This window comes from Pseudotabrizicola sp. 4114 (genome assembly GCF_031457365.1).
Taxonomy (GTDB): Bacteria; Pseudomonadota; Alphaproteobacteria; order Rhodobacterales; family Rhodobacteraceae; genus Pseudotabrizicola.
The window spans coordinates 285598-339404 of record NZ_JAVDWP010000004.1 but is presented as its reverse complement, the minus strand read 5'-3'; the positions used below and the strand labels follow the sequence as shown (position 1 = coordinate 339404).

Genomic DNA, 53807 nt, shown 5'->3' with positions numbered 1-53807 from the left:
CCTGTGGCAGAACGTCTTGCTTTTGGTGGTGCAGGATGCCCTTCATGGTTCCGTCAGCGATAGCTCCAAATTGCCAACTCGCCGCGCCCATGCCTGTCAGAGCGCCCGCGACTACCTGACAACCCCAAGCCTTGATCTTTCCATGGTTTGCGCGATGGCAGGACTGGATATGCAGGCGGTCATCGACAACATGACGCGCCAGATTGCCGCTGCACCCTCACCCGAGGAACTGGCAGCATCCCCTGTGCCAAGGCGCACGGTGCCAGCGGGGCCCAAGCCTGAGCCGAAGCCAAGGGCAAAGCAATACACCTACAACGGCGAGAGCCTGACCCTGAAAGAATGGTCAGTGCGCACCGGCTTGGCTGAGGGCACCCTTCGCAGCCGCATGTTCGAACACTGGCCTATAGATCGTGCCATGACAGAACCTGTCGGCTATCGGATCAATCGCCCGCCCGAGAAAAAGCCCAGACCGGCCAAACCTGATCCGCCCGCCCGCATTCTGAGACCGGCAAAGACACTCACCCATGCCGGGGAGACGATGACCCTGAAACAATGGGCTGCACGTCTTGGGCTGAGCAAGCCCACTATTGAAAAGCGCCTGCGCATGGGCTGGCCTATCGATCAGGTGCTGTCATCGCAGAATATGCGCGGGAAGAGGTTTGCAGGTAGGTAGCTTGGTGTAGACTTTCGGTAATGAAAGTGCAGCGCTTTGCCCTCTGTTTCCTGAAGCGATTAATTCAGTCAGCTTAAAATCTCGCCATTATATCACTAGTTCTTTGTGAATCGAGGCGACAACTTTGAAAGGACTGCTGCGATCTCTGAGCCGTCTAGCGCCAATGCCTCTTCCAAATGAAACCATTGAGGCCAAGCCACCTAGAGCGCCTCCAACAAGAGGCAGGCCTGTAGTAACTAAGCCGATCGCCTCCCAAGATACTGCGCGATTAAAGGCACTTTCAATCGCATCAACAGAAAGCGAGTAACTTACTTCCCCGAGATGAAATTTCCATTTACATTCCTTACTTACTTTGATCATGTCCGCGCAATGGCGATCGATCACTCTGATAAGCCGATTCAGTTCAAAATTTTGATCTGCTGCGTTTGATACTTGGGAGTAAAACTTATCAAGTTCGCTAGTAAGGCCAATGATCTCATCACTGCGTTTGAGCTTAAACTCTAACAGATCATTGATAGGAAAGTCCGCACTTGGAAGTGGAATCGCATTCGCTAAGGTAACTAGCTGACCACGCCCAGATCGAAAATTATCATTCTCTAGATAAAATGACTTTTCCCCTTCAGACAGAACCCACTGGCCCGGCTCCTTCTGATCTAGTGATAAATACTCCTCAATATGCTCTTTGGCAAAAAGTCTACCAGTTTCTCCACCAATAGATGCATTGCTTCCGTGCTCAATTCGAATCAAGGACAGCATATCTCCTATCCCAAGCTGCTCATCGAATCGGTTGGGACGCGGCCTAACTAGGATACCTGCGTTTTCAAGAAATTTCTCGTCTGAGTTAGAGGCAACGCTGACTATTCTGCTATCTGGCCATACTAAGCGATCCCAAAAAAGAGCCGCACGTCTTAATTCGGCAGAGTCGATATCATTGCTAACTTCCGCAGTTTTCCCATCAAACCTCATGGGCGCACTCAAGAAAATACCTCTCCCGAGTTTCGGTCGCATTCCGTAGTAAGGATCTAGTGATTTTCTTCGTTTTGCTTCGCCCAATTTTCGCTCCAAAACTTTACGGATTTTCGCATAGTAGCGCACATGCAGAGCTATCCAATACAAATACGCACTATTGTGCAAGAAAACCAACCCCGAAAAAGCAGATCAGAATAAGTAAGGGGGGGTGGTTCACGACTCCTGTCCCTCCTAGGGAACCGGCGGGGGGAGGCTCACGCAAGATACCCGACATATAACTTTTCCAAATCGAAATACTGTGATAGATAAGCAACAGTAATGAGTTGCGAGTATCGAGTATGGCTGTTTCAAACATCTGGGATCACCTGAATCTGCCTGATCAGGATGAGGCTCTTCTGGAAGACCTTGCCGCAGCGGCTTGGGCTTATGTCGGGAACGTCATAGGCGCACCTGTTCCTGATCCTGCACCGCCCGAGCTTGAACAGGCGGTGCGCATGCTGATCGGGCATTGGTATGAGAACCGCGAGGGAACTTCCGCAGATGGGGTTCGCTCTGTTCCCTTCGGTTTCGATGAACTGGTGCAGTCCTATCGCAAGTGGGTGGTCTGAATGTCAGACCTGATGAAGCAATCCGCCAAGCTGTCAGCACGGTTGAACGCCATCCCGCAAGAGGTGGTGCAGCACCTGCGCCCTGCCTTGATCGCCGCTGCACAGAATACAGCCGGAGTCATGCGCGCCCTTGTCCCGGTTGATGAGGGCGACCTGAGAGACTCCATTGAAGTCACCCCGCCCGGTGCTGTGACGCCACCTTATGCCGCTGGTGGTGGCAAGCGTATGGCAGGTGAGAACCAAGCCCTTGTGACTGCCGGAAACCCCGATGTGCGCCATGGTCACTTGCAAGAATTCGGGACGGTTGACCATGCTGCGCAGCCCTTCCTTCGCCCTGCTGAGCGCCTAACCCGTGATCAGAACCGCCGCCGCATTGGCCGTGCGGTGGGGCAGGCTATCAGGAAGGCGGGTGTGTGATGTTTGAACCGTCGCTTGCCCTGCAAACCGCCATTCGTGCCGCGCTGATCGCATCCCCGGCCGTCACTGCCCTTGTGCCGGCCGATCGCATCCGGGCTGGATCATCTAGGCCAGATTTTTTCCCTACGATCGTCCTGGCTGCTGGTAAGACTCTATTCCTTGGCCGCGCGTCAGGTTCACAACTTTGCGCGCGGGTAATTCTGGACCTGCATGTATGGGCTCTTGAGGATGGCGCTGACACTGCCCGGATGATCGGCGGCGCAGTGATGCAGACCCTGATCGATCCGCCCCAAGCCGAAGCCTTTGGCATCGATCAATGGGATAAGCCGTCTGTGCAGTGGATGCGCGACCCCAAGCCGGAACTGACTGCATGCCATGGGGTGATGCAGCTTTCTGGCGTTGTTCGGTGGAGGGTGTGATGCGCGCAGGATTACTACGCCATGAGATCAGCCTTGAACGCGAAGTTGAAACCGTTGCTGCATCGGGTGCGGTGGTGAAGACTTGGCAGGGGTATGCCAGTCGCCGCGCAGAGCTACGCGAAAGCACCGCCGATGAGTTCTTGAACAACACCCTTGAGGGCACCAGTCAGAAAGCTGTTTTCGTGATCCGCTGGACCGAAGGGGTGCAGATCGGTGATCGCCTTCTGCATGCGGGGAAGGCTTGGCAGATCGTCGGGCTGGTGGAGATCGGTAATCAGCGCGGGCTTGAGCTTCGGGTGGTAAGCCCATGAGCATGCACCTGCGCGGTGTGAAGCCGCCGATCAAGCCCGATCAGGAACCCCTGACCAAAGCACCCAAGGCACCGGCCTATTTCTCCACCTATGCCGTGGCAGAGTGGAAGCGCGTCATGCCGGTGCTGGTGCAGCGCCGGGTGATCTGTGCTGCTGATCTGGCACAGGTGGAAACCTACTGCTGCATGGCAGGACTGGTGCGCCAGATCGAGACAGAGCGCCAGCTTGGCGGTGGCGTCATTGATGTGAAGCTCTTCGGTGTCCAGAACCGGGCAGCACAGACCGCGCGCCAGCTTGCCGCGACACTTGGGCTTGATCCTGTATCCCGTGCCCGCCTTGGCAGTGCTGCACCTGATGGTGATGCCAGCCCGAACCCGCTGGATGTCTGACCATGGCGGCACCTTCCACCTTCCCGGAATGGGTATTCGATAACAGCCCGATTCCCGATCCTCTTGGCAAAGGGCAGAAGGCGGTGGACTTCCTGCGCAGCCTTCGGCACCCGAACAGCACAGAACCGGGCAGGGCTTTCCAGCTTTACGATTGGCAGGAACGTATCGTCAGAAAGATCTATTCGCCGCGTAATTCGGATGGCACCAGAGTGGTGAAGACGGTTCTGCTTTTGCTGCCCCGAGGGTCGAGAAAGACTAGTTTAGCCGCTGCCCTATCCTTGCTGCACCTGTTCGGCCCTGAGCGCCGTGCGGCAGGACAGGTGATCTTTTGTGCCTGCGACCGGGAACAGGCTTCGATTGGCTTTAAAGAGGCTGCAAATATCATCCGGGAAGATCGGCGGCTGATGCAGGCAGTGACGATCAGGGACGCCTTCAATAACAAAAAGCAGATCACGTTCAAAAACAACGGTTCTACGCTCACCGCTCTGGCGTCGGAATCCGGATCAGCACATGGGCTAACACCCGGATTCTCGCTTCTGGACGAAATACACGTCTGGAAAGGTCGTGATTTATGGGAGGCCATCAAGAGCGGGCAGGCGAAGACTGACGATTCTCTCATGGTGATCTGCACCACGGCAGGCCGGGGTTCCGAGGGTCTTGCCGCTGACCAGTTCGACTATGCCGTGCGCGTGGCGAAGGGCGAGATCGTCAATCCGGAATTCTTGCCTGTGCTGTTCATGGCTGAGCCGGGGGATGATTGGCAAGATGAGGATGTCTGGCGCAGGGTGAACCCCGGTCTTGTGCATGGATTCCCGTCGCTGTCTGGTCTGCGCGCCTTGGCAAAGGAAGCCGAGGGCAATCCGTCTGAGCTTGCCAGCTTCAAGCAGTTCAACCTGAATATCTGGCAGGCAAACAGCCGTGACCCGCTGTTCGATCTACTGACCTACGATGCCCGCACCTTCGTTGATGATGATGATGCTGATCTTGCGGAAATGCCCTGCTATGTCGGCTGCGATATGTCGATTAATGGCGACCTTACCGCCGTTGTGGCAGCATGGCGGCACCCGGATGGGCAGATCACGATCAGGCCGACTTTCTTCCTACCGTCCGAAGACCTTGAGCTTAGGTCGCGACGGGATGGGCTGCCCTACAAGCGGTGGGCTGATGATGGGCTGATCAAGCTTTGTGAAGGGCCGATCATCGATCCGGAAATGGTCAAGGATGCAATCCGCGACCTGTGCGCCAGTAACGAGGTGGAAGAGATCGCCTTTGACCCGCACCTTGCCCGCGTGACAATGCAGAACCTCTTGGATGAGGGCCTGCCGGTGATCGAAATGCGGCAAGCGCCCCTGACCATGGGTGTTGCCGCCGGTGATCTTGAGCGCTGTGTGAATGGCCGTTTGATCCGTCATGATGGGCATGCGGTGCTGCGCCAGCACTTCGCATCGGTGGTGGTGTCGCGGGCTGCCACAACCGGCCTGATCCGGATGCACAAGGGCAGGGCGACCGATCGGATAGATGGCGCAATCGCCAGTGCGATGGCCGTTTCCCGTGCATGCCAAGCTGGTTCGAACGCCAGTTTCTACAACTCCCCTGAGTCCTGTCTGTTCACCTTCTGATAGTAGCGAGTAACAAAATGAGTGTAGATCTTCCCGGCTTGATAATCCCCGTAGAAGCTAGAATTACAAAACTAGAACAGGGGCTTAAGCGCGCAGCGCAGGTGCAAGCCCGATCGGCTGTCACGATGGAACAGCGCGCCAAGGTGTCTGCAAAGCGCATGACCGATACCTATGAAAGCGCTGGCACCGGCATGAGTGCCGCCATGGCGAAAATCGCCGCGCCGATTGCCGGTATCGTGGTGGCTGACATGCTGATGGATATCGGGCGGGCGGCACGGCAGACAGTGGGTGCGATGGCCCGCGTTGGTGACGAAGCCAAGCGGGCAGGGGTAGGGCTTGAGGCTTTTCAGGAATGGTCCTTTGTCGCTGATCAGAACCGGATCAGCGTGGATAGCGTGATCGATGCATTCAAGGAACTGTCGCTGCGTTCGGATGAATTCATCCAGACAGGCGCGGGGCCTGCCAAAGAATCCATGGAGCGTCTGGGAATTTCAGCAACAGAGCTGAAAGAGAAACTGAAAGACCCTTCGGCGCTGATGCTGGAAATCATCGGTCGTTTGGAAGGTATGGACAAGGCCGCGCAAATCCGTATCGCAGATGAGTTGTTCGGCGGCACCGGCGGTGAGCGATTTGTCGAATTGCTGTCGCAAGGCGAAGAGGGCCTGCGAAAGACAATTGAGCGGGGGCACGAGCTTGGTGCGGTGCTTGATGCAGATGTGATTGCGAAAGCAGATGCATTGGATAGAAGATTTGGAGAGCTGAGCACCACTTGGCAAACCCTCTGGCGCACAGGCTTGGTTCAAGCCGGTGAGCTTTTTGGGCTGATCGACCGGGAACGCGCCAAGCTGGAATTCATCCCGGCAGATGTAGGCCGCGCAGTCGGCAACGATCTGGCACGGCAGCTTGAGCAACAGGGCGGTGCTGGACAGGAAGCGCTTGGCGTGATCGCATCTGTCGGTGATGAGTATCGGAACCTTGGGCGGGAAGCGCAGACCCTTGCAGCGGCTTTGAACGATGCCGCGACGATGATGCGCGGTGTGGGGAATGAGGCCGGGGCTGATGCCCTGACCGGCCTTGCCGCCCGTCTTGGTGATGCAGCTGGTGCCTTCGATGATGGTGTGATCAGCGGGGGCGAGTTCGCCGGGACTCTTGGGGAGATCGCGACCGAAGCAGATACCACGATCAGCGCCATGGATGATCTGGACAAGGCTTCCCTGTCCGGCATCATCGGGCAGGTGTCGAACTTGTTGTCGTGGATTCAGGAATTGCCCGCCGCTGTCCAAGCCGCCAGAGCCGAGATCAGCGCACTTGAGGCACCGGGTGTAACAACAGGGACACCCTTGACAGGCCCTGTAGACGGCTTGATGCCGCCAAGCGTCCAGTTGCCAGCCACATCACCACGCCCGCGAAAGGCACCGCCGATGCTGGGGGAGCCTGAGAAACCGAAAGCCGCTGGTGGCGGTGGTGGCGGTGGCGGGGGCCGCGATGAGTGGGGAAGTGCTGTCGAAGCTATCCAGCGCGAGACGCAAGCCCTTCAAGCCGAAGCCGCTGCACTGATCGCTACAGCCGCAAGCGGAAATCGCTACGGTGATGCAATCGAATACGCGCGGCAGAAAGCAGAGTTGCTTGTCGCTGCACAGCGCGCAGGAATTCAGATTACGCCAGAGGTCACAGCGAAGATTGACGCTCTGGCCCGCGCAAATGTTACGGCTGGTGCATCTGCCGAAGACGCCGCGAAGAAATTGCAGTCAATCGAGGATTTTGGAAAGAACAGCGCAGATACGATGGCTGATCTTTTTACAGGTATCGTCACCGGATCAATGACCGCCGAAGATGCTTTGAAGCAACTTATTGCGCAACTGATCAAGATGGCCGCGCAAAAATTCTTTCTGAAACTGTTCGCCGGTTCATTTGGATTCGCAACAGGCGGCTATACTGGAAATGGACCCCTCATGCAGCCAGCCGGGGTCGTGCATCGTGGAGAGTTTGTTTTAAGCGCTAGAGCTACAAAACGTCTTGGCGTCGATAACTTGAACGCTTTGCATGCGTCTGCATTGCGCGGATATTCAGGTGGCGGTGCAGTTGGTGCAGTTCCGAAACTGAATTCTGACGCTTTTGGGTCTGGCAAAGCGTCATCTGTCGCGCAAACAGTGACAATCAACGCGCCGGTAAGCGTTCAAGGAAGTTCCGGATCACCGGAGCAGAATAACGATCTTGCGCGTCAAATCGCATCGCAGATGGAAAACAGCATGAAACTTGTTTTTGCCAACGAATTGCGCAAGGCAACCCGTCCGGGAGCTGTTCTTAACAACCGAGCCTGATTTTAGGCTCATAGAGCGGCCTTGGATGGTTCGCCGGTGGTGCCACATATCCGAACCCCTCAAGGGCGCTGTGGCAGCCTATTTGGGCGTTGCATTCGCGCAACACAGGCGGTTCTGCGCGGCAAAGGCGCATCTTGCCCAAAGGCAGGCGAGGGGCGCGGCAGCGCCCTGAGCGCCGAGATGGTAGTCTGCTTAGGCCGGGGAGGGTTCCTGGGACCGGGAGAGATTATTCATTCCGGATGGTCACGCGAGGGCGCGGCAGCGCCCGAGGGGACCGAGAGGATATTGATCAGAAAGCAGATGTGTCCCGCTTAAGTGCGACATTTCCGAAGGTTATGAGGGAATTCTACGCTTTTGCGCGTAGTCTTCTTCTTCTTCTTCTTCTTCTTCTTCTCTTGAATCTTTCTATTACGTGCAAAAGCGTAGAAATCTTTTACGCGCAAAAGCGTAGAATTTGGACCCTCTTCCGGGCCAGAACAGGTGCTTAGGTGTATGCCTCTTGGTGGGCAAAAGCGTAGAATCTGGAAATGCCTTCGGCTATTGTTAGGCTCTTCGTTCTCTTCAAATGCAGATGCATGCGCAAAAGCGTAGAACCCCTGAAAGTCAATCAAAACAGTTCATGACGGTTAGCTGATCAGTCCATTGCTGTGAACCCAAGAAAAATGGGAACTTTCGGATAAGCCCCTTGCGGTTGTAACGCTATAGTATTATATTGGAGAGCATGACAACAAACGGAGTATCCCCAATGTCACGAGTTCAAAATCCTACCATCCAAGTCCCGACCGAGCGCCTTGCGCAGATCAAGGGCATCGCATCGGCCTTGGGCTTGTCCATGTCCGATACTGTGGGGCACCTTATCCGTGGCGAGATCGAGCGCGGCACCATCCCGGACCATCTTCCCGGAGTTTGCATCCTGCCGCGCGCAAGTGGTGTCGAGGTCGCCTTCGATGATGCGGACCCGGTGATGATGAGCGCAGCAGCCGCAACCGCGCTGGCCGATGCGGTTGTCAGTCTCGCCACCAAGCCGAAGAAAGAGACCATTGTTAGTCCCGATCAGAACTTCCTTGTTGCACGTCGCGGCAATGGTGTCGTTGTTCAAGTCCCATTCTCCGATAGCACAACGAAGGTCTTCTCTGTTGACGTGGCGAAAGACTTTGCCCGGTTGATCAGGAAGGCACTTGTTTAAAAGAAAAGGCGCAGAGCGGGTAAACACTCTGCGCCTTTAGTTAGTCTGTCAATGCAGGGTCACGATATGCCAAGTTCCATGCCAGTTCAAGAGTCAAATACCGATCAATCCGAAATCGATGAAGCTGAAATTGACCGCCTGATAGCATCCTTGGATGAATGCGACCTACCCTCAAACGAGAAAGATACTGAGCGAGGTCATATTGATCCGGAGTATCAAAAATACCTCGCTGAGCAATTGTATGCGAAAGGGGAGGCTGAGCGTAAAAAGCGGTTCGAAGACAATATGAAGAGAGCCGACAGTTACGGTTCTATAGAAGCTCCTGCTTTTGATTCCACATCTGATGCTAGCGTAGATGCTATTGCATCTATGGATAGAGAATTAGAGCACGGCAATTTCTCTGTAGATCACCCGACTGGAGAGCCTGAAGAGATTGAAGACCCCAAGAAGATCTATGATCCGGTTCGGCTCACGGCTTGGGATAAGGCCCGTGAGAAAGAACGGAAAGCCGATGAGCGTCTTGCTAAACTAACTCCCGGCACCCCTGAGCATGATCGGGCGAAATGGCAGGCTGACGAAGCGCTTCGCCTTAGAAAAATCGAAGATGAGCGTGATGGTGATCCGGAATGGCGCAAGCGTAGGGCGGCAGACATATGGCGGGCAGGTGAGGGGAAACCTGAATACAACGCCGGTCGGCGCAAGGTGCGCGAAAAGCCGAATAGAGACCTGTCCGGTCTGACCCAAGGAGAAAAAGACAAAGATAAAAAAGAACAGAGCAAGTTGCGCGCTGCGAAAGCCTATGAGCGCCAGAAGGCAGAGAAAGAGGCCGCGAAAGATCAAGAGGTCGCCGCGATGAAGGCGCACCCAGACTACGGGCGCTTCTGACTCCAAAAATCCACATCCGGCCAGATATAAGTAAGTGCTTATCTATTTGAAAATAAACAATAATTATGAAGATTACGCTTGCCGTGGCGAATCTGATCGCGTTAGAATCTGGGGCATCGCAACCCCGGAGACACAAACAATGCACAAACAATCTGCACCAGAACCAAAACAGAACGCCTACATCGATGATGGGGTGTTTGACGCCTTGGTATTTCGCTTGTTGCACCCGGCACCCAGCTTGGACCCGCGCGGGCAGATCGTCGAGCTTTTGGTCAGCGCCGGACTTGCCCCGGCTTCCTGTCTGGACGATCGGCATCACGTCGCGGATTAAGACTGTCATCACGAAAACGTGAGAATCCGCCCCGAAATTTGGGATGCCGAGCGCTATAGGGGGTAGGGTAGCGAGTTTCATGTTTCCGCCCGTGTTTGGGGCGTATGGGCTGAAAAGTCTTTCTTTCAAGAGCGACCACAAAAGGAAAATCGCTATGACACTTGATACCACTACGAAGATTGCGAGAGCAATTGCTCTTGTTCGCGCCGAGTTCACCGACCCTGTCGTTCTGCCGGTAAAAGGGCGGAAGGAGTTCAACATCTTCCTGTATAGACAGTTCGGGAGTCCTGCGGATGATGCGTGGAAGACACCTGCTGTTGTGGAGCATCTGGAAAACGATCCGGACTTCCACTTTGTTGAATACTTCATCACGCCCGCCGGACCCATGATGGCAGCGCATATCAACGAGTATCCAAACCCTGTTATCGTGGTCATGAATGCTGAGGCTGCACGGAAGCTGTCCGAAGCTGAGTGCATTGCAGCCTGAGACGACCATCACCGGGATTCACCGAAGGGCGGGGGAAACCTCGCCCTTTGTCGTATCCGCGTGGACTCGCTAAAGGTTAACGGGCACCCTCCTGGGACATACTTTAGGAGGATTCTTAATGCGCAATCATCTTGCGGTTATCGCTTTGATTTTGGGCCTGTCTGCTTGTGACGTGCCACAATCGCCGACAACCAGCGCCGCAACATATTCGTCCATGACCACCAGTCAGCTATGGTCACGGCATCTGCTGACCACCTCACCGCTTGAAATGGCTTTCGTTGAAGCCGAGTTGGGCGCGCGGGGTCAAACGTCATTCGGCACCCGATATCTTGGTCAGGAGACTGCATCGGCATATGGACGTTCGCTGTATTCGCGCAATGCAGGCAGTGCAGTGACGGGTGACAAGAACTGTTCTGACTTTTCCGGGGGCGCGGCTGCACAGAAGTTCTATCTTGCGGCAGGTGGTCCGATATCTGACCCGCACAACCTTGATGGTGATGGTGATGGCTTTGCCTGCGAATGGGGGGCAACGGTTTCGAAGGTCTACAAAGCCAAGTCCTACAAGCCAGCCACCACCGCGCGGCGATCAAGCGGATATTCATCAAGTCGATGCTACACCGGACCGCGAGGGGGCCGCTATACGATCACCGCGAGCGGAAACAAGAACTACGGGGGCTGCTGAGCACGATCGGCGGGGCTTCGGCCTGTCTGCATCTGGGTTGACGTAACGTCATTCTATCCATTATTTTGGGCGTCACACTGTTACAAAATGTCCTGTAAGTATTTGATATTAAATAAATCCTTACCAGTTCAAATCCGTTATCGCCCACCATTATTGCCGCAAATGCGAAAAGGCGATCCTGAACAGGATCGCCTTTTTCGTTTGGTCTGGCAGGGTTGCCGCTGAAGGCCGTGCTGCAGGGTGGGGTGCAAAAGAAGCGTCCGGCTGGTCACAAAGCAGGCTTGAAAGCCGGGCGTGAAGGCGTTACACGACGGGTCACGGGTGATTAGCTCAGTTGGTAGAGCGCTTCGTTTACACCGAAGATGTCGGCGGTTCGAGCCCGTCATTACCCACCATTTTTTCAATAACTTAGCTAGCATTTACGAAGTGCCCCTCGGTTCGTTGAACTTAGTGTCCGACACTTAACGAGATTCATGGTTCGCTCTCGATTGCTCGGACGAACGTATGGGATAGATATGCGGACGGATCTGCCGTTCGCATCATCCACCCCGAAGCCCTTCGCGGTTCCGGCATCACCGACAGGGAGCGGGCAGAAGATGCCCTACGCGGTACTGCTGGTAAGCGCCTGATGTATCATCAAGCTAGTGCAGCCGCTTACGCCTAAGCAGAAGGCGAAGAAACTACTTAGAAAACGACGCGCCAAAAAGAAGCCCGGTCAATCACTGGGCTTCTCTTTTTTGCTCCGCTGCTCTTTCCTCTTCACCGATCCCTGCTTAGGCTGGGGTGGCGTAGACAGAGCGCGGCGCAAAGCTTCATCACGTCGGCTTTCCGTATCAGAGGCGGGTTCGTCCTCATCTAAAGAGCGTTTCTTGATGGCCATCGTCTTTGATCCAGTTTGGCAGTGCATCTACTGCGGACATGTTCCTGAGAACAGAAAAGAGTTGGGCAAGGAGCATATTCTGCCCCTCAGCCTTGGCGGAATAATGATACTGCCCCGCGCAAGCTGTAAAAAGTGCTCGGACACTACGCGTGATTTTGAACATACATGCGGCCGCACGATTTTCGGCAACTTCCGCTTGGCCGCCTCGATGCCCACACGCAACCCAGAACAGCGCCCCCAGTTCCTGCCTCTCACGGAGATGATTAACGGGGAGGAAGTTACGCGCCTCGTCCCTTTAGAAGAATACCCTATTACAGGAGGGCTACCAGATATCGCGCCGCCTGGTGCATTGCTTGGCTTGCCAAGCGCAGAAGGGTTCATCGTGCGACCAAGAGTTTTCATTTTCGCGAAGAAACTGAGCGAGCACCAAGCCAAATTTTCGCATACTCTGTCGATCACCCCTTTTGTGAAGATGCTCGCCAAATCTGCCCATGCGCTAGTTGTGGCAAAGTTTGGTCTAAACTCCTACGACTGGCTTTTGCCAAATCTCATTATTGGAGACTCGGTAAATCACCCGGACTTCATTGGTGGGGCAGAGGACATCGACTCCAGTGCACCAGACTTTTTGCTCCCACCCGGCGGGCACGCCGGGATGGTTACCACTTGGCAACCTTCGACCACTCTATCGATTGAGGAGGTGCAATCGGTCGATGGGACGCGATACCTCTCCGTACGAATCCAATTGTTTTTCGACTTCTCCCCACAGTACCGGGTCTTAGTCGCAAAAATTTAATCCGAGATCAGGACTAGCATCTGCTTTCGGTATCTGGCCGCGCCCGCAAGCAGAGTCGTCTCGCTGTCGCAGCCTGAAGGTCGCTGATAGCCTCTTAGCTGTCATCTGACGGTTCGCTAGGGGGATATTAGACCCGTGTCCGATACACTGCCTCAATGGGAGTCTCATGACAGGTGTCGAACACTAGCGGGCCTCTTTAATCCGGACGAAGTCTAGCACTTCGGCCGCATCCGCCATGTGGGTTGGGGCAAATCTCGCGTAGGTCGAGTAAGTAATCTGCGCGTTGCTGTGCCCCAGATATTGCGCAACTTTCTCAATCGGGACGCCGCTGCTAACCATCTGAACAGCGGCGCTGTGGCGCAGGGTGTGCAGCGTTACGTCTTTCAGGTTGGCCCTTTCGGCAGCTGCGGTGAAGCCTTTGCGGATGTTTGCGACCCTGCCGCCCGCGTACTCGATCACATGATCGGTGAGAGCCATGTCGCGGGCGGTTTGCAGGGCCGCGCGAAGGCCCCGGTTGATCGGCACGATGGCGCGGCCCTTTCGGGTGCGGCTGTCGTCAAGGCGCAGGTTGATTATTCCCCGGTCCAGATCCACGCGGTCCCACGTCAGATCGAGGACGGCACCAACGCGGGCAGCGGTCCCAAAGAGCAAGTGGATCGCAAGGCCGATGTGCGGGGCCTGTGCCGCGTCTACCAGGCGGGACACTTCATCAGGTTTCAGGAACCGCTCCTTGGGGGTCGGCTTCGCGGGGCGTTCGATGTGCGGCGCGCGGTCGATCAGTCCACGCTTGACCGCAAAGGTCATTGTGCTGCGCAGATGGCCGAGTTCGGTATGGACACTGCCCTGCGATTTCCCGGCGGCGGTTCTCTTAGCTTCATAGTCCCGGCACAGATCGGTCGTGATTTGGTCGGGCCGGTATTGCCCGAAGTGCAGCAGCACGGCTTTTCCGGTGTGGAGCATTGTCGTTGCGGTGGGCTTGTCGCCCAGGTCGCGGCGGTAGGCTTCCCAGATGTCGGCGACGGTCTGGCCCTTGGGGGCGCGGGCAAAGGCTTCACGGCGGTAGAGGTCTATTGCCTCTGGCTCGGCCTCCGCTCGGGTGCGTGCCTGAAGCTGATGGCGGGTGCGCTTGCCATCGGCGCTGGTCCAGTAGACGCAGAATCCGCCGCGCAATCGTCCGATGCTGAAATCTGGCATGCTTCAAGCTCCCTTACTGCATCCGCCGGAATGCGCCACAATTTTCCCCAACGGAACGCACGAATGCGCCCGGTGCGGCACCCCTCGCGCACGGATGCTGCACTGACGCCCCAATGATCGGCAAGAGATTCGGGCGTAAAGGGGCGGTCAGCCATCACTCACCACCATTGCCTTTGGCGGCTTTGGCGCGGTCCAGCCGCTCGATTTCGGCCAAGATCAGCGCCCCGGCTTTGACCAGGTCACGGCGGCGGCTCGTCGGTTTCCACCAAGAGCGGTTCCACGGCCAGAGTTGCAGCCACGCAGCCCATCCCTTGATCGGCTTGCCAAGAGAGGCCAAGCTGCCCGGAAGATCGGTGCAAGAACGCGCCTCATCAGACACTGAAGCGAACATCGCATAGCACCCTGCGGCCACGGCAATCTGACCTCCGGCATGCCGATCATCATGCTCTGGCGTCCAGCCCTCGGCGTCCTGCTGCCGCTGGCGTTCGGTCAGAACGTCCACCCATGCGGGGGGCGGATCCGTCAGCATGATGGCGCTGCGGTCTTTGGTGCCGATGTCGATGCCGATTGTGCTAGCGTCAGCCATGGTCGCCTCCTGCTTCGGTGCTTTTGAGCCGTTCCCGCGCGGCGTGTTCCAGCATTGCGATGGCGAGGATCGCGGGTTGCAGTTCGGCGGGGGCGTTGTCGTAATTCCGGCGGGAGCGGCCATTCAGGCGGGGTAGCAGGGCGCGCGGAATTGCAATCCAGTTTTCCGGGTCTGTGTTCAGCTTATTGCCGTCCAGGCTTTTAAGGCAGTGGCCGGGGGGCACGGGGCCGTTGACCTTTTTCCAAAGCCAAAGATGCTTTTGCACAAACCGGGTTGGGTGGCCGGTGTGCGGGTTTGGTTCAGCCACCTTGATTTCAACGTATCCGGCGACGGTTCTTTCTGTGCCCACTGGCACTTGATTGGCTGGGGCTGATCCGGGCTTGAACCTGTGCGCCACGCTGTTCGGATGCTCGGCCATCCGCTGCCCGATGTTATGGGGAGCCTGTCCCGATGTGTATTGCCCGGTGCGGCCAGTCAGCCAACCACGGCGCTTGCACAGGCCCTTGATCGCACCTGCGCTGATTTCGGGGCGCTTCCAGAAGCTGACGAAGGCGCGGTGCAGTTCGGCGCGGGGCCAGTCTTTGCGGGCCTCGATCCATGCCAGTTCCTCTGGCAGCCAGTCGATCCAGCGTCCCTTCATTTGGCGTCACTGTCTGGGGATTTGCCGATCTGAGGCAGCAGCGGCAAAATCTTGTCGCCATGGTCGGCAAACAGTCGGGCTGCGGTCAGCTGCACCTTGGCGTTCTCGGTGATCTGATCGGCAAGCCCCACAATCGCCTCGGCGCGCTTTGCCTCGGTCGCGATCTGCTCTGGCGTCAGGCTTTCGTCGCCCAGGCGTTCAAGTTGGGCAAACAGATGGTCCTTCAGGTCTGACATGCGGTTGCGGGACATCGGTAATTCCTGGGGAAAAAGGCCCCCGATCAAGCGCGCCTGTTTGGCTTGACCGGGGGCAGGTGAAGCGCGGCAGTCACCGCAACAGGGAGGTGCTGGGATTACCCGCCCAGCCGGGGTCTGATTATGCTTCGGCGGTGCCTTCCAGCACTGGCAGGCTGGTGGCTTCGGTGGCGGTCTTGACCGCTTCGTCAAAGGCGTCGTCAAGCGCGCGGTCCGGGTCATAGATCGTCAGGCTGAATTTCAGCGCGCCGCCCTGTTTGCGGTATTGGAAGCGGACGGGCAGGCGGTAGAGCGCGCCCGATTCAAAGACCGGGATAGCGATCAGGAACAGGTTGGGGATTTGCAGCGGCTGGCCGGTCGTGTCTTTGTGTTCGTTCACAAAGCTGATCGTGCTTTCGCCTGTGTCGCGGTTGCTCGTCACTGACAGGTTGCTGACCTCATGCACTGCAAATTCGCGCGACATGTGGACCAGTTTCAGATGCTGACCGAAGCGGCCACCGATCTTTTCCGCGATCTCGATCAGGCGATTTTCCCAAACAAGCTGGGATTCAATCGTGCCGGGGTTCAGCAGGGCCGGGGTTGGGTTCATGAAGTCTTTGGCGTTGTCTTCGATGAACTGCGCCATTTCGTCTTTGTCCATCGGCTTGCCGGATACCTTCATCCAGCGCTGCCATTCCTTGGACAGCGGGAAAGTGTAGACCCCGCGATGGTCGCCATAGTTCGCGGTCTCATCCGGGCTGGTGGCATCCAGCGTGGCCCCGCCCTCGCCGTGATAGTTGGCGATGCAGGTCAGGCTGGGCGCGGAGCGGTCGGGGTTGGCGTAGAGGATCGACGTGGCACCCTTGAAACGGTTGGCCCAGTCGATCAGACTTTGCAGGGTGGCCAGCTTGGCCGTGCCCTTGCGGCGGGCGGGTTTGAGGTATTGCGCCGCCTCGCGCATGTGTTTGGTCAGGTCTTCGACCTTGCGCCCGTGCGGGACGCTGACCAGCACTGGGGCGGTCAGGGCTTGTTCCGGGTCAGGCGCGGTGATGAAGCTGAAATCTGCGCCATCGGACATCAGGTCGCGGACGGTTTCCGCGATGTTTTTGGTGGGGATCGGGGTGGTCATGTTGGGATTCCTTGCTGGAACTTAGCGGGTGACGTGTCTGACGGCCCACATCACCGCCTGCTCGGCGTTTGTGATGGCCAGCGCGAGTTCCCGACTGCCGCCAATCTCTTGGCATTTGGCGATGAAGGCCGCGCCAAGGTCTTTCAGCGCGACCATCTGCGCTTTCTCTTCGTCAGTCAGGATGCGGTAGTTGTGCCGCACAGCGTTGTTCGCGGTGCGATCATCGGAGGCAGAGTCAACTTTCGTGGTCATGTTGTGCCTTTCTTGGCTTTAGCGGATTTCGCCGGTTTCTGGATCGTGGGCATCGCGGACCTGCATCTGCGCCAGCATCGGGCTGTAGAGGGTCAGCAGGCCCTCATCGGTCACATAGGCGACGGCGCTGGAGGGCGGGGCCTTGGGGGCCTTGGTTTCGCAGACCGCAACCATGGTCACATCGCCCATCTTGTTCTGTTCAAACGCGATCTGGATGGTGAAAGTCCCCTTGGCCTTGCCGCTGTGGACGGCGCGGTATTCGGCCATCTTGCGTTGCAGCTCGGCCATCTTTTCAATGACCTCGGGCAGAAACTCGCCATTGTTGAAGATGCCGAGGATCTGATCCATCGTGCGCAGGGCCGGGATCGGCTGGCGCGGTTTGCGTTTGGTGGGTGGCAGCGGCAGACCGCTTTCGGGTGGGGTGTCGTCTTTGGCCAATTTCATGATTTCCCTTTGTCAGCGCGGGGTTGCGATCTTGCCTGTGAAGGCGTCGAAGTCGGTTTTGAGCCGGTCGAACGGGTCACGGGCGGCGGGGTCGGTGTTCAGTTCTTTGCGGCTGGCGACATTGCAAAAGCCGCGCACGAAACAGGCGGGATCGCCCGGAAAGTTGTGGGTTTGCAGGATGAAGGCGGCAAAGCGCGGATCGGCGCACAGGATGCCCGCCTGAGTGGCGGCGGGCAGATCGGCAACGGCTGTGCGCATGCGAGTCATGGCAACATGACGCCAGAGGCAAAGGCCAAGAGCAGGCCGAGGAATGAAAGGCAAATGCCTGCCATCGCGTGGTTCTCTGACTTTTTCTCGCCATAGGTGATGCTGCCGCCGATGCCAGCAGCGGTGGCAAGCAGGCCAGCCACAAAGACGACAGCGGCGAGTGTCGCGGTCATGGCCGCGCCTCATGCAGCAGATCGGCAATATCTTCGCCGTGGCTGCGCGGGCGGCGCAGGCTGCCGCGTTCGACGGCCTGATGTGCCCCAGCTTCCCAGTCGGCCATGGCCTCGGTGCTGGTGCGCCCGGTGCCGGTCACGCCGTGCAGGTGGATGATCCATCCCCGCTGCGCGTCGGCGTTGCCCGGAAAGGTCAGACGGCTGCCGGGGGTTTGCGTCACGGTGTCAAGCAGCAGTTGGGTGCGATAGGCCGGGGCTGTGCGATGCCATTCAGCCAGCAGGGCGGCGAGGGGGGAGATCATGGCGCGGCCTGCGGGTTCAGCAGGTGGCAGGCGAGGCCGCGCATGTCGCGCAGGGTGTGCTGCATGGCGCTGACGCGGATCAGGTTCACCCGCCGCCCGCGCTCGGCCATCAGGGTTTCCCATGCGCCAAGTCGCAGGGCAGGCTGATCGGCCACAAGGTCGGGGGAATGCACCACGGCCAGCGCGTCGTCAATCTGTCGCGGGCTGGGGAGGCGATAGGTTTGGTGCCGCATCATGTAGACCTTTCCGATTGATTGCCCAAAATGTTGTGAGTACGCTTCTGGTGCTGACCGCACGCGGCAAACGTGCGGTCAGCCTTCGACCCCTTCCACGCAACCTGAAAGGAACCGAAATTCATGTGGAGAAACGAGAGATGCGCGAACCCACCAAGGCCACCGACACCGCGACCACCATCAGCGCCAGCGCCCCGGCCATCGCCCCCCATGGGCACGCCGCCGGGGGTAAGGCCTCCAAGGTAGCCAGCCCCGAAGATCTGGCGCGCTTTGAGTTGCTGCGCTGCGCGATGTATCATGAGGATTGCGAAGCGTGGTTCGCGTTCCTGCACCGGGCCTCCACAGGGTTGAACATCCTGCTCGGAACGGCTGCTGTCGCCACTGTCATTAACCAAAGTCCTGCTTGGGCTGTGGCGTCCGGTGTTGCGATTGCGCTGCTGTCGGTGCTGTCTCTGGTTTGGGACTACGCAGGCCGCGCCCGCGACCATAAGGTCCTGCGGCAGCGCTATTTCCATTTGATGGCTGATCTTGAAAGCGGAAGCGCAACGCCCGAGCGGGTCAAGACTGGCATGGCGGCAATCTATGCTGACGAACCGCCGACCAATACCGCTGTGAACACGGTTGCGCACAATCGCGCTGGAAGGCTGATGTGGGGCGACGGATTTGACCGTGAGCCGATCCGCTGGCTTCGTCGTCGGCTGCGCCACGTGTTTGGGTAGGTCGCTGCGCTGCATGATGCCTCCATCGGGTTGCGATGGAGTGGATATTATGACCAATTCGGTCATTGTCAACTCAAATAATGACCGAATTGGTCATACGTAAGATTTGACCTTGCTAGCTCCGCCGAGTCGCGTCCAAGATGTGTTCACCTAATGTTCTGGTTTGTTGAGGGGGTGGACTTGGACTTCTGGCGTAGCAACCCGAAGCTCTATGCAATGGCTATCGTCGCCCAGGCGACTGGCCAAAGCCTCGATCAGATGTTTTTGCGCGCCTCGACTGCTCGCATTTTGTCTGCGAGATCCATCGGCAGTTTGTCCCATTTTCCCAAGATCAAGAAATCCAGTGTGACGCCAAATCGCTCGACAAGCATGGCCGCGACGTCTTCTGTGATTGCTCGCTTGCCGCCCTCAAAGCGCGACCAGTAGGTTCTCGGAATTTCTAAGCTGTCGGCCATCTGAGATGGCGTTAGATTCAGGGCTTCTCGAAATAGCATCATGCGGTGACCGATGCGCTCTGGCGTCATCTCACTTCTTAAGTGCGCAGAGAGGCGGGCGCTGGTCTGAGTTTTCATGTGGCCAGATTGCCGAATGACCAGTTTGGTCGCAATTTCCATTATGGACCCTTGACAAATGACCGAATTGGTCATTCTTGTTGGCGTATGCAGCATCCTGTTTGTCAAATTCTCTCACTCTGGCCGACTCGCCGCGCGGTTCTTGATGACGCGCGACAGCTTGAGCCCACGCTTGACATCGTTGTGGTTCACCGTTGGTTTCAGCGCGGAAGTGTGCCGAGTAAATTCTGGGGTGTTCTGATCGAGGGTGCTGCTCGACGTTCGATAAGTGTTCGAGCGGATGACTTTGTCAGAGCGCACGATGGAAGAAGTGAGGCAGCATGATGCCATCATCCCTTTCCAATCAATGCCAAGAACTCGCTTTCGCCAATCACCCGAATGGCGGACCCGCTCGCGATAAGTTCCTCGGCTTTGCGGTGTTTGCTGCTTTTACTGTGACCGGCCAGAACGCTCAAATCCTGATCCCCGACGATCAGGAGGGTGGTCTTTGTGGATACGGTTGTTTTGACCGAAATCCCTGCACCAGCTGCGTGGCTTGCTGCGTCTTCACGGGAAATCGACAGCGACCCGGTGAAAACTGCGATGTGGCCAAAGAGGGGGCCGTTTTCATCACCTTGCGCGCGAACGGCAGGGGGGTGGACCTTCCGGCGTGGCGCAAGAATTTCGGCAAATGTCTGGCCAGTGTGTTTTTCAGCCAAGAGAACGACCTGTGCAGCGGCGCGGGCGTCTTCCAAGGCGTCATGATGCCGGAATGTCAGCCCGAGCGCATTCTTGAGGTGCGCGAGGCCATGTCCGCCGTTGCCCTTGAATTCGGGCCAGGCGCGCTGTGCAACTCTTACGCTGTCATGCCACTGAATTTGTGGGATCGGGATATCATGCCACTCGCATGCGGCGTTGATCGCTGTTTTGTCGAAGTTGCTGTGCTGAAAAACCGTGTTGCTCGTCAAGACAGGCATAAGGGCTTCAATAACCTCGTCAAAGGTTGGTTTTCCTTGAACGTCCTCGGGTTCGATGCCGTGAATGCTGATGTTGAAGTCGTCGAAAGCGTCAACAGGGTCGATCAGCGTTCCATATGTTCGGATCACTCCGTCCAGTGCGCATGTTGCGATGCCGATCTGGCAAATGCTTGCCGGGTGGCCGTTTGCCGTCTCTACATCAAGTGCGATGAAGCGGTGGCCGAGGGTTGGAGGGACATAGTTCGCAATCAGTTGGACTTGGCCGTGGATGGTTGGCATCGGCTGCGGCGGTACGTCGGTGCTTCGGCCGAAGAGTTTTCGCAGCCATCCGGCCATATCGTGATTCCTTTCTGTGACATTGCTAAAGGGTATGCGGCGGTTCGCCTGTATGCCACCAAACAAACCGAAGGGGACGCAGCATGACCGCCGCGTCCCCCCGTGCCTTTCGCTCTGCAGCTGCTGTTGATCCGTCACAAGATCAACATAGGAGTGGAGCGTTGGAAGATTCCTTCCGAAAATGCAGCGGGCGGGAAAGTTCTTTGCCCCGGGCCGTGCTGGACCATGACGCCAAGATGAACCGGGTGATTGCCGCGCTTTGGGCGGCGTTCCCCGAGGCGACATCCAGCCATGATCTGGCCGAGCGGGCCGCGCCCTATTTCCGCAACCGGCAGGGCCAGCCGATCGACCCCAAAACGGTGCGGCTGTGGCTGTCGGGCGTGAGCCTGCCAAGGGGTGAGCATGTGTTTGTGCTGATCGGGATGGTGGGGGCCGGGTTCTTTGGCCTGCCGTTGCAACCTGCGGCACGGCGGGGTGCGCGATGATGGCGCGCTGGTGGCTATTCTGGGGACGGGTCTGTCTGGTGCGGGCGCGGCGGCATGAGATCCGCGCCTTTCACCTTAAAAAAAAGGCGGAAGAATTCTTCCGGCGGATCGTGGTTGAGGCGGGGGGCGATGATGGGGGTTGATGTGCGGTTTCCGAACCGGCCTGACTGGGATTGGCTGCGCCTGAAATATTACGGCATGAACCTGCTGCATTGCGATGCCGATCTGCTGGACGTGGCGCGCATCATGCGCGGGCGCTACGGCTATCTGGCAACGCCGTTCACCGGGCCGGTGCTTCCGGGCGGGCGCTATCGCCCGGCGCAGGCCGATGTTCTGGCCTCGGGTGCGGCGCTATGGGCGCTGTGGGGGGCGGTTCACCGGCTGACGCTGGTGTCGCCCGTGGTCAATTCCATGGCCATGCTGGCGCAGGATCTGGGCGGCACGCTTGACGCGCTGGACCGCGATTTCTGGCAGGGTTGGTGCCTGCCGCTGCTGCACGGCTGCGGTGGCGTGGTGGTGCCGCCGATTGTGGGATGGGACCGGTCTGACGGGGTTTGGCGCGAGTGCTGCTATGCGCTGCGCCACAACATGCGGGTGTTCCTGCTGCGCGCCGATATTTCGGCGGCGGCGCATCCCCGTAGCTTGCTGGAGTTGGTGTGATGCAAGCGCTGATTGATCCGGGCGCATCCGGGGCAAAGGCTGCCACGGTGCAGGGGGCGCAGGATTTTGACCTGTGCGGGCTGCGGTTGTTGGTGGCGCAGGTGGAGGGCACGGTGCAGCTGGTGTTTCTGCGCGATGGCTGGGAGGGCGGGCCGCGCAAGGCGCTGGCCAATGTCTTTGTCGATTCCGCGACGCCGGTGCAGTTGCGCGCCCTGGCCAACCATCTGGACACGCTGCCGCTGGATGCTGTTTCGCCTCTGTCGGGGGAGCTGTGATGCGGGAACAGCCTTGCGCGAATGGCGTGGCACGGCATTTCGTGCCCGAGGGGTTTCAGACCTATGCCGCGCCCGAGCTGGCTGCTGCGCCGCCATGGGCTGCGGGCGTGTGTTTCAATCCGGCCTGCGGGCGGGATTTTGCGCCGTCGCGCAGCTGGCAGATCTATTGCTGCGCGGGCTGTGAACGGCAGGGCGTGGCCGAGCTGCGGCGCTGGGGCCATCGGATGGCCCTGCCGCTGCTGGTCTGGCGCATGGGCAAATATGCGCCCGGTGGATCTGCTGCGGGCGATCTGACCCGCGCCGCACGGCGCTATGTGGCGCATGCGCAAAGCGCGTGGCTGGCCGAGCGGTTGCAGCGGGGGGATGCGGCGTGACGGTGCGGGGGCAGAAGCGGGACCGGATCTTGCGGGCGCTGGATGGTCGGCGCAACGCGGTCGATCTGGCGCGCGAGGTGGGGTGCTGCCCCAAGTATGTGCGGTTTGTCGTGCGCAGCGCCGGTCGGTCGCCTGATCTGGTTCCGATGCAAGGCGGGTTCATCGCACAGATTCACGCGCTGCGCGCTTTGGTGAATGTAGATCGGCTTTGTCTGACCCCAGAGGTTCTGGCCTGGCTGGCAGCGCAGACCGGCGGCGGTGTGACCATCGCGGACGTGATCCGGGGTGTTCTGGTCGATGCCTGGGCCGAAGATTTGGAAGGGGGTGCGGAATGAGTGCCGCGCCCCGACTTGTGGCGGTGACGCCGGGTGACTATCCCGCCTATCCTATCGGGCGCGACCAGAGCCTTGACGGGCACAGCTTTGTCAAATGGCAGACGGCGCGTTGGCTGTCGTCGCGCACGTTCAAGCTCGCATCGTGGGAAGTGCAGGGCATGGCGCGGGCCTTGTTCGATCTGTGTCAGACAGAGCGCCCGATTGGCACCTTGCCGGATGACGATGAAGAATTGGCCGCGATGCTGCGCGTGTCGCAGGTGCGGCTGCGTGAGCTGCGCGCGATGGATTTGGGGCCGCTGCGCAACTGGTCGCGCTGTCTGTCGGATGGCGTCGTGCGGTTGGCGCATCCGGTTGTGACGGAGCAGATCCAAGACGCGCTGGACCGGCGCGCAATGGCGCAGCTTTCCAAGGAGCAAAAGGCGGTTGCGGTGCGGTTGGAGCGGTTGCGCAAGGCGTTGCTGGCCAATCAGATTTCGCAAGCAGTGGTTGCCGATGATCTGCTGATCCGGCGCATGGATGAGTGGATCGAGGCCACGCATCGCGGCAACCGCACAGCAGCGGTCTATCGCTCGGCCATTCTGCACGCGGCGCAATCGCGCTGGTTCGGGCGTGAGGATTGGTCGGGCGGCTGAGTCTGGTTTTGTGAAATTCTGTGGCGGCACAGAATGGAACAGTGCTGGAACAGAATGGAACTGTTCCGCCCAAGAGAAGAAGAGAAAAGAATAGATAAGATAAGACTTTACGGAACGAAGTTGCGGCGGTGGGTGCAGGTGGCAGGCGTAGGAATTTGCTGAGAAATGGGGTGTGCGATGACGGGCAGTGACGGACAGGCAGACGGCGGGGATGCAGGTGGCGTTCTGGCCTTGGGCAAGCGGGCGCGGATCAGGCTGCTGCTGATTGATCCGCTGGAGGCTTTGGGCTTCCGGCGAAAGACCGGCACCACGGTTGCCGAACATCAGGCGGCAATGGACTCGCTTGCCGACAATCTGGCGTATCTGTCCGACACCGGGCTGCGCGCCTTGTGTGAAATGCTGCGCACCAAGGGCGAAGGCACGGCCCGCAACATCTGGCCCGCTCCGGCCACCGTCTATGCGCTGGCGGAACTGATCGAGCGCCGCCCGCTGGAGGAATTGCCGGGCTGTCTGCGCTGGTTCCGGTCGGTCGAGGGGCCGCGCGCGATGGCGGCGGGAACACTGGTGGAAACATGGTCCTACTTTCACCGCATGAAGCGCCCGCCGGTTCACATCGCGCGGGATCTGGCGCAGCGCGCAGCGGACAACCGGCGGCAGTTGCAGATCATTGATGAGCGGGCGACGGCGGGTGTGGCCACGGCAGAGGAACTGGCATGGGCGCGCGGATACCGAGACCGGCTGGCCTATTGCGAACGGCTGGTGCGGGGTGGTGATGAGCAAGAGAATGGGGCTGCGGCATGAAGATGGACAGGTTTGATGAGATCGTCGGGCGTGGGGCGCGGGCCGAGGGCTTTGCCGCGCTGGATGAGGGCGCTCGGGTCGAGGTCATCCGGCAGGCGGGCATGGTGCCGCCGGTCTGTGGCGATGACATACCCTGCGCCCCGGCGCGTGGCCCGGTGCGGGCAGTTGATTTCATGGCCGCTTATCCCGATGGGCAGGATGCCTATGTGTTCAAGCCTGCCGGGTTTCTGGGCCGCAAGACGATGGTGCGGGCGGATGTGTTTGACACCATGGCTGCACAGGCCGCGCGCAAGGGCCGGGCCTTTGGGCTTACGGTCAGTCAGGTTGCCATGGGGCGCACCTATCGCGCCCTGGTCGAGCGGCATTCGGCTGGTGCCACGCGGTGCAGCTCGGTCGAGGCGATGCCCTCCGGCGGGCGCGGCGACTCGGATGGGTTCACCGAGGCACGGCTTGCGGCCAGCCGCCGGATAGATCTGTTGCAGGCGCGTGTGGGGGCAGGCAGCGCCATGGCGGTGCGCCGCATCCGGCCATCGGTGCGCGGGTCGCGGGCGTCGATCCCTGACCGTGCGCTGGTGGATCGGGTCTGTCTGGCTGATGAAGACATCAGCGCCGTGCTGCGCGCCTATGGCTGGTCGGTCTATGGCGACACGGTGCAGGCTCTGACCGCTGCGCTGTCGGCTGCGCTGGAGCGGATGGCGGGGCCTGCCGTGCGGCGCGACATTCAGGTGATCCATCTGTGATCTGAAAAAAGGGGATTGACGGCTTACCTCATCCGGTCCTATCAATCTTCCTATGATCTGAAACTGCGCCTTGGGGAAACCTGACGGCGCTTTTCGCATTTCCCGAACATGGTGGTGGCCTATGGCCTTGATGCAGGTTTGCTGTGCAGCAGGCTGCGATGACCTGGCCTTGCCCGGTCTGTCGCGCTGTGCTGACCACGAGGCGGCGCGCCAGGACAAGGCAAGGCTGCACCGGGCCAAGGCCAAGCTGAGTGCCGATGCGCTGCGCGGGTCAGCGCTCTACGCCGATCCGGCATGGAAGCGCGCGGCCAAGGCATGGCTGCGGGCGCATCCGTTGTGCGTGGATTGCGAGGAACTTGGGCTGGTGGTGGTGGCGACAGAGGTTGACCACCGTGACCCACACCGTGGCGACAGAGCAAAGTTCTGGGCGCGAGGCAACTGGCAGGGTCTGTGTCGGTCCTGTCACAGCCGCAAGACGATGCGGGAGGTCAACGCGAGGCGTGGGGGGGGGGTCAAAAAACCAAGGCCCCCAACTAGAAACCGCGCTGGTAACCCGTTTTGTTGTGCGGGTTGAATTGGGGAAAAAAGCCCACTGGTTAGGGTTCCTTCGGGGGCTTTGGCCAGGGGTGGTTTTGAATGGAAACGGTCTGGATAGGGGGCTGCTATGAAGGGGGCAAAGCCCGATCTGCGGAATGTGATTCCGATGAAAGGCGATGTGGCCCCCCGGCCCGTGCCGGATGCGCCTGAGTTCATGAGCGATACCGCCCGCAAAGTCTGGGATGAGCTGGCCGGGGTTCTGGTCGGCAAGGGTCGGCTTGAGCCGTCTTATGTGTATCAGTTCGCGGCCTATTGTGAATCGGTCGCCAACTTTATCGAGACCACGGCCTGCCTGGCGATCGAGGGCAAGTATTACGAGACGAAAACCCGCAACGGCTTGCAGCAAAAGAAGACGGCCAGCTGGGGGCAGCAGCAGGAGGCGATGAGCGCGATGGCGCGGGGTGCTGCCCTGTTCGGGCTGTCGCCGGTCGATGAGGCCCGCTTGAAGGTGACAGGTCAGGGCGATCTGTTTGATGACCTGATGAAGCAACTGAAAAATGGACCCGGTTGACCATCCGGTTTCCCGCTATGCGCTGGATGTCATCAGCGGCAAGGTGATCGCGGGCGATCTGGTCAGAATGGCCTGTGAGCGGCACTTGCTGGATCTGGACACGGGCCGGGATCGCGGGCTGGTGTTTGACTGCGAAGCGGCCAGCATGGTGGTCAGGTTCGGGAACGTCTTGCAGCACACTGCCGGGCCGATGGCGGGCCAGCCGTTGACGCTGGAGCCGTGGCAGGTGTTCCGTCATGGTTCGGTGTTCGGGTGGAAATACGAGGATACCGGCCTGCGCCGGTTCCGCGACACGTACCACCAAGTGGGAAAGAAGAACGGCAAGACGACAGACACGGCGCTGCCGATGATCTTCACCCAGCTGTTTGATGGCGAGCAGTCGCCCGAGGGGTATTGCGCCGCGACAACGCGGGATCAGGCGGGACTGCTGTTCAAGGGCATCGGGCGGATGATCCGGCGCAGCCCGGTGCTGGGCCAGCTGATGCGGGTGTGGCGCAATACGATCGAGACCAGCCGCACCGATGGGATGATCAAGTGCCTGTCGCGTGATGGCGACAGTTCGGACGGGATCAACCCGAGCTTTCTGGCGCGGGATGAAATGCACCGCTGGACCGATCGGGAGCTGGCCGAAACGATTGTAGAATCCATGATCGCGCGGGCGCAGCCGATTGACTGGGTGATCACCACGGCGGGGCATGACCGCTTGTCGATCTGTGGCGAGTTGCGGGGCTACGCCGAAAGCGTGCTGCGCGGCGATGTGCAGGATGATCGGTTCTTTGGATATGTGGCCGAGCCGCCCGCCGATTGTGATCCCATGGACCCGGTTGCCTGGGCGATGGGGAACCCGAATCTGGGTATCAGCAAGCCGGTCGGGCGGATGCGCGAGACGGCACAGAAGGCGCAGGATATTTCGGGGCGCATGCCGAACTTTCGGCGCTTTCACCTGAATCTTTGGACCGAGGGCGCGCAGAACTGGATCGGGCGCGATGTCTGGGATCATGGCGAAGCTGCTGCGCCGATCCACATTGAAAGCCTGTTCGGTGAAAAGGCTTGGGTCGGGATCGACCTGTCGAACAAGGTGGACACCACGGCTATCGTGATTGCGGTGCCCAAGAACGGGCTGGTGTATCTGATCGCCTACACCTTTCTGCCGTCTGGCCCCAAAGGGTTCATCGCGCGGGCGCAGTCGGAAAAACGGGAGTACGTCAGCTGGCGCGATCAGGGCTGGCTGGAGGTGCAGCAAGGTGGCGCGATTGATGAGGATGACCTGATCACGCGGCTGGAATGGATCCGGTCAAAGTTCAAGATTCAAGAGGTCGCCTATGACCCTTGGGGCATGAAATACATGGCCAAGAAACTGGATCAGCGGCGGTTCCCGATGGTCGAGCATCGGCAAGGCTATCAGTCGATGTCGAACCCGATGAAGCGGTTTGAAGAACTGGTGGCGAAGAACCGCATCCGGCATGGGGGTAACCCGGTGCTGGCATGGCAGGTGGGCAACGTGCATCGGGACGAAGACGCATCCGAGAACGTGAAGCCGAACAAGCAGAAATCAACAGGCCGGATCGACGCCGCTGTAGCCGCTATCATGGCGGTGGGCAGGGCCGAGGCGGGCGAAGGCAAGCGCCAGGCGCGGGAGATTGAAACGGTATGAGCCTGCTATCCAGACTGTTCAGCCCGGCCCGCGCTGCTGCCCCGGTTGCGCGCACGGAACCCGCCCTGCGCGGGACAGGTGTTGCCGGAGCCATGGCTGCTGATACCTCGGGCACCGCGAAACCGAACCCTGCGCTGTGGGGGGATCTGGGCTGGGGCAGTCAGAGCCGGGTCAAATCCCTGCCGCGCGTGACCCCGATAATTGCGCAGCGTCATGCCACGGTGTTCGCCTGCGGCAATGTCATAGCTGGGGATCTGGCAAAGTGCCCGATCATGGTCATGCAGAAGGGCAAGAAAGGCCGGGATGTCGAGGTCTATGACCATCCGGCCAGCTATCTGCTGAATGTCGAGTCTTCGCCGGGTGTGCCTGCCATGGTCGCCCGCTTTACGCTGATCTACGCCTATGCGATCCGGGGGCGCAGCTATGCCTATGCGCCGCGCGATGGCAGTGGCGAGCTGACCTTGCTGGACGTGATCCGCCCGGATCGGTGCAGTGAGCTGGAGGTGCCGGGCAACCGCAACCGCTACTATGATTTCGAGGATGGCGCGCAGGTGCAACGCCGGGTGCCGGTGCGGGCGATGGTGCATCTGCGCTATATGGCCGAAGATGGTTGGACAGGCCGCAGCCCGCTGGAGGTTGCGGCAGAGAGCATGGGGCTGGCGCTCGCCGGGCAGGAGGCGGCGGCGCGGGCCGCATCCGGCACCCAGATGCGGGCGTTCATGAAAATGGCCGATGTCTATGAGGATGATGAAACCTATCTGCGCAATGCGCGCCGGGTGCGGGCGGCGTTGAATGACCCGGATGCAAACGGGATTCCTCTCATCGGCGGCGGTGATGACATCCAGTCGCTTGACCTGTCGGCGGCGGATCAGGAGTTGCTGGCCAGCCGCAAGTTTGACCGTGAGCAGATCGCGGCCATCTACCGGGTGCCGCCGTCCAAACTCCAGATGCTGGAATTCGGCGTGAAGGCAAACGGCCAGCAACAGGCCATCGACTATAAGACCGACTGTCTGTTGCACTGGGGCGGGCTGACCGAGGCGCAGCTGTCGCTGGGTGTGCTGACCGAGGCTGAGCGCCGCGCGGGCATGTTCCTGCGCCATGACTATGAGGCGCTGCTGATGGCCACCACCAAGGAACGCTACGACTCGCTGAGCCGCGCAATCGGTGGGCCGTGGATGACATGGCAGGAGGGGCGGCGCTTGGAACAGCTGGATGATCTGCCGCCTGGTGAGCAGCCCTATCCGCCATCGAACATGACCCGTGAAGACAAAGGGTCGGACAAAAAAGAGGGAACGGACGAATGAAACAGGGTTCCATTCTGGCCCGCCTCGGTGGGCAGCTGATGGCGGTTGATCCGGTCTATGGCCGGGAATGCCTGTCGAGTGACTGGCCTGCCGCCGCGATGGCGGCACGGTCGGATATGGTGGCAGGCACGGATCTGAAGGTGGAGCGCGGGGAGCGGTTTGTTTCGGTGCGCGGCGTGGCTGTCATGCCGATCCGGGGCATCCTGACCCCGAATTCAGAGATACTTGAACGCTATCTGGGCTGGGCCACCTATGCGGGGATCGAGGCGGCCTGTGCGGAAATCGCGGCGGCTGATGATGTTGGCGCGGCGGTTCTGGAAGTTGATTGCCCCGGCGGGACGGTGCTGGGGCTGGCGGGCGCGGTGGCGTCGGTTGCAACGCTGGCTGCGGTAAAGACGGTCTATGTGCTGGCGAATCCGCTGGCCGCGTCTGCCGCCTATGCCATCGCATCGCAGGCCACCAGCATCGCAATGACATCTGGCGCCTATGTCGGATCTATCGGGGTCATTCAGCAAACCGCTGCCCCGGTTCAGCCCGATATGTATGGGGATCAATGGAACGTTCATGTGTCGAGCCATGCCCGCGCCAAATGGGCAGACCCACGCACCGATGCCGGGCTTGCGGAAATCAGGCGCGGTCTGGATGAATTCGAGGCGGTGTTTCATGCCGATGTGGCGCGGGGCCGGGGTATCGCGCCCGATGCGCTGGCGGCGCTGCTGTCTGTGACCGATGACCCTGCCGATGGCGGGGCGGTGTTTCAGGCTGCCGAGGCGATCCGGCGCAAGCTGGCCGACACAATGGAAACACGGGCCGCATTCTATGACCGGGTGTTTGCCGCGCATGCGCCGCAGCCCGCGCGGACCAAGGCCGCCGCCCGTGCGTTCTCGGCGCAGGCAGCAGCTGCGGCAGCGCTGGCGAACTGCTGATCTGAAATCACGCAACCGCGTGTGACGTGACCCCGCCCGGTGCAGCCGGTTCGCGGGGCTGAAACTGTGGCCTTGCGTGATGCGGCCACCATCATGGAGACGGATATGAAGAATCTCGACGATCTGCGCCGCGACCGGAAGGCCGCTGCCGACACGATGAAGGAAAAGGCCACGGCCATCAGCACGCTGGAGGCCGTGGCCGCGCCGGATGCAGAGGCGATTGCCAAGGCCTCGGCTGAGTTCGACGCCGCACAGGCTGCGTTTGACGCGGCTGACAAGGCCGTGAAGCGCGCAGAGGCCGTGGAGGCAGCGGGCGCTGCGGCAGCGGGTCCGGGCGATGGGGCGGCAGGCGGTGCCGGTGCGGCCGGAACGGCGGCGGCACAGGCGGCAAACCCGGAGCATAAGGGGGCCGAGGTCGGCTTTCTGATGCACGCGCTGTATCAGGCCAATGGGGATCGCGACAAGGCTATGGCTGTGCTTGACCGCGAAGGTCATTCCGGGATCAGCGCCTCACTGTCTGGCCTGACCGATGGTGCGGGCGGGATCACCATCCCGCGCCCGATGGCCGCCACGATGATCGAGCTGCTGCGCAGCCGCGTGGCTGTGCGCGCCTCGGGCGCGCGGTCTGTGCCGATGCCTGCCGGTGAGCTGCGCCACGCCAAGCAGACTGGCGGTGCAACCGCCGGATATGGCGCAGAGCTTGCCGTTATCGTCTTATCCGATCCGACCTTTGACGCGGTGGATATGTCGTTCAAGAAGCTGACCGCGCTGGTCGGGGTGTCGAACACCCTGCTGCGGCAGTCGGGTCTGCCCATGGCGATGGTGGTGCGCGATGATCTGCTGAAGGTCATGGCGTTGCGCGAGGATCTGGCGTTCCTGCGCAATGACGGCACCGGCGGCAACCCCAAGGGTCTGATTTCCTGGTGCCTGGGTGGCAACCTGCAATCGGCTGTTGCGGCCACGGCTGCGGCGGCAGAAACCGCCATCCGCCGCGCCGTGTCGCTGGTCGAGGATGCCAATGTCGGCATGGTCAGCCCCGGCTGGATCATGCGGGCCAGCGCCAAGAACTGGCTGGCCGGTCTGCGCGATGCGGCGGGCTATCATGTGTTCCCGTCGATTGACCAGAACGGCACCCTGAAAGGGTTCCCGATCAGGCTGTCGTCGCAGATCCCGACCAACCTGGGCGCGGGCACCAATGAGACCGAAGTGACCTTTGCGGACTTTTCGCAGATCATGATCGGGGATGCGGCGAACATCACCCTGGCGATGTCCACCGAAGCGGCCACCGTCACGGGTGGTATCACTACCTCGGCATTCCAGACCGATCAGACCCTGTTCCGCGCGGTGTCGGAGCATGACCTTGCCCCCGAAAACGATGTGGCGATTTCGGTCATTCGCGGCGTGAACTGGGCCGCCTGATCCGGCGCTGACCTTGTGATCATCTGCGCCCCGGCCTGACCGCTGGGGCGTGGTTTCAATCCAACCTGACACGGGATTTCCCATGAAGATCAACAAATACACGGGGCTGGTGGCCCTGACGTTGCTGCGTTCGCATGCCGTTTACAACAAGGGCGAAACGGCGGGCTTTCTGCCCGGTCATGCACAGCAGCTGATTGCGGCGGGCGCAGCGGTGCCCTTTGATCCCGACGCCAAGGCGGCGGTTTTGCCCGTGGTGGATGATGGTGCTGCCGATGCTCTGGCGGCACGGGCTGCGGAGTTGGACGCGCGCGAAAAGGCGCTTGCTGATCGTGAGGCTGCCTTGATGAACGCGCCTGCCGACAAGCCGAATGAGCCGCCTGCACCAGCTGACGCTGCAAAGACCGGCGCGCCCCCGAAACAGGGCAGCAAGTAAGCTGACCGAAGCGGAACAGGAAAGGGCAGGGCCATGCAGGTGATCGGGGAAGCCCCGCAAGCGGTTTCGGTTGCGGCGTTCAAGCGGGCGGTGATGATCGCCGAGGATGACACAGATCATGATGTGGCCCTGACCGCCTATCTGGCGGCAGCGCAAGAGGTGGTGGAGACTGCGGCGCGCCGTCCGCTGACCCCGCGCGTGGTGCAGTTCACCACCTGGGCCGGGTTGGGCCTGCGCTGGTGGGTGCCGCTGGCCCCGGTCAGCGCAGTCACGGCTGTCGCCTATGATGACGGGTCGGATTGGGTGGATGTGCTGCCTGCCGAATTTCGGCTGGTGCAGGGTTTTGATGAGCCGCAGGTGCTGTTCACCGATGCGGCGTTTGCCGGATTGTCCTGTCTGGCCGGTCTGCGGATCACTGCGACTGTGGGGCATGTCACGCCGCCCAAGGGGTTGATGCAGGCAGTGATCCTGCTGGCAAAAGACTGGTTTGATACCGGGGTGGCGGTCGAGGATCACAAGGAAACCGCGTTGAATTTCGGGTGCCGGTCGCTGATCCGGCAGGCGCGATATGTGCGCCCGCGCGAATGGGGCAGCGCATGAGCCGGGGGCTTTTGCGCTACAAGCTGCGCGTTCTGCGCAAGGGCGTGGTGGATGACGGGTTGCAGCGGGTCGAGGCGTTTGCCCCGTTCGGTCACGCGATCTTTGCCGAGCGCCGCGACATTTCGGATGCTGAGCGGCTTCGGTCGGGTTCGGTTGTGGCAGAGATTGCGACCCGGTTCCGGGTGCGGCGCGGGACACTGGCCAATCAGATCACCGCTGCCGACCGGCTGGAGGGCGGCGGCGTGGTCTGGGCCATCATCGGCCCGCCCAAGCTGTCTGGGGATGATGACCGGATGCTGGAAATCACTTGTGCGAGGGCTGTCCTGTGAAGCTGACCGAGGGGTCCGGGTTCAAGGAAATGGATGAGATGCTGAAATCTCTGCCCAGATCCACGGCAATGAGTGTCGCCAAGCGCGCGATGAAAAAGGCGCTGGCCCCGGTCGAGGCGGCGGCGCGGGCAGATGCGCCGTCGCCGCGCGAGGCGGGGGCTGTGGGTGTGTCAAACAAGCTGACCAAGGCACAGGCGCGGGGCAACCCGGATCGGGACACCGCGACCGTGGTGAATATGTTTGTCGGGTCCAGGTCCAAGCTGGCGCATCTGTTTGAGTTCGGGACCGGGCCACGGTTTCAGAAGTCCGGCAAGTTTACCGGGATCATGGCTCCGCGTCCGTTCATGCGGGCAGCCTGGGATGGCAACAACGCCGAGGTGTTGCGGCTGTTGTCTACCGAACTGGGTGCCGAAATTGAAAAAGCGTTCGCACGGGCTGCCCGCAAGGCGGCGCGGAAAGGGTGATCACGTGAAGGCACAGTTGCGGGCGCATCTTGGGGCGGCGCTGGCCCCTGTTCCGGTGGATTGGGGATGGAACCCGCAAGGGGAGGCTGCTCCGCGCGTGGTTCTGACCGTGGTGTCGGGTGATCCTGACTATGCGCATGACGGGCCGTCTGGCTACCGGCAAAACCGGGTGCAGGTTGATTGCTATGCGGTCAGCTACACCCCTGCGGATGCGCTGGCGGCGCAGGTGCGGGCGGCCCTGTCGGGCTGGGTTGCGCCGCCGGTCAGCGGGGTTTTCGAGGTTGGCGAGCGTGATTTGCCGCCCGACACGGGCGCGGGCGAGCTGCTGGCGCGGGTTTCACTGGATTTCATGATCCATCACAAAGAGGGCTAGGACATGACAACGGACATTGGTTTTCAGACAGAAGTTCTGGTCGGCACGAATATCGCGGCTGTGACCGCGACCGTTCTGCTGGCCGGGCTGAAGGCGGTCACGCCACCCGCCTTGTCGCGGGGGGAGGCAGACATCACGGCGATGGGTGAGCCGGATTTCCTAAAGCAGTTCATTCCGGGGCTGACTGACCCCGGCGAGCTGCCACTGGAGCTGAACTGGTTGCCTGACAGTGACGCCGAAGAGCTGTTGCGGGAAATGTTCGCAGAGCGGCAGTCCCGCCTGATCATGATCCGGTTCAATATGGTCACACCGAGGGTGACCTGTTCATTCCGGGGGTTCCTGCGCGAACGCACCCCGACAGTTCCGATGGAGGATGGCATGACCTGCGCTGCCACCTTCCGGGTTACCAGCAAAATGACCTGGGGCACTGTCGCATGAGGGGCGAGGTCAAATTCAAGGTTGGCAGCAAGTCGCATTCGCTGCGTTTTACCGCGAACCGCATCTGCGATCTAGAGGCGCATTCGGGGCGGCGTATTCAGGACTGGGCGGATGAGCTGTCGGACGAAAGCCGCTCTTCGTTTGTGTCGCTGCGCACCCTGTTTGCCGCCGGGCTTGACTGCACCGAGGTCGAGGCTGGCGACATCATGGATGAGCTGGGGCTGGAAGAGGTTGGCAATCTGATCGGGCGCGCGCTTTCGCTGGCGTTTGCAGGGGTGGAGTCTGCTGATACGAATGCCCCTGGTGCCCCTGCGGGAAAGCGCAAGGCAGCGGCGCGATAGATTGGCCGGTGCTGCTGCGCAACTGGGTGGCGGCAGGTCTGCCGTCTGGCGAGTTCTGGCCGATCACACCCGGTGAAATCACGGTGATCCTGCGCGGCGCGCGGGATCGCATCCAGCGCGAGGCAGAGATTGCCAAGCGTCTGGTCTATGCGCAGGCGGTGCTGAACAGCCACGCCTGGCACGGCCCGCGCCGGATGCCCGATTTTGACCGCTTCTTTGGAACGGCCCGCGCGCCCGGAAGTGCGCGGCAGACCCCTGAACAGATGATGAATGCCTTGCGCGACTGGTCTGCAAAGGTCAGCGCTGCGGGCTTGCCGGAGGTGCATTGAATGGCGGCTATTGTTGGTGCGTTGCGGGCGGTGCTGTCGCTGGACAGCGCGGCATTCACCAAAGGCGTCAAGAGTGCGCAGGGCGACATGTCGGGCCTGCGCAAGTCGATGGCTGCCATCGGGAAAAACCTGAAGATCGCCGGGGCCGCGATGACAGCGGCCAGCACCGGGGTCGCCCTGACGATCAAGGGGCAGCTGGACGCTGCGGATGAGATGTCGAAGTCGGCACAAAAGTTCGGTGTGCCGATCGAGAGCCTGTCCAAGCTGAAGTATGCGGCAGACATGTCTGGTGTGGCGATGGGCACACTGGGGACGGGCTTGCAGAAGCTGTCAAGAAACATGGATGCTGCGGCGAGCGGCAACAAGAAAGCCGCTGCGATGTTCAAGGAAATGAACATCGAAGTGAAGAACGCTGACGGCACCCTGCGCGACACAGAGGCGGTGCTTGGCGACGTGGCCGATGTTCTGGCGAAAATGCCGGATGGCGCGGCCAAGACGGCGCTGGCGATGGAGGTTTTCGGCAAGTCCGGTGCCGAGCTGATCCCGATGCTGAACGGCGGCAAGACGGCTTTGCAGGCGTTGACCGATGAGGCGGCATCGCTGGGGATCGTGATCGACGCCAAAACCGGCAAGGCGGCTGAGAATTTCAACGACAACATCAGCCGGCTGAAAACGGCGATAGGCGGTCTGGTGGTGCAGCTGACGGCTGCGCTGGCCCCGACACTGGAAATGATCTCGGAAAAGATGGTCGATGCCACCAAGTGGTTTCGGGATCTTTCGCCCGAGACACAGACGCTGGCTGCAAAATTTGCGGTAGTGGCGATGGCTGCCGGGCCATTGGTGCTGGGGCTGGGGTTTGTTGTGTCGTCGCTGGGCAGCGTGGTGCTGGCGATCCGTGCGGTCACCGCCGCCATGCTGCTGAACCCGTTCGGCCTGATCATCACCGCGGTCGTCGCGGCTGCGGCGGCAATCTATTATTATTGGGAGCCGATCAGCGGATTCTTCACCGATCTTTGGGCGGGGATCACATCAACCGCAACGGCTGCCTGGGATGGCATCAAGGGGCTTTCCGCTGCTGCCGTGGCGGGAACGCTCGCCGCATGGGACGGCATCAAGGCCGTGTTCGGTCTGGTGCTGTCGAATGTGGCAGCGGCCTTTGTGGAGGGTTGGGAGGCGATCAAGGCCGAGGTCAGTACCTGGCCTGCGCGGTTCATCGAATTTGGCGGGCAGATCGTTGACGGCCTGAAGCAAGGTATCTTGGACAAGTGGGATTCCATGATGGCCAGTCTGCGGGGCAAATGGGATGACCTGAAAAACGGTTTCGCTGATGCCCTTGGCATCCGGTCACCATCCCGCGTGTTCCGGGGGTATGGCCAGAATATCACCGAGGGCCTTGCAATCGGGATCGGCGAAAATGCCCCGATGGTCGGGGAAGCGATGGATGAGGTGGGCGCAGCGTTGAAGGGATCGAACGGATCTCTGGAAAGCGGTTTGGACTCGCTGAAATCGACGATTGAAAACGTGTTTGTCGGCCTGGTCACCGGGTCGATGAAGGCCAAGGATGCGGTGCGGCAGCTGGCGCAGCAGCTTGCGCAGATGCTGGCGAAGGCGGCTTTCAGCAAGCTTTGGGGCGGCGTTCTGAGCGCCATCGGGTTTGCCGATGGGGGAGTATTTCAGGGCGGCAAAGTGCAAGCCTTTGCCAAGGGTGGTGTGGTGGCTGGGGCCACCGCATTTGCGATGCAGGGCGGATTGGGCGTGATGGGCGAAGCCGGGCCGGAAGCGATCATGCCACTCAAGCGCGGGGCTGACGGTCGCCTGGGTGTCGAGGCGGCAGGCGGTGCCGGTGGCGTTCTGGAGATCCGCCTTAGCCCGGAACTGGAGGCGCATTGGCTGCAAAAGGCCGCCATGCAGTCTGTCCATGTCACACGGGCCGGGGCGCAGCAGCAGCAAAAGGCCTTTGGCCAGACCGCACAAAGCTATAACGCACGGGGCACCACCGGATGAGAGCGATAGTTGATCTGCCGCGTCTGTTCGTGCGGACAAGCGTAGTACCATGGAAAATCGACTGGCGCGGGCAATCTTCCGGCCCGGATACCGGCGGCGGTGATCAGACTGTGGTTTCCGGGTTCCCGCGCTTTGTCGGGGCGGTCGCGCTGGTGCTGCCGCCGGAAATGGTGCTGGAGTTCCGGGCCATTCTGACCCGGTTGCGCGGCAGGGTAAACGCGCTGCGGGTGCCGATGGTCGATCCGCTGAGCGGGATGGTTTCAGGTGGGCTTACAGCGGAAACCTATATGGCATGGCAGGCAGGTCAGTATGTCGAACCGCGCCCCAAGGTCCGGGTGGTTGCTGCTGCCGCGCGCGGTGTGGGTGAGATCGTGGTGGATGAAACCGACATTCTGCGCCCGATTCAGATCGGGTCAAACCTGTCATATGATGACCGGCCTTTTTCGGTTGTCGGGCGGTCTGGCTACGGGGCGACTGTGACGCTGCTGGTCGAACGGCTGGCCGTGGCAATCCCCGAAGATGCAATGATCGACCTGGAGGCGAGGGGCATCTTCACGCTGGATGACCCGTTGGCGGCGATGCCTGATTATGGACTTGATCATGTGGCGCAAACGACCGTGGCCCTGACAGAGTGGATCACCAGATGAGCTTTTTCCCGGCAGGCTTTGATCCCCGTGCCGATGTGGTGGGGGGGCTTTCGCTGGTCTCCATTGACACGCCTGACGGGCTGTTCCGGTTTCTGCTGGGCGGTGACGGGGTGTTCCGCGACATCGACGGCCATGACTGGTGGGGGGCGACGGTGTTGGACGTGCCAGCGGTGCCCCTGCCCATCGGCGGCACCGCGCCCGAAGGCGCAATCGGGATGTCATTCTTTCAGGATCCAAGCCAGCCGGAGCTGATCGACCAGGTGCGGGCGCTGGGGTCCGACTATGTGCGCGGGCGGGCGATCACCTATTGGCTCCAGCCGCTCGGCCACGTGAACCATATCTATGCGCCGGTCTGGCCGCCGCTGCGCCTGGCCGCGTTTGAGATGCGGTCCGTGTCCCTGGAGGTGTCAGGGCCGCAGATGCGGCGGATGATGTTGAAATACGAATCCGCCTTTGCCGGGCGCAACACGGCGCGCGGCTGGTACTACTCGACCGCCGATCACGAAAAGCTGCTGGGGGCACCGAACCCGTCTTTGTCACGCATGCCGACCGATGGCCGGGTGACTGAGCCAATGTTCTGATCATGGACCGTCTGAGCGCGTTCATGGGTCTGCTGATCCATCGCCCCTTTGTCTGGGGGTTTCGGGATTGTGTGACCGTGCCTGCCGACTGGGTGCTGAGCTGCACCGGCAAGGATCCGGCGGCAGATCTGCGGCTGACCTATGACGATGTGGCCTCTTGCCAGCGGGCCACGCGGTTTTTCACCGACCCGCTGGCGGTGGTGGGGCCGCGCATGCAGGCCTGCGGACTCGCGCGCACCGACGATTTTGCCCGCGGTGATGTGGGTCTGATTCGGCTGGCCGCCGAAGACGGCACCGGCGCGCATGGGGCGATCTGTCTGGGGGGCATCCACTGGGCGGCAAAGAAACAGGATCGAGGGATTGTGGTGATCGAGCGGCCCGAGATTATCGCGGGCTGGCGGGTGCCGTTATGAGGCGGGTTGCCATGGCTGTCCTGCTCTGCAGCACCACGCTGGCAGCCCCGCGCGCGGCGCAGGCCGGGCCGGTGCTGGCCTTTGTGCAGGGCATCGCGTCATTCATCTCGACCGGCGCGGTGGTGGGGGCCGGGATCGGCGGGGCCTTTGCGCTTGGGTCGCAGGTTGCGGCGATCCTTGGCGGCACCATTCTGGGCCGCCTGGCGGTGTCACTGGCGTTGCAGGCCATCGCTATGCGGATCAACCGCCCCAAGCTGCCGCGCCCGCCGGAGCGCATGACGAACTTTGCACAGGGCCGGTCGTTCATGGAACGCTGCTATGGCGTGGTGCGGAAAGGCGGGCCTGTCGGTTTGACCGGCAAGGTCAACCGGGTGCGCTATTACGCAGTGCTGCTGGCGGCGCATGAGATTGACGGCGTGGTACAGCATTATCTGGATACGCGGCAGGCCGAGGTGCAGACTGGCGAGCTGACCGAGCTTGCCGATGTGGTTGCTGTCTTTTCAGCGAACATTGCTCTCACGGGTGAAGCTGATTTGCCCAGTGGCACTGATGGCGAGATGACCTCCAACTCCCGCGTGATCGTGACCGGACAGACCAACCCGGTCGAAAACGGTGTCTGGATCACGTCAGAGGATGCCTGGACCCGGCCTGCGGATTTCAACGCTGGCACGGTCTATGAGCGGGTGTTTCTGAAACGCCCTGGGTCGTTTCTCTTGTTTGGCAACATTACCCTGACGGCGGATTTGCGCGGCGTGGTGATCGGCACCCATCCGCAATTCTGGGCTGCCGGCGCGCCGCTCCAGTCTGGTGAGATCGCGACAGAGCCGATGCGCGGGGCCGGTCGCATCAGGGTCTATCGGGGCGCAGCGGGGCAGGGCGCTGACCCGCGCCTGATTGCGGCGTTCCCCGGCGAGGTGACCGCAGCCTATGACTTCGCCGGTCTGGCCTATGCCGCGATCGAGGCCAATGATGTGGACGCGGAACGGTTTCAGGAGGTCTACACACAAGGGCGCCATTGGGTCTATGCGCCGGTGATCCGGGGTCATAACCGGGTTTACGATCCGCGCGATGGCAGCTTTGGCTGGACAGACAATGCCGCGCTGATCTTTGCGCATGAATGCCAGCTGTTCGGCAAGGCGGTGGACTGGGCCGAGGTCGCGGCAGAGGCGGATGTCTGTGACCAGATCGTGACCAACGCGCAGGGCGGCACCCAGAAGCGCTGGACGGTCAACGTGATCTTTGACGATGGCATGAGCTGGGAAACCGTGCGCGAGACAATTGCCACGGCCTGCGACGGCTGGACCTATCAGCGCCCGGAAGGTGGGGTCGGACTGCTGGTCGGGCGCTATATCGAGCCGACGATCACCCTGACTGACCGGGATTTCCTGAGCCTCGGCGTCGATGACGGCGACCGTGGCCCGGATGAGGCGGGTGAGTTTGTCATCAGCTATGTCGAGCCGTCGCGTGATTACAGTGAGGCCCCCAGCGGGGCCTATGTCGTGGCGGCGGGCAAGCCGCGCAACGAGATCGAATGCTTTGCCATCGACAGTCACAATCAGGCGGTGCGTGTCGCCAAGAGCGTGGCACGGGTGGTCTATGCAAATTTCACGCTGCGGGGCGTGATCAAGATGATCGGCTATGAGTGCATCGGGAAGCGGTTCCTGCGCATCGCCCATGCCGGAATCGGGCTGGATGTGGTGATCGAGGTTGACCGGCTGGAGCGCCGCCCGGACGGGATCAGTTTTGACTTTGAAGGGCACAGCGTGACGGCGGCTGATTATGCATTCAACGCCGCCACCGAAGAACCGGCGTGTCCGGTCAATCTGCCGGTGTCGTCGGACGACTCGGTGCAGCCCGCCTCAGGGCTGGTCGGGCTGTCTGTCCCGGCGACAGGCGGGGTGGCGCAGATACAATGGACATGGCCGCCGCAGCCCCCGTCGCTGAACCAGCAGCTGCGTATGCGGTCGGTCGAGGCGGGCGCGGAAGAGTGGCAGACCGTGACGATGTCATCCGGGCAGACCGCGCTGACGGTGGGCGGGCTGGTGGATGGCGCGACATATGACGGGCAGATCCGCAACCGCACGGTGGGCGGGCGGGTGTCGGACTGGTCTGATACGGTCAGCATCACAGCCGTTGCCAACTCGGTCCCGCCGCAGGACATCATCGGCTTCGGTCTCACCGATGTGGGTGGCGGCGATGTCCTGGTGGCATTCCAGACGGCGGACGACCCAAACTATTCCGCCGCCCGGATCTGGCGCGGCACCTCGGCCAGCTTTGCTGGGGCCACGCTGGTGCATACCAAATTCGGCGCGCCGGGGCTTATCGACAGCTGGACCGACACGGGTCTGCCGCCCGATGACCACTGGTACTGGCTGGCACCGATCAACGGCTCTGGCGTGGCCGGAACCGTGATCGGACCGCTGACAATCACACTTTCATAAACTGGGGGCGCTATGCCGACTGCTTTGACTCTGACCGTTGTGCGCGGTCCGATTGAAACGCCTTTGGGTGAGAAGCCCGCGCATGGCCGTTTCTACATGGCCCTGCGCGCGGCGGATCGTGAAGGCAGTACGACCATTGCTCCGGTCTTGATCGAGATCGCCCTTGACGCAGATGGTGACTTCTCGCGCGCGGTTTGGGCCAATCAGGCCGGTGAAGTCGGCCTACCTTATGCGGCGTGGGTGACCTGGTGGTCCGCAATTGAGAACCGTCAGAAGACTGCTGCGCTGGGTTATGTCTCTGTGCCGACTGTAGGGACGCCAGATCTTGCCGATCTTTGGACTGGTGAGGCCCCGGACTTCGTTCCTGCCGAAATACTCGCGGTCATGCAGGGGCTGCTTGCCCAAACGCAGGCACTTGCGGGTGCGGCGGCCGGATCGGCCGCAGCCGCCGCGCAAGATCGTATCCAAACCGGGCTTGATGCAGCCGCTGCCCAGCTCGCAGCTGTTCAGGCCGCGCTTTACGATCCTACGTTCCGCTTCAGTGATGTGCCAAATCTGCTTGCATCCACGCGCACAGCAGGCGGTGAGGGTGTGGTTTGGCAGGCAGGGCCATACCTCTACCGGGAGGCCACTCCAACCGCGACAGATCACGACGTTACCAACGCGGTTGGGGTGAAGCTTTATGTCATGCTTACCTCGTCGGGCGAACTCCCGGCGGACGCGTTTGGGATCGGGACCGTCGACGATAGCGTGCCCATGGCGGCGGCTTTTGCCGCGCAAGCACGCAGGCTTCGTACCCCTCAGCCAGTCATCAACGGGACGACTGCAAACACGGTCCCGTGGCTGGCGTTTTCCCAGCGGCAGTACTATTGGGCAACACCGATCACGCTTCCGTCGCACTGCTTTGTAAAAGGAAACGGCTGCATCTTCGCTGGCCCGGCGGGCGGTCGGCTCTTCAACGGGTCTTTGAACGGCTATCATTGGATCATGGAAGACGTGACGTGGGCGGGCGATGACATCGAGGCCATCTTCGCCGACATGAACAACCTGAACAACGCGCGTTTCCTGTTCAGGCGCAACGTGTTCGCCAACCGGGTTCATACCCTTGATCGGTTTGCTATCAGGATCAAGTCAACTTCCTCTCAGGTGATCCTTGAGGACTGCCGGGTTTCGGTCTGCCCCAACGTCCTGGAAACTGACGTTGACTTCACCCACATCAGCAAGGGCTGGTATCAGGCGTGGATTTCGCTTCCCGGTATTGGGACCGCTGCCCCCACGGGCGCGCGTTTTAAATTTTCAGGTCGTTTCGTGCATTTCAGTCATGGCGTGGCAATCCCTGAGCCTGATGGATCGACAAGGCAGGCAGGGGCCCGGTGGATTGACCGCGTAGGCAACACTCGCATCTACATGGAGGATTGGCATTTCGGCGCTGAGAATGCGGGGCTGCCCATCATCTACAACTTCCAGAACGCGAGCTATGACAGCGCCACCAGCCGGCAAACCTCGATTCTTACCTTCAAGGACAGCCAGCTTGCATGCGGCTCAGCTAGTCGGCCCGACGCGGGAGTAATTGTGCTGCAAAACGGTGTCCTGCCAGGATGGGTGGACATGCAGAACTGTGAAAGCCTCGGCCTGGCCCCCGTCATTTCGGCACACGGGTACGATCCGACAGGTGACGCTACAACTCAGAACGCGGCGCTTCTGGCAGCACTGCTGGCCGCTCCTGCCAATCGGTTTGATATGCAGCTTTCGATTAATGACCCGTTCAAGTCACGCGTTCCTGATGCCTTGCGGGGTTACGTCCGTCAGGTTGAGGGACGAAAGCTGAAGGCCTACATTTCCCCGGAAGCCGGTGTCGCCATACCAGCTGTCGATGGTTTGAAACTGCAGCCGAATGACTCCGGAGCCCGCTCTCACGACACGTTCTTCGTCCGTGTGTCAGTGAATTGTGGAATGCCCAGTTCGCGCACGCTCTACCAAGAGAAAGTGTTCAAAGTCACCATTCTCTCGAACGGCACGGGCAACCTGTTCTCAAATGTGGCGGTCGATGATTTTTTCGAGTGGGCGCGCTTTGGAGCGCCCGACAACGTTGGCGATGTGCTTATCACGCTCGCGCAGAGGTCAGGGGCGTCTGGCACCCTGATTGGCTTCGATGTGTCGCTCGCCGCGTCTGTGGTCAGCTCCTACCAGTCCATGCAGGTCGAGGTTTTTGGCAACATCCGGAGCTCCGCCGCTACCGGCACGCGGGCGCTCCTGCCATGCCTGGTATAAGGTGACTGTGTATGTAGAAGCGCAGCACACGCTTATTCTTAGTTCGATGACGACCCCGCCTCGCGCGGGGTTTTTTCTAATGCGCAGGAGACGCGACTTTGACTGATCCAGACACCGGCCTTGTCGGAGCCTTGCAGGCGCTGTTGGGCGGCGCGGCTACCACGCTATTCGCGGCCACCCTCGGGCGGCTGGTTTATCACGGCGGGGAGGTCCGGGCGGGTCGCCGCCCGCTCTTTGGCTGGCATCTGATCTGGGAGGTTCCTACGGCGGTTGTCATGGCCTTAGTCGCGGAATCCCTGGCCACCTATATGGGGCTGTCACCGCAGGTGACGACCGGCGTTGTCGCAGTGTTGGCCTATCTCGGCCCGCGCGGTGCGCGTGACGTTGTAGACCGGGTGGTCTTCAAACCAAAGGGCTGACCCGGCCCGCATCACAACCCGACACCGCCCCGCCATCGTGCGGGGTTTTTCATTTTCAGGAGGGCGCGATGACACGCGAAAACATGCGGCTGGTGCAAACCGGCCTGAAGGGGCTGGGCCATGATCCTGGCCCGCTCGATGGCATCTGGGGCGCACGGACGGAGGGGGCGGCGGTGGCATTGATTCGCGCTCGCTCGCCAGCCGTTGTCCTGCCGGTGCCTGACCCGGTTCCGGCCATCGTTGCAGACTGGCGGGTATTCGACGCGGCAGACAAGACGCAGGGGCTGCACCCGAAGCTGTTGGCCGTCCTGGTCCATGCCGCACAACGCAGCGATGTGGGCTTTGATGTGATCGAGGGTGTGCGAACCGCCGCCCGACAAAGGCAGCTGGTGGCTCAAGGGGCTTCCAAGACGCTGAACAGCCGCCATTTGACCGGCCATGCCGCTGATCTGTGGCCGATCGACCCCGCCACCGGCCAGCGCGCCACGATTGACGACAAGCTGCTTTGGGCGCTTCTGCGCCGCATCGCCGCTCATGTCAAAGCCAGCGCCAAGGATCTCGGCGTGATGATCGAGTGGGGCGGGGACTGGGGCTGGGACGCCCCGCATTTTCAACTGAACCGTAAACAATTTCCCTGAAAGGAACCAACATGGACCTGATCAAACAATTGCTGACCAGCGAACAGCTGCTGGGCCTGATCGTCACCGCCATCGGCCTGGTGCTGACCGTCATCATCAACCGCGCCGCTGCGGCCTTCACGCTTGCCACCGGCATCCAGATCGAGAAGGGCCATCGGGACGCACTGCACCAGGCGATCAAGAGCGCGGTGGAGAGTGCGCTGTATCACGGCCCTGATGTCGCCCTCGGCACGCTCAAGGCGCATGTGGTTCAGCATCTGAGGGAATCGGTGCCGGGCGCGCTGAAGGCCCTGACCCCCGGCGATGGTGTGCTTGACCGGCTGGTGGAGCGCTACGCTCATGAGGCACTGACCAAGATCGGCGAGCCGAAGTGAGGGCGCGGCCATAGCCTTTGTTTAGCGCGCCCTCGCACGATTGAGGTGGCGCTTCATTTTTGGGACATTCTTTTATCTTTGAAACGCCTCACTTTTCTGTGAAGGCTGTGTGACCTTAAGATTTGGAGATTCCCTTGAAACGTTTTGTCGCTTTTTCCTGCATGCTCTCACTTGCTGCCTGTGTGCAGGAACCCCTTGCTGAGTACCGCCCGGTTGTGGACCCCGCAAAATCAAATCCAGCCAAGTTTGAACGGGATCTTGCGTCCTGTCGCAACGTAGGTTTGACAGCGGAAGCTGCCTACAAAAAGCGCCAAGAGCAGGAGATGGCGCAGAACATGATTGCCGGGATTTTGGTTGGGGCAATCGCTGGCGCGGCCATTGGTGACAGTTCAAACTATGCCGCCGCTGGCGCGGCATACGGTGCTGGCGCAGGTGCGGCGGCCACTGACACTGAGCTGGCGCAAGGTGGCCCTCGCCGGATCATTGATCGCTGCATGGCGGATCGAGGACACACTATTCTGAACGATCTTGGCAAAGGCTGAGAATCGGTTATTTGTTGAATTTGTGCCTCCTCGGGAAACCGGGGGGCATTTCTCATTCAAAGTAGCGGCACTTCGCCTAAAATGTGATTTCCAGAATCGCGCGACGTTCCGCATATGTTCGCGCATGATCAGCCAGCACCACCTGCACATCACCTGCGCCTGCGGGCGCTATCGTTACCTGCGGGCGGAGGATATTCCGCCCGCATGGCTGGGCGATACCGGCCTAAACATTCACCCATGGGTGTTTGACCGCATGGTCTGCCTGTACTGCGGGCGGCGCGGGCGGCCACTCTCTACCGTCATCGCCCCCGTCCGGCGTGGCGGCATGAGTGACAGCGCTGTGCTGCCTGTGGGGGCGGCTAAATCGGGGCCGGATCGCTGATCTTGCCGACGAGCCTGTTTCCACTTTTCTGTAAGGTATTGATCCGCTTAGCGCGGTTCTGCCTCCACTTTTGTGGAAAAACCCTTAGATTGCGAACTTTCCAGCGCTCCGACCTCGGGCACCACCGGCCCCAGATAGCTAGGGGGCCAACATCCAAATCAACTCTGCTGGAGAGATCCGTGGGGCTTTGGCAAACCGCCCCAAGTGGTCGCGATAGTGGGTCAGAACTTCGGCTTTTGGCGTGCTCATTTTTCAATCTCCATAGGGTTCCGGCTCAAGATTATCATGCCGCTGCGCGCCCAAATTTTAACATTTCAAGCTAAAAGCGGATTGTTGCCGACCAACATACGAAGCGTTCCCCGGTTCAGTGAACCTGCGAAGCCGTGAACAGGGCGCGAACCTGCCGAAAATGCCGATTTAAAAAGCGTTCGGTTTCAGTAAATTCCAGAGGTTTCGCATCGGGCGCTTTCTTTACACCGAAGATGTCGGCGGTTCGAGCCCGTCATTACCCACCACTCTCCCTTTCGTCAGCGTACAACCTCTGCCCGGCTTTTTGGCGGGACGAACAGCGCAGGGTTTTCCCGTCGCCTGAGCGCAGGCGACGGGGTTGGACTCAAAACCGATCAAGCCTGATCTTTTCGTTTGGTGTCATAGGTCTGGCGGGCGTCGTTCACCTGAGCGCGCGGGCTGACCTCGGGCACGCTCACCTCCCACCAGTGGCCGCCATGCGGGGTGCTGGGATAGGGGTCGGTGTCGATGACGATCACATAGGGGCCAGTGACGCTGTCGCGGCGGGCGAGCGCGGCCTCCAGCTCGGCAATGCTGGTCACCTTGATCGTGGTCGCCCCCATGGCGGCGGCATGGGCGGCAAAGTCGATGCGGGGTTGGTGCGTGATATTGGCATGGGCGTAGAGATTGTTGAACTCCGCCCCGCCGGTGCCCATCTGCAGCCGGTTGATGCAGCCGTAGCCGCGGTTGTCGGTGATGACGGTGGTAAAGGAAATGCCCATCATCGCGGCGGTGGCCATCTCGGAGTTCATCATCATGTAGCTGCCGTCGCCGACCATGCAGATCACGTCGCGCTCTGGCTGCGCCAGCTTGATGCCGATGGCCCCGGCAATTTCGTATCCCATGCAGGAAAAGCCGTATTCCATGTGATAGGCCCCGGCGCGGGGGGATTTCCACAGCTTGTGCAACTCGCCCGGCATGGTGCCGGCGGCGCACATTACCACGGTGTCCAGATGGCCCGCGCGCTGCACCGCGCCGATCACCTGCTGGTCGGTCGGCAGGGCATTGGCATCGCCGGGGGCATCCGTCAGCGGATCAACGGCCGCGAACCACACGTCTTTCAGCCCTGCAGGTGGCGCGGGGCAGCGGTGGTCACCCAAGGCGGCGCGCAGCTGCTGCAAGGCGATGCGTGCATCGGCACACAGCGGCTCGGCGCCGTGCTTCATCGCGTCATAGGCGGCGACGTTGATCGACACCAGGGTGCGGTCCTTGTTCTTGAACAGCGCCCAGGAGCCGGTGGTGAAATCCTGAAAACGGGTGCCGACCCCGAGGATCAGGTCGGCATCCTCGCACACCGCATTGGCGCTGCTGGCCCCGGTCACGCCGACGGGGCCAAAGTTCAGCGCATGGTCCCAGGGCAGCGCGGATTTGCCAGCCTGGGTTTCCACCACGGGAATGCCAAGGCTTTCTGCGAAATCAGCCAGTTCCCCCTCCGCCCCGGCGAAATGCACGCCGCCACCGGCGATGATCACCGGGCGTTTGGCGGCACGGATCAGGGTGGCGATGCGGTCAAGCTCCACCGGGTCGGGATGCGGCTGGCGGATGCGCCAGACCTTTGGCGCAAAGAACGCCTCGGGCCAGTCATAGGCCTCGGCCTGCACGTCCTGACAAAACGACAGCGTGACCGGGCCGCAGTCGGCCGGGTCGGTCATGGTGCGCAGCGCACGGGGCAGGGCGGTCAGCAGCTGTTCCGGCCGGGTGATGCGGTCAAAATAGCGGCTGACCGGGCGGAAGCAGTCATTGACCGTCATGCTGCCATCGCCGGTGTCTTCCAGCTGTTGCAGCACCGGGTCGGGGCCGCGACCGGCAAAGACATCGCCCGGAATGAGCAGCACCGGCAAGCGGTTGACGTGGGCCAATGCAGCGGCAGTGACCATGTTCAGCGCGCCCGGCCCGATCGAGGAGGTGACGGCCATGGCACGGGTACGGCGCATCTGCTTGGCATAGGCGATGGCGGTATGCGCCATCGACTGCTCGTTCTGGCCGCGCCATGTGGGCCAGCTGTCCTTGATGCCGTGCAATGCCTCGCCGATGCCTGCGACATTGCCATGGCCAAAGATGGCCCAGCAGCCGGCGAGATAGGTCTCGCCCGCCTCGTTCTGTTGGGCGGCAAGATAGCGCATCATCGCCTGTGCGGCGGTCAGCCGGATTGTGGACATTTCTTTACCCTTTTCTGGCCCGCGCTGCATCCCACAGGGTGCAGAGCCGGGCATAGGTGTTGGCCATTTGCGCGACAGCCTCATCGGCCGTCATGGTTCCCGCCATGAAGCCCGCTGCCGCCTCGGCAAAGATGGTGCGGCCAACGGCAAAGCCTTTGACCAGATCAAACCGCGCGGCACTGGCAAAGCTGGCGGCCAGTGTTGCCTCGGCTTCGCCCAGACCCAGCACCACGATGCCGCGCGTGTGCGGATCGTTGCGGGTGATGGCGTCGCAGGTGGCCTGCCAGGCGGCATCGCTCTGCATCGGCTCCAGCTTCCACCAGTCGGGGAAGACGCCGATGTCATAAAACCGCTGAATCACCTGCGCGGTGGTGTCGTCGGTCACCGGCCCGGCCTTGGAGGGGATCACCTCCAGCAAGAACTCCAGCCGGTTGCGGCGGGCGGCGTGGAACAGGCGGGTGACGGTGGCCTCCTGCTCGGCTTTCAGATCGCTGCTGTCGTCAGGGTGATAGAAGCACAAGACCTTGACCACATGCGCCAGCGGCCATTCTGCCAGCCCGCCGAAATCGGGGCCAAGCTCGGGTTCCAGCACCAGCGGGCGTGAGCCGGGCCATTCGACCGGGCGGCCGATCCACAGACCGGATTCTGCGGCTGCGTGCAGCGCATCGCGGCCCAGCCGGTTGTCGCACAGGATGCCATAGCCGGGGCGGCCCTGTTGAACCTGTGTCGCAGCTTTCAGGCACAAGGCCTTGAACGCGCCGATCTTTCCGGCATTGGCACCCGGCAGGGTTTCCAGCTGCATCCGGTGGTCAAAGGCAAAGACCCGCATGGTGGACCAGTCGCCGCTGCGGTTGGTGGACCAGTGAATCTGCTCCAGCGGCTGGTCGTGGCGCAGGGCCGGGTTGACCACGCCGCGCTGGAAAAAGAACTGCAGCTCTTCCCACGACGGATAGGCCGGCGCGCAGCCATGGCGCGACACGGCAAAGGCGCCGCAGGCATTGGCGTATTTCAGCGCAACTGGCCAGGATTCGCCATCGAGCCAGCCCTTGAGCAGGCCAGACATGAAGCCGTCGCCCGCGCCCAGCACGTTGAACACCTCGATCGGAAAGCCGGGACCGGCCTCGCCTTCGTCCAACGTATCGGGGATCGCGCCGGTAAAGGCGACCGCCCCCATCGGCCCGCGTTTGCAGACCAGCGTGGCAGCAGAAACCGCCCGCACGGCGCGCAGCGCGGCGATGGTATCGGTGGTACCACCGGCGATGTGGAACTCTTCTTCGGTGCCAACGATCAGGTCGAACAGGTGCAGGGTGGATTGCAGTTTCGCGGTCACGGCAGCGGATTCGACAAAGCGGCTTTCGCCGTCGCCATGCCCGGCAAGACCCCAGAGGTTGGGGCGGTAGTCGATGTCGAGAGCTGTCTGCGCGCCGCTTTCGCGCGCCAGATGCAGCGCTTTCACCACCGCCGCTTCGGTGCGGGCGTGGCTCAGGTGGGTGCCGGTGGCCACCACGGCACGCGCGCGGGCGATAAAGGCGGGATCAATGTCCTCCTCGCACAGCGCCATGTCGGCACAGTTCTCGCGGTAAAAGATCAGCGGAAAATGATGCTCGTCGCGGATGCCCAGCAGGACCAGCGCGGTCAGACGCTCGGGGTCGGTGATCACCCCATCGGTGCAGACCCCTTCACGGGCCAGTTGCTCGCGGATGAAGCGGCCCATGTGCTCGTCACCCACACGGGTCAGCAGCGCCGATGTCAGGCCCAGCCGGGCGGTGCCGACCGAGATATTGGTGGGGCTGCCGCCGACATATTTCTGGAAACTGCCCATGTCTTCGAGCCGCCCGCCGACCTGCGCGCCATAGAGGTCAACCGACGCGCGGCCGATGGTGATAAGGTCGAGATCCCGCATCACAGAACCTCGGAGACCTTGACCATGCGGCCCTCGGCCACCGATTTGAGCGCGGCTTCGGCAAGCGCCAGCGCCATCAGCCCGTCATGCCCCGTGGTCGGCGTGGGTGCGCCCTCGGCGACCGCAGCGACAAAGGCCGCGATTTCATTGGCATAGGCGGCAGTATAGCGCGACATGAAGAAGTTCAGGAGGGGTGCGGTGTGAAACCCGTCCTTGTCGGCCAGCGTGATGCGGTTCTCACCATGGTTTTCCGCCGCCGCCAGACCGTCCGACCCCAGAACCTCGATCCGCTGGTCATAGCCATAGGCGGCGCGGCGGGTGTTGGTGATGATGGCCTGCGTGCCGCTTGCAGTGCGCAGGATTACATTCGCAGAATCAAAATCGCCCAGCTCGCCGATGCGCGTGTCGACCAGAACAGAGGCCGAGGCGAACACTTCGGTCACTTCTTCGCCCAAAAGCCAGCGGGCGATGTCGAAATCATGGATCGTCATGTCGCGGAACATGCCGCCCGAGCGGGTGATATAGTCGGGCGGTGGCGCGCCGGGGTCGCGGCTGGTGATGGTGACCATTTCGACCTTGCCGACTTTACCTGCATCAATCGCGGCCTTTACGGCCATGAAATCAGGGTCAAAGCGGCGGTTGAAGCCGACCATCAGCGTGCCCTTGGCGGCCTCGACCGTGGCGATGCAATCCTTGACGCGGGCCAGCGACAGATCGACCGGCTTTTCGCAGAACACGGCCTTGCCGGCGCGGACAAAACGCTCGATCAGGTCGGCATGGGTGTCGGTGGGGGTGCAGATCACCACGGCATCGACATCGGCACTGGCTTCGATCGCGTCGATGCTGCGGATGTCGCAGCCATAGGCCGCCTTGATGGCTTCGGCGGCTGCGGGCATCGGGTCGGCGATGGCGATCAGCTTGGCCCCGGGGACCGAGGCGACGGCGCTTGCGTGAACCTTGCCGATGCGGCCTGCGCCGAGGATTGCGAATCTGACAGTCATGACAGCCCTTTCTGGCCGGGACCTGCGCCCGGGATATTCTGATCAAAAGCGGAGATGCGCCCGGCGAATCGCACGGACGGGACCTGCACGCACGGGCGCTGCGTGGCACTGTGATGGGAACGGTGCATGAAACGCGCGGCCTCCCTGCTGCGGTTGCGCGGAGACTGCGGCAGAGCTGCGGATTGGTCAACGGGGCAGGCGGGGCAATTTGTCATTTGGGATGAAAAACTACGGGCGGGGCGGGGGCATGTGCGCGCCCCCGATCCCGCCGTGCCCTTTGATCAGGCCGCGCTGTAGCGCAGCCCGGCGATCACGCCCCGCAGTTCCGCCAGACCGCGCAGGCGACCGACCAGCGGATAGCCGGGATGGGTGCCGCGCGCGGCGTCATCCAAGAGCTCGTGGCCATGGTCGGGGCGGAACGGAATCACCCGGCCTGACGCGGCACCCTCGGCCAGCAGGGCGGCGATGACGGCGACCATATCGGTATCGCCCTCCAGATGCGCCGCCTCTTCAAAGCTGCCGTCCGGGTCTTTGCGCACGTTGCGCAGATGCGCGAAATGGACCCGCGGCGCAAAACGGCGCGCCATCGCGGGCAGATCACTGGCCGGATTGGCCCCGAGCGATCCGGTGCAAAAGGTCAGGCCGTTGGCGGGGCTGTCCACCGCGTTCAGGATAAAGTCGATGTCTTCGGCATTTGACACGATGCGCGGCAGGCCCAGAATATCGCGCGGCGGATCGTCGGGGTGGACACCGAAGGTCATGCCCAGATCTTCAGCCGCCGGGATAACTTCGTCCAGAAAGCGCTTGTAATTGCTGTGCAATGCGGCGCGGTCCAAACCGTCGTAGCCTTGCAGCGCGGCTTTCAGACCGGCAATGTCATAGCGGTCATAGGCGCCCGGCAGGCCGGACATGATCGAGTGCAGCAGGGTATCCTTGTCGGCTTCGGTCGCCTGCTGATGCCAGATCGCGGCCTTTTGCAGCGCCTCGGGGGTGTAATCCGCCTCGGCTTCGGCGCGACCCAGCATGTAGAGCTCGAACGCCGCCATCTTTGACGCCTCGAACCGCAGGCACGATCCACCGCGCGCCACCGGGGCGGTCAGGTCAGTGCGGGTCCAGTCCAACAGCGGCATGAAGTTGTAGCAGATGTTGGTCACGCCCTCGGCCGCCAGATGGGCCATCGACTGGCGGTAATTGGCGAAAAGCTGGCTCAGGTCGCCCTCACCCCGCTTGATGCGTTCGTGGATCGGCAGGCTTTCGACCACCACCCAGTCAAAGCCCGCCGCCCTGATTTCGGCATGGCGCGCCGCGATCACCGCGCGCGGCCAGACCTCGCCATAGGGGATTTCGTGCAGGGCGGTGACGATGCCGCTGGCGCCAGTCTGCGCGATTTCCGGCAGGGTGATGCGGTCAAACGGGCCATACCAGCGCCAGCTTTCGATCATAGCTGCGCCTCCATGGCCGCTTTGGCCCCTTGGTCCAGCAGGGCGGCATAGGCCGCGCGCAGAGGCTGGTCGAGCCGGGCGGCCAGAGCTTCGGGAAACACCTCGCGCAGGGCCAGCAACGCGCCGACCGGATCGGCCGAGGTTGCAGCATCCCGCAGGCGCGGGGCGAGCGGGTCTTTGACCTCAATCGGCTGACCGGTCAGATCGGTGCCGCGCACATAGATCATCCACGCCGCCACTGCCAGCAACAGGCCGGGGCTGGGGCGGTCGGCGTCCAGGTTGGTCTCCAGCGTGCCAAGGATGCGTTGCGGCAGCTTCTGGCTGCCATCCATCGCGATCTGCCAGGTGCGGTGGCGGATCGACGGATTTGCATAGCGGTCGTGCAGCGCCTGCGCATACTCGGGCAGACTGACCCCTTCGGGCGGGGTCAGCGCCGGAATGATCTCGCGCGACCACAGGCTTTGCACGAAACGCTCCAGCACCGGGTCGGCCATGCAGTCGGCTATGGTTTCATGCCCCGACAGGTAGCCCAGATAGGCCAGCGAGGAATGGGTGCCGTTCAGCATGCGCAGCTTCATATGCTCGAATTCGGTGACATCACGCACCAGCTGCACATGGGCGGCGCCCAGATCGGGGCGCAGGCCGCCCACGAAATCATCCTCGACCACCCATTGCCGGAACGGCTCGTGCATCACCGGGGCGGCATCCTGCGCGCCGGTCAGGGTTTCCACCCGCGCGATATCTTCGGGCTTGGTGGCGGGCACGATGCGGTCGACCATGGTTGACGGGAACCGCCCCTCGGCCTCGATCCACGCGGCAAGCGCCGGGTCAAGGGCGCGGGCCAGTTCCAGCACCACACCGCGCACGACATGGCCGTTGTTGGGCAGGTTGTCACAGGTCAGCACGGTAAACGGCGGCAGACCACGGGCATGGCGCAGGGCCAGAGCGCGGACCAGAAAGCCGGGGGCGGAGACGGGCAGCGGGTTGGCCAGATCCTGCACAATGTCAGGATGCGCCCGATTAAGCCGCCCCGTCGATGGCTCGTGGCAATAGCCCTTTTCGGTCACGGTCAGGCTGACGATTTTCACCCTCGCATCGGCCATCGCCTCCAGCACCGCGCTTGGGTCTTCGCGCGCCACCAGCACACCCTGCACCGATTGCACATGGCGCAGGGTTTCGCCCATCGGCCCCAGCTCCAGCGCCATATAGGTGCCGCCCTGCGGGGTCAGCTGGTCGCGCATCGTGGTCGATTGCAGCGAGACGCCAAGGATGCCCC

At 61.3% G+C, this 53807-nt stretch carries 68 protein-coding genes and 1 tRNA gene (2 of these 69 only partly in view); 49 read left to right on the top strand and 20 right to left on the bottom strand.

Annotation, left to right across the window (positions count from 1 at the left end; genetic code table 11):
* A protein-coding gene (locus J2X53_RS11865; RefSeq protein WP_349037697.1) for a hypothetical protein crosses the window boundary here: on the top strand, positions 1-673 show its 3' portion. 53 nt of this gene lie to the left of the window's left edge; 673 of the gene's 726 nt are visible here — the last part of the coding sequence; the start codon falls outside the window, past its left edge; it ends in the stop codon at positions 671-673.
* 87 nt (positions 674-760) lie between these two features.
* On the opposite strand, the gene J2X53_RS11860 is transcribed toward J2X53_RS11865, so the two are convergent.
* Positions 761-1768, bottom strand: a complete 1008-nt coding sequence (locus J2X53_RS11860; protein ID WP_349037696.1) for a DUF6236 family protein — start codon at positions 1766-1768, stop codon at positions 761-763.
* 212 nt (positions 1769-1980) lie between these two features.
* On the opposite strand from J2X53_RS11860, the gene J2X53_RS11855 reads away from it, so the two are divergent.
* From J2X53_RS11855 to J2X53_RS11795, 13 genes are all read left to right on the top strand, one after another.
* Positions 1981-2250: a head-tail connector protein gene (locus J2X53_RS11855; RefSeq protein ID WP_349037695.1), complete on the top strand. Its 270-nt coding sequence runs from the start codon at positions 1981-1983 to the stop codon at positions 2248-2250.
* Complete coding sequence (locus tag J2X53_RS11850) at positions 2251-2667, top strand: HK97-gp10 family putative phage morphogenesis protein (RefSeq protein WP_349037694.1); 417 nt, start codon at positions 2251-2253, stop codon at positions 2665-2667.
* Entirely contained in the window at positions 2667-3086 is a 420-nt protein-coding gene (locus J2X53_RS11845; protein ID WP_349037693.1) for a DUF3168 domain-containing protein, read from the top strand. Before J2X53_RS11850 ends, J2X53_RS11845 begins: the two co-directional genes overlap by 1 nt.
* Positions 3086-3397 (top strand): phage head closure protein, encoded by a 312-nt coding sequence (locus J2X53_RS11840; RefSeq protein WP_349037692.1) that lies wholly within the window; start codon positions 3086-3088, stop codon positions 3395-3397. The genes J2X53_RS11845 and J2X53_RS11840 overlap by 1 nt, the downstream gene beginning before the upstream one ends.
* Entirely contained in the window at positions 3394-3786 is a 393-nt protein-coding gene (locus J2X53_RS11835; protein ID WP_349037691.1) for a P27 family phage terminase small subunit, read from the top strand. Before J2X53_RS11840 ends, J2X53_RS11835 begins: the two co-directional genes overlap by 4 nt.
* Before the next feature lie 2 nt (positions 3787-3788).
* The gene (locus J2X53_RS11830; protein WP_349037690.1) at positions 3789-5405 is read left to right on the top strand and encodes a terminase TerL endonuclease subunit; all 1617 of its coding nucleotides are present in this window, start codon (positions 3789-3791) and stop codon (positions 5403-5405) included.
* A gap of 158 nt (positions 5406-5563) precedes the next feature.
* Positions 5564-7726 carry a phage tail tape measure protein gene (locus J2X53_RS11825; RefSeq protein ID WP_349037689.1) on the top strand — a complete coding sequence of 721 codons (2163 nt, stop codon included), beginning with the start codon at positions 5564-5566 and terminating at the stop codon, positions 7724-7726.
* A gap of 745 nt (positions 7727-8471) precedes the next feature.
* Complete coding sequence (locus J2X53_RS11820; RefSeq protein ID WP_349037688.1) at positions 8472-8912, top strand: hypothetical protein; 441 nt, start codon at positions 8472-8474, stop codon at positions 8910-8912.
* A gap of 78 nt (positions 8913-8990) precedes the next feature.
* Positions 8991-9797 carry a hypothetical protein gene (locus J2X53_RS11815; RefSeq protein WP_349037687.1) on the top strand — a complete coding sequence of 269 codons (807 nt, stop codon included), beginning with the start codon at positions 8991-8993 and terminating at the stop codon, positions 9795-9797.
* 34 nt (positions 9798-9831) lie between these two features.
* Positions 9832-10128 carry a hypothetical protein gene (locus J2X53_RS11810; protein WP_349037686.1) on the top strand — a complete coding sequence of 99 codons (297 nt, stop codon included), beginning with the start codon at positions 9832-9834 and terminating at the stop codon, positions 10126-10128.
* A gap of 154 nt (positions 10129-10282) precedes the next feature.
* On the top strand, positions 10283-10615 hold the full coding sequence (locus J2X53_RS11805) for a hypothetical protein (RefSeq protein WP_349037685.1): 333 nt from the start codon (positions 10283-10285) through the stop codon (positions 10613-10615).
* Positions 10616-10733: 118 nt separating this feature from the next.
* Positions 10734-11297, top strand: a complete 564-nt coding sequence (locus tag J2X53_RS11800; protein WP_349037684.1) for an excalibur calcium-binding domain-containing protein — start codon at positions 10734-10736, stop codon at positions 11295-11297.
* A gap of 319 nt (positions 11298-11616) precedes the next feature.
* A tRNA-Val gene (locus J2X53_RS11795) sits at positions 11617-11692 on the top strand.
* Between the two features lie 320 nt (positions 11693-12012).
* Here J2X53_RS11795 and J2X53_RS11790 read toward each other — a convergent pair.
* The gene (locus J2X53_RS11790; protein WP_349037683.1) at positions 12013-12177 is read right to left on the bottom strand and encodes a hypothetical protein; all 165 of its coding nucleotides are present in this window, start codon (positions 12175-12177) and stop codon (positions 12013-12015) included.
* Between J2X53_RS11790 and J2X53_RS11785 the strand changes: the two genes are divergently transcribed.
* On the top strand, positions 12170-12970 hold the full coding sequence (locus J2X53_RS11785; protein ID WP_349037858.1) for an HNH endonuclease: 801 nt from the start codon (positions 12170-12172) through the stop codon (positions 12968-12970). The genes J2X53_RS11790 and J2X53_RS11785 overlap by 8 nt on opposite strands.
* A 183-nt stretch (positions 12971-13153) precedes the next feature.
* On the opposite strand, the gene J2X53_RS11780 is transcribed toward J2X53_RS11785, so the two are convergent.
* The 11 genes from J2X53_RS11780 to J2X53_RS11730 form a co-directional block, all read right to left on the bottom strand.
* Positions 13154-14140, bottom strand: a complete 987-nt coding sequence (locus J2X53_RS11780) for a tyrosine-type recombinase/integrase (RefSeq protein WP_349037682.1) — start codon at positions 14138-14140, stop codon at positions 13154-13156.
* 178 nt (positions 14141-14318) lie between these two features.
* A complete protein-coding gene (locus tag J2X53_RS11775) occupies positions 14319-14750 on the bottom strand; it encodes a hypothetical protein (RefSeq protein ID WP_349037681.1) in 432 nt (143 codons plus the stop codon).
* Complete coding sequence (locus J2X53_RS11770; RefSeq protein ID WP_349037680.1) at positions 14743-15390, bottom strand: HNH endonuclease; 648 nt, start codon at positions 15388-15390, stop codon at positions 14743-14745. The genes J2X53_RS11775 and J2X53_RS11770 overlap by 8 nt, the downstream gene beginning before the upstream one ends.
* A complete protein-coding gene (locus tag J2X53_RS11765) occupies positions 15387-15641 on the bottom strand; it encodes a hypothetical protein (RefSeq protein WP_349037679.1) in 255 nt (84 codons plus the stop codon). Before J2X53_RS11765 ends, J2X53_RS11770 begins: the two co-directional genes overlap by 4 nt.
* Positions 15642-15765: 124 nt before the next feature.
* Positions 15766-16752: a DUF2303 family protein gene (locus J2X53_RS11760; RefSeq protein ID WP_349037678.1), complete on the bottom strand. Its 987-nt coding sequence runs from the start codon at positions 16750-16752 to the stop codon at positions 15766-15768.
* Between the two features lie 21 nt (positions 16753-16773).
* Complete coding sequence (locus J2X53_RS11755) at positions 16774-17004, bottom strand: hypothetical protein (protein ID WP_349037677.1); 231 nt, start codon at positions 17002-17004, stop codon at positions 16774-16776.
* 18 nt (positions 17005-17022) lie between these two features.
* Positions 17023-17448, bottom strand: coding sequence for a hypothetical protein (locus tag J2X53_RS11750; RefSeq protein ID WP_349037676.1), 426 nt, complete (start codon positions 17446-17448; stop codon positions 17023-17025).
* A 12-nt stretch (positions 17449-17460) separates the two neighbouring features.
* The gene (locus J2X53_RS11745; RefSeq protein WP_349037675.1) at positions 17461-17706 is read right to left on the bottom strand and encodes a hypothetical protein; all 246 of its coding nucleotides are present in this window, start codon (positions 17704-17706) and stop codon (positions 17461-17463) included.
* Positions 17707-17711: 5 nt separating this feature from the next.
* Positions 17712-17888 carry a hypothetical protein gene (locus J2X53_RS11740; protein ID WP_349037674.1) on the bottom strand — a complete coding sequence of 59 codons (177 nt, stop codon included), beginning with the start codon at positions 17886-17888 and terminating at the stop codon, positions 17712-17714.
* Positions 17885-18190, bottom strand: coding sequence for a hypothetical protein (locus J2X53_RS11735; RefSeq protein ID WP_349037673.1), 306 nt, complete (start codon positions 18188-18190; stop codon positions 17885-17887). Before J2X53_RS11735 ends, J2X53_RS11740 begins: the two co-directional genes overlap by 4 nt.
* Positions 18187-18426 (bottom strand): hypothetical protein, encoded by a 240-nt coding sequence (locus tag J2X53_RS11730; protein WP_349037672.1) that lies wholly within the window; start codon positions 18424-18426, stop codon positions 18187-18189. Before J2X53_RS11730 ends, J2X53_RS11735 begins: the two co-directional genes overlap by 4 nt.
* A 32-nt stretch (positions 18427-18458) precedes the next feature.
* On the opposite strand from J2X53_RS11730, the gene J2X53_RS11725 reads away from it, so the two are divergent.
* Entirely contained in the window at positions 18459-19142 is a 684-nt protein-coding gene (locus J2X53_RS11725; RefSeq protein ID WP_349037671.1) for a hypothetical protein, read from the top strand.
* A gap of 254 nt (positions 19143-19396) precedes the next feature.
* Here J2X53_RS11725 and J2X53_RS11720 read toward each other — a convergent pair whose 3' ends face one another.
* Complete coding sequence (locus J2X53_RS11720) at positions 19397-19756, bottom strand: helix-turn-helix transcriptional regulator (protein ID WP_349037670.1); 360 nt, start codon at positions 19754-19756, stop codon at positions 19397-19399.
* A gap of 287 nt (positions 19757-20043) precedes the next feature.
* A complete protein-coding gene (locus J2X53_RS11715; protein WP_349037669.1) occupies positions 20044-21006 on the bottom strand; it encodes an exonuclease domain-containing protein in 963 nt (320 codons plus the stop codon).
* A 203-nt stretch (positions 21007-21209) separates the two neighbouring features.
* On the opposite strand from J2X53_RS11715, the gene J2X53_RS11710 reads away from it, so the two are divergent.
* From J2X53_RS11710 to J2X53_RS11550, 33 genes are all read left to right on the top strand, one after another.
* Positions 21210-21491 carry a hypothetical protein gene (locus tag J2X53_RS11710; RefSeq protein WP_349037668.1) on the top strand — a complete coding sequence of 94 codons (282 nt, stop codon included), beginning with the start codon at positions 21210-21212 and terminating at the stop codon, positions 21489-21491.
* Between the two features lie 129 nt (positions 21492-21620).
* Entirely contained in the window at positions 21621-22151 is a 531-nt protein-coding gene (locus tag J2X53_RS11705) for a DUF1937 family protein (protein WP_349037667.1), read from the top strand.
* Positions 22151-22426 carry a hypothetical protein gene (locus J2X53_RS11700; protein ID WP_349037666.1) on the top strand — a complete coding sequence of 92 codons (276 nt, stop codon included), beginning with the start codon at positions 22151-22153 and terminating at the stop codon, positions 22424-22426. Before J2X53_RS11705 ends, J2X53_RS11700 begins: the two co-directional genes overlap by 1 nt.
* Complete coding sequence (locus J2X53_RS11695; RefSeq protein WP_349037665.1) at positions 22426-22800, top strand: hypothetical protein; 375 nt, start codon at positions 22426-22428, stop codon at positions 22798-22800. Before J2X53_RS11700 ends, J2X53_RS11695 begins: the two co-directional genes overlap by 1 nt.
* On the top strand, positions 22797-23135 hold the full coding sequence (locus J2X53_RS11690; RefSeq protein WP_349037664.1) for a hypothetical protein: 339 nt from the start codon (positions 22797-22799) through the stop codon (positions 23133-23135). Before J2X53_RS11695 ends, J2X53_RS11690 begins: the two co-directional genes overlap by 4 nt.
* Positions 23132-23767 (top strand): hypothetical protein, encoded by a 636-nt coding sequence (locus tag J2X53_RS11685; protein WP_349037663.1) that lies wholly within the window; start codon positions 23132-23134, stop codon positions 23765-23767. Before J2X53_RS11690 ends, J2X53_RS11685 begins: the two co-directional genes overlap by 4 nt.
* A gap of 177 nt (positions 23768-23944) precedes the next feature.
* A complete protein-coding gene (locus tag J2X53_RS11680) occupies positions 23945-24568 on the top strand; it encodes a hypothetical protein (protein WP_349037662.1) in 624 nt (207 codons plus the stop codon).
* Positions 24565-25308, top strand: a complete 744-nt coding sequence (locus tag J2X53_RS11675) for a hypothetical protein (protein ID WP_349037661.1) — start codon at positions 24565-24567, stop codon at positions 25306-25308. The genes J2X53_RS11680 and J2X53_RS11675 overlap by 4 nt, the downstream gene beginning before the upstream one ends.
* A gap of 121 nt (positions 25309-25429) precedes the next feature.
* The gene (locus J2X53_RS11670) at positions 25430-25882 is read left to right on the top strand and encodes an HNH endonuclease signature motif containing protein (RefSeq protein ID WP_349037660.1); all 453 of its coding nucleotides are present in this window, start codon (positions 25430-25432) and stop codon (positions 25880-25882) included.
* 90 nt (positions 25883-25972) lie between these two features.
* A complete protein-coding gene (locus J2X53_RS11665; RefSeq protein ID WP_349037659.1) occupies positions 25973-26416 on the top strand; it encodes a P27 family phage terminase small subunit in 444 nt (147 codons plus the stop codon).
* A complete protein-coding gene (locus J2X53_RS11660) occupies positions 26403-28070 on the top strand; it encodes a terminase TerL endonuclease subunit (protein ID WP_349037658.1) in 1668 nt (555 codons plus the stop codon). Before J2X53_RS11665 ends, J2X53_RS11660 begins: the two co-directional genes overlap by 14 nt.
* 92 nt (positions 28071-28162) lie before the next feature.
* On the top strand, positions 28163-29374 hold the full coding sequence (locus tag J2X53_RS11655) for a phage portal protein (protein ID WP_349037857.1): 1212 nt from the start codon (positions 28163-28165) through the stop codon (positions 29372-29374).
* Positions 29371-30300: a S49 family peptidase gene (locus J2X53_RS11650; RefSeq protein WP_349037657.1), complete on the top strand. Its 930-nt coding sequence runs from the start codon at positions 29371-29373 to the stop codon at positions 30298-30300. Before J2X53_RS11655 ends, J2X53_RS11650 begins: the two co-directional genes overlap by 4 nt.
* A 105-nt stretch (positions 30301-30405) precedes the next feature.
* Positions 30406-31719, top strand: a complete 1314-nt coding sequence (locus tag J2X53_RS11645; protein WP_349037656.1) for a phage major capsid protein — start codon at positions 30406-30408, stop codon at positions 31717-31719.
* Positions 31720-31801: 82 nt separating this feature from the next.
* Positions 31802-32152: a hypothetical protein gene (locus J2X53_RS11640; RefSeq protein ID WP_349037655.1), complete on the top strand. Its 351-nt coding sequence runs from the start codon at positions 31802-31804 to the stop codon at positions 32150-32152.
* Between the two features lie 33 nt (positions 32153-32185).
* Positions 32186-32752: a hypothetical protein gene (locus J2X53_RS11635; protein ID WP_349037654.1), complete on the top strand. Its 567-nt coding sequence runs from the start codon at positions 32186-32188 to the stop codon at positions 32750-32752.
* A complete protein-coding gene (locus J2X53_RS11630) occupies positions 32749-33081 on the top strand; it encodes a head-tail adaptor protein (protein WP_349037653.1) in 333 nt (110 codons plus the stop codon). The genes J2X53_RS11635 and J2X53_RS11630 overlap by 4 nt, the downstream gene beginning before the upstream one ends.
* A complete protein-coding gene (locus J2X53_RS11625; RefSeq protein WP_349037652.1) occupies positions 33078-33545 on the top strand; it encodes an HK97-gp10 family putative phage morphogenesis protein in 468 nt (155 codons plus the stop codon). The genes J2X53_RS11630 and J2X53_RS11625 overlap by 4 nt, the downstream gene beginning before the upstream one ends.
* Positions 33546-33549: 4 nt before the next feature.
* Positions 33550-33918 (top strand): DUF3168 domain-containing protein, encoded by a 369-nt coding sequence (locus J2X53_RS11620; RefSeq protein ID WP_349037651.1) that lies wholly within the window; start codon positions 33550-33552, stop codon positions 33916-33918.
* Positions 33919-33921: 3 nt separating this feature from the next.
* Complete coding sequence (locus J2X53_RS11615) at positions 33922-34356, top strand: phage tail tube protein (RefSeq protein ID WP_349037650.1); 435 nt, start codon at positions 33922-33924, stop codon at positions 34354-34356.
* Positions 34353-34697: a hypothetical protein gene (locus J2X53_RS11610; RefSeq protein WP_349037649.1), complete on the top strand. Its 345-nt coding sequence runs from the start codon at positions 34353-34355 to the stop codon at positions 34695-34697. The genes J2X53_RS11615 and J2X53_RS11610 overlap by 4 nt, the downstream gene beginning before the upstream one ends.
* A gap of 8 nt (positions 34698-34705) precedes the next feature.
* Positions 34706-35026 (top strand): hypothetical protein, encoded by a 321-nt coding sequence (locus J2X53_RS11605; protein WP_349037648.1) that lies wholly within the window; start codon positions 34706-34708, stop codon positions 35024-35026.
* Positions 35027-37030: a phage tail tape measure protein gene (locus J2X53_RS11600; RefSeq protein WP_349037647.1), complete on the top strand. Its 2004-nt coding sequence runs from the start codon at positions 35027-35029 to the stop codon at positions 37028-37030.
* Positions 37027-37677 carry a hypothetical protein gene (locus tag J2X53_RS11595; RefSeq protein ID WP_349037646.1) on the top strand — a complete coding sequence of 217 codons (651 nt, stop codon included), beginning with the start codon at positions 37027-37029 and terminating at the stop codon, positions 37675-37677. The genes J2X53_RS11600 and J2X53_RS11595 overlap by 4 nt, the downstream gene beginning before the upstream one ends.
* Positions 37674-38258 (top strand): hypothetical protein, encoded by a 585-nt coding sequence (locus J2X53_RS11590; RefSeq protein WP_349037645.1) that lies wholly within the window; start codon positions 37674-37676, stop codon positions 38256-38258. The genes J2X53_RS11595 and J2X53_RS11590 overlap by 4 nt, the downstream gene beginning before the upstream one ends.
* 2 nt (positions 38259-38260) lie before the next feature.
* Positions 38261-38671 carry a hypothetical protein gene (locus J2X53_RS11585; protein ID WP_349037644.1) on the top strand — a complete coding sequence of 137 codons (411 nt, stop codon included), beginning with the start codon at positions 38261-38263 and terminating at the stop codon, positions 38669-38671.
* 11 nt (positions 38672-38682) lie between these two features.
* Entirely contained in the window at positions 38683-41112 is a 2430-nt protein-coding gene (locus J2X53_RS11580; RefSeq protein ID WP_349037643.1) for a hypothetical protein, read from the top strand.
* 12 nt (positions 41113-41124) lie between these two features.
* The gene (locus J2X53_RS11575; protein ID WP_349037642.1) at positions 41125-43383 is read left to right on the top strand and encodes a hypothetical protein; all 2259 of its coding nucleotides are present in this window, start codon (positions 41125-41127) and stop codon (positions 43381-43383) included.
* A gap of 98 nt (positions 43384-43481) precedes the next feature.
* Entirely contained in the window at positions 43482-43802 is a 321-nt protein-coding gene (locus J2X53_RS11570; protein WP_349037641.1) for a phage holin family protein, read from the top strand.
* A gap of 68 nt (positions 43803-43870) precedes the next feature.
* Complete coding sequence (locus J2X53_RS11565) at positions 43871-44440, top strand: M15 family metallopeptidase (protein WP_349037640.1); 570 nt, start codon at positions 43871-43873, stop codon at positions 44438-44440.
* A gap of 11 nt (positions 44441-44451) precedes the next feature.
* Positions 44452-44814 (top strand): hypothetical protein, encoded by a 363-nt coding sequence (locus J2X53_RS11560; RefSeq protein WP_349037639.1) that lies wholly within the window; start codon positions 44452-44454, stop codon positions 44812-44814.
* A gap of 134 nt (positions 44815-44948) precedes the next feature.
* Positions 44949-45356 (top strand): glycine zipper family protein, encoded by a 408-nt coding sequence (locus J2X53_RS11555; protein ID WP_349037638.1) that lies wholly within the window; start codon positions 44949-44951, stop codon positions 45354-45356.
* A gap of 124 nt (positions 45357-45480) precedes the next feature.
* On the top strand, positions 45481-45738 hold the full coding sequence (locus tag J2X53_RS11550) for a hypothetical protein (protein ID WP_349037637.1): 258 nt from the start codon (positions 45481-45483) through the stop codon (positions 45736-45738).
* A gap of 623 nt (positions 45739-46361) precedes the next feature.
* On the opposite strand, the gene iolD is transcribed toward J2X53_RS11550, so the two are convergent.
* The 5 genes from iolD to J2X53_RS11525 all read right to left on the bottom strand — a co-directional run.
* Positions 46362-48185 carry a 3D-(3,5/4)-trihydroxycyclohexane-1,2-dione acylhydrolase (decyclizing) gene (iolD, locus tag J2X53_RS11545; protein ID WP_349037636.1) on the bottom strand — a complete coding sequence of 608 codons (1824 nt, stop codon included), beginning with the start codon at positions 48183-48185 and terminating at the stop codon, positions 46362-46364.
* A 4-nt stretch (positions 48186-48189) separates the two neighbouring features.
* Positions 48190-50088 (bottom strand): 5-dehydro-2-deoxygluconokinase, encoded by a 1899-nt coding sequence (gene iolC, locus J2X53_RS11540; RefSeq protein WP_349037635.1) that lies wholly within the window; start codon positions 50086-50088, stop codon positions 48190-48192.
* The gene (iolG, locus tag J2X53_RS11535; RefSeq protein WP_349037634.1) at positions 50088-51089 is read right to left on the bottom strand and encodes an inositol 2-dehydrogenase; all 1002 of its coding nucleotides are present in this window, start codon (positions 51087-51089) and stop codon (positions 50088-50090) included. Before iolG ends, iolC begins: the two co-directional genes overlap by 1 nt.
* Positions 51090-51370: 281 nt before the next feature.
* The gene (gene uxuA, locus J2X53_RS11530; RefSeq protein WP_349037633.1) at positions 51371-52531 is read right to left on the bottom strand and encodes a mannonate dehydratase; all 1161 of its coding nucleotides are present in this window, start codon (positions 52529-52531) and stop codon (positions 51371-51373) included.
* Positions 52528-53807, bottom strand: the 3' portion of a protein-coding gene (locus J2X53_RS11525; RefSeq protein ID WP_349037632.1) for a mannitol dehydrogenase family protein. It continues 145 nt past the right edge of the window; the window shows 1280 of its 1425 coding nt (coding positions 146-1425); the start codon falls outside the window, past its right edge; the stop codon is at positions 52528-52530. The genes uxuA and J2X53_RS11525 overlap by 4 nt, the downstream gene beginning before the upstream one ends.

Excerpts from the sequence above, each read along its gene's own strand:
- J2X53_RS11830 (WP_349037690.1), top strand. The coding sequence starts at position 3,789 with ATGGCGGCACCTTCCACCTTCCCGGAATGGGTATTCGATAACAGCCCG.
- J2X53_RS11845 (WP_349037693.1), top strand. The coding sequence starts at position 2,667 with ATGTTTGAACCGTCGCTTGCCCTGCAAACCGCCATTCGTGCCGCGCTG.
- J2X53_RS11585 (WP_349037644.1), top strand. The coding sequence starts at position 38,261 with ATGGACCGTCTGAGCGCGTTCATGGGTCTGCTGATCCATCGCCCCTTT.
- J2X53_RS11755 (WP_349037677.1), bottom strand. The coding sequence starts at position 17,004 with ATGACCACGAAAGTTGACTCTGCCTCCGATGATCGCACCGCGAACAAC.
- J2X53_RS11720 (WP_349037670.1), bottom strand. The coding sequence starts at position 19,756 with ATGGAAATTGCGACCAAACTGGTCATTCGGCAATCTGGCCACATGAAA.
- J2X53_RS11745 (WP_349037675.1), bottom strand. The coding sequence starts at position 17,706 with ATGCGCACAGCCGTTGCCGATCTGCCCGCCGCCACTCAGGCGGGCATC.
- J2X53_RS11685 (WP_349037663.1), top strand. The coding sequence starts at position 23,132 with ATGAGTGCCGCGCCCCGACTTGTGGCGGTGACGCCGGGTGACTATCCC.
- J2X53_RS11595 (WP_349037646.1), top strand. The coding sequence starts at position 37,027 with ATGAGAGCGATAGTTGATCTGCCGCGTCTGTTCGTGCGGACAAGCGTA.
- J2X53_RS11575 (WP_349037642.1), top strand. The coding sequence starts at position 41,125 with ATGCCGACTGCTTTGACTCTGACCGTTGTGCGCGGTCCGATTGAAACG.
- J2X53_RS11705 (WP_349037667.1), top strand. The coding sequence starts at position 21,621 with ATGATGGGGGTTGATGTGCGGTTTCCGAACCGGCCTGACTGGGATTGG.
- J2X53_RS11560 (WP_349037639.1), top strand. The coding sequence starts at position 44,452 with ATGGACCTGATCAAACAATTGCTGACCAGCGAACAGCTGCTGGGCCTG.
- J2X53_RS11655 (WP_349037857.1), top strand. The coding sequence starts at position 28,163 with ATGGCTGCTGATACCTCGGGCACCGCGAAACCGAACCCTGCGCTGTGG.
- J2X53_RS11695 (WP_349037665.1), top strand. The coding sequence starts at position 22,426 with ATGCGGGAACAGCCTTGCGCGAATGGCGTGGCACGGCATTTCGTGCCC.
- J2X53_RS11640 (WP_349037655.1), top strand. The coding sequence starts at position 31,802 with ATGAAGATCAACAAATACACGGGGCTGGTGGCCCTGACGTTGCTGCGT.
- uxuA (WP_349037633.1), bottom strand. The coding sequence starts at position 52,531 with ATGATCGAAAGCTGGCGCTGGTATGGCCCGTTTGACCGCATCACCCTG.
- J2X53_RS11825 (WP_349037689.1), top strand. The coding sequence starts at position 5,564 with ATGACCGATACCTATGAAAGCGCTGGCACCGGCATGAGTGCCGCCATG.
- J2X53_RS11680 (WP_349037662.1), top strand. The coding sequence starts at position 23,945 with ATGACGGGCAGTGACGGACAGGCAGACGGCGGGGATGCAGGTGGCGTT.
- J2X53_RS11735 (WP_349037673.1), bottom strand. The coding sequence starts at position 18,190 with ATGATCTCCCCCCTCGCCGCCCTGCTGGCTGAATGGCATCGCACAGCC.
- J2X53_RS11610 (WP_349037649.1), top strand. The coding sequence starts at position 34,353 with ATGAGGGGCGAGGTCAAATTCAAGGTTGGCAGCAAGTCGCATTCGCTG.
- J2X53_RS11675 (WP_349037661.1), top strand. The coding sequence starts at position 24,565 with ATGAAGATGGACAGGTTTGATGAGATCGTCGGGCGTGGGGCGCGGGCC.
- J2X53_RS11765 (WP_349037679.1), bottom strand. The coding sequence starts at position 15,641 with ATGTCCCGCAACCGCATGTCAGACCTGAAGGACCATCTGTTTGCCCAA.
- J2X53_RS11815 (WP_349037687.1), top strand. The coding sequence starts at position 8,991 with ATGCCAGTTCAAGAGTCAAATACCGATCAATCCGAAATCGATGAAGCT.
- J2X53_RS11700 (WP_349037666.1), top strand. The coding sequence starts at position 22,151 with ATGCAAGCGCTGATTGATCCGGGCGCATCCGGGGCAAAGGCTGCCACG.
- J2X53_RS11805 (WP_349037685.1), top strand. The coding sequence starts at position 10,283 with ATGACACTTGATACCACTACGAAGATTGCGAGAGCAATTGCTCTTGTT.
- J2X53_RS11630 (WP_349037653.1), top strand. The coding sequence starts at position 32,749 with ATGAGCCGGGGGCTTTTGCGCTACAAGCTGCGCGTTCTGCGCAAGGGC.
- J2X53_RS11785 (WP_349037858.1), top strand. The coding sequence starts at position 12,170 with ATGGCCATCGTCTTTGATCCAGTTTGGCAGTGCATCTACTGCGGACAT.
- J2X53_RS11670 (WP_349037660.1), top strand. The coding sequence starts at position 25,430 with ATGGCCTTGATGCAGGTTTGCTGTGCAGCAGGCTGCGATGACCTGGCC.
- J2X53_RS11770 (WP_349037680.1), bottom strand. The coding sequence starts at position 15,390 with ATGAAGGGACGCTGGATCGACTGGCTGCCAGAGGAACTGGCATGGATC.
- J2X53_RS11850 (WP_349037694.1), top strand. The coding sequence starts at position 2,251 with ATGTCAGACCTGATGAAGCAATCCGCCAAGCTGTCAGCACGGTTGAAC.
- J2X53_RS11715 (WP_349037669.1), bottom strand. The coding sequence starts at position 21,006 with ATGGCCGGATGGCTGCGAAAACTCTTCGGCCGAAGCACCGACGTACCG.
- J2X53_RS11635 (WP_349037654.1), top strand. The coding sequence starts at position 32,186 with ATGCAGGTGATCGGGGAAGCCCCGCAAGCGGTTTCGGTTGCGGCGTTC.
- J2X53_RS11800 (WP_349037684.1), top strand. The coding sequence starts at position 10,734 with ATGCGCAATCATCTTGCGGTTATCGCTTTGATTTTGGGCCTGTCTGCT.
- J2X53_RS11790 (WP_349037683.1), bottom strand. The coding sequence starts at position 12,177 with ATGGCCATCAAGAAACGCTCTTTAGATGAGGACGAACCCGCCTCTGAT.
- J2X53_RS11750 (WP_349037676.1), bottom strand. The coding sequence starts at position 17,448 with ATGAAATTGGCCAAAGACGACACCCCACCCGAAAGCGGTCTGCCGCTG.
- J2X53_RS11615 (WP_349037650.1), top strand. The coding sequence starts at position 33,922 with ATGACAACGGACATTGGTTTTCAGACAGAAGTTCTGGTCGGCACGAAT.
- J2X53_RS11665 (WP_349037659.1), top strand. The coding sequence starts at position 25,973 with ATGAAGGGGGCAAAGCCCGATCTGCGGAATGTGATTCCGATGAAAGGC.
- iolG (WP_349037634.1), bottom strand. The coding sequence starts at position 51,089 with ATGACTGTCAGATTCGCAATCCTCGGCGCAGGCCGCATCGGCAAGGTT.
- iolD (WP_349037636.1), bottom strand. The coding sequence starts at position 48,185 with ATGTCCACAATCCGGCTGACCGCCGCACAGGCGATGATGCGCTATCTT.
- J2X53_RS11650 (WP_349037657.1), top strand. The coding sequence starts at position 29,371 with ATGAAACAGGGTTCCATTCTGGCCCGCCTCGGTGGGCAGCTGATGGCG.
- J2X53_RS11645 (WP_349037656.1), top strand. The coding sequence starts at position 30,406 with ATGAAGAATCTCGACGATCTGCGCCGCGACCGGAAGGCCGCTGCCGAC.
- J2X53_RS11740 (WP_349037674.1), bottom strand. The coding sequence starts at position 17,888 with ATGACCGCGACACTCGCCGCTGTCGTCTTTGTGGCTGGCCTGCTTGCC.
- J2X53_RS11550 (WP_349037637.1), top strand. The coding sequence starts at position 45,481 with ATGATCAGCCAGCACCACCTGCACATCACCTGCGCCTGCGGGCGCTAT.
- iolC (WP_349037635.1), bottom strand. The coding sequence starts at position 50,088 with ATGCGGGATCTCGACCTTATCACCATCGGCCGCGCGTCGGTTGACCTC.
- J2X53_RS11565 (WP_349037640.1), top strand. The coding sequence starts at position 43,871 with ATGACACGCGAAAACATGCGGCTGGTGCAAACCGGCCTGAAGGGGCTG.
- J2X53_RS11600 (WP_349037647.1), top strand. The coding sequence starts at position 35,027 with ATGGCGGCTATTGTTGGTGCGTTGCGGGCGGTGCTGTCGCTGGACAGC.
- J2X53_RS11580 (WP_349037643.1), top strand. The coding sequence starts at position 38,683 with ATGGCTGTCCTGCTCTGCAGCACCACGCTGGCAGCCCCGCGCGCGGCG.
- J2X53_RS11760 (WP_349037678.1), bottom strand. The coding sequence starts at position 16,752 with ATGACCACCCCGATCCCCACCAAAAACATCGCGGAAACCGTCCGCGAC.
- J2X53_RS11820 (WP_349037688.1), top strand. The coding sequence starts at position 8,472 with ATGTCACGAGTTCAAAATCCTACCATCCAAGTCCCGACCGAGCGCCTT.
- J2X53_RS11855 (WP_349037695.1), top strand. The coding sequence starts at position 1,981 with ATGGCTGTTTCAAACATCTGGGATCACCTGAATCTGCCTGATCAGGAT.
- J2X53_RS11590 (WP_349037645.1), top strand. The coding sequence starts at position 37,674 with ATGAGCTTTTTCCCGGCAGGCTTTGATCCCCGTGCCGATGTGGTGGGG.
- J2X53_RS11660 (WP_349037658.1), top strand. The coding sequence starts at position 26,403 with ATGGACCCGGTTGACCATCCGGTTTCCCGCTATGCGCTGGATGTCATC.
- J2X53_RS11835 (WP_349037691.1), top strand. The coding sequence starts at position 3,394 with ATGAGCATGCACCTGCGCGGTGTGAAGCCGCCGATCAAGCCCGATCAG.
- J2X53_RS11840 (WP_349037692.1), top strand. The coding sequence starts at position 3,086 with ATGCGCGCAGGATTACTACGCCATGAGATCAGCCTTGAACGCGAAGTT.
- J2X53_RS11775 (WP_349037681.1), bottom strand. The coding sequence starts at position 14,750 with ATGGCTGACGCTAGCACAATCGGCATCGACATCGGCACCAAAGACCGC.
- J2X53_RS11730 (WP_349037672.1), bottom strand. The coding sequence starts at position 18,426 with ATGATGCGGCACCAAACCTATCGCCTCCCCAGCCCGCGACAGATTGAC.